Origin of the sequence: Streptomyces rishiriensis (assembly GCF_003112535.1) — a bacterium.
Lineage (GTDB): Bacteria > Actinomycetota > Actinomycetes > Streptomycetales > Streptomycetaceae > Streptomyces > Streptomyces rishiriensis.
In genome coordinates this window covers 566,008-622,769 of sequence record NZ_BEWA01000012.1, presented here as the reverse complement: position 1 = coordinate 622,769, position 56,762 = coordinate 566,008, and the positions used below count along the sequence as shown (strand labels likewise).

Genomic DNA, 56,762 nt, shown 5'->3' with positions numbered 1-56,762 from the left:
GCGGCTTCTCCTGGACGAGGGGGAACTGGAGCCCGGCGAGGCGGCGCGGGTCATGGGGCTCGCCCTGTCGCCCGGGACGCCGCCGGGCGACGCGGCCGCCTGGATCGAAGGGTTCGTGGGCGGCGGGTCCGGGGGCGGACTGCTCCTCGTGCACGACGAACGGCTGCTCGCGCTGGTCGACGGGTGGCTCACGACGGTGCCCGCCGATGTGTTCACGGACGTGCTGCCCTTGCTGCGGCGGACGTTCTCCGCCTACGAGCCCGGAGTGCGCAGAACGCTGGGCGAGTTGGTCCGGCGCGGTCCGGGGAAGCGGGGGAGGGAGCCGGCGGCGCACGCCGGGACGCCCGGGTTCGCGACCGGACTCGACGAGCGACGGGCGGACGCCGTGCTCCCTGTGATACGGCTGCTACTCGGCCTGGGCCCGGACCCCGGCACGGCAGAAGACCCGGACCCCGGCACGGCAGAAGAAGGGATGGCACGCGACGTGACGTCACGCGAGGGGACGGCCTCTGACGGGACGGCCTCTGACGGGACGGCCTATGACGGGGCGGCAGACGACAGGATGGGCGACTACGGGAGGGGCGACGGTGCGAGGGCCGGCGGCGTGAAGGCCGACGGTGAGACGGGCGGCGGCGCGCTTGCGGGGGTGGGGGCATGACGGTGAACGACGCGGCCCCGACGGACGCCGGGCGGGAGCGGCTGCGGCGCTGGCGGCTGGTGCTCGGCGGTGAGGCGGCGGACGGCACCGGGCACGCGCTCTCCGGCCGGGACGCGGCGATGGACGGGGCGCTCACCGCGCTCTACGGCAAGGGGGAGGGCAAGCAGGCCGGGCGCGAGCGCACGGCGGGACTGGGGGCCTCGGCGCCGTCCGTGGCACGCTGGCTCGGGGACATCCGGACGTACTTCCCCTCCTCCGTCGTGCAGGTCATGCAGCGCGACGCCATCGAGCGGCTCGGGCTGTCCGCGCTGCTGCTGGAGCCGGAGATGCTGGAGGCGGTGGAGGCCGACGTGCATCTCGTCGGCACACTGCTCTCCCTCAACAAGGCGATGCCGGAGACGACGAGGGAGACGGCGAGAGCCGTCGTCCGCAAGGTCGTCGAGGACCTGGAGAAGCGGCTCGCCACCCGAACCCGGACCGCGCTCACCGGCGCGCTGGACCGCAGCGCGCGCGTCAGCAGACCGCGTCACCACGACATCGACTGGAACCGCACGATCGCCGCCAACCTGAAGCACTATCTGCCCGAACACGGGACGGTCGTGCCGGAGCGGCTCGTGGGATACGGGCGGGCTTCGCAGTCCATGAAGAAGGAGGTGATCCTCTGCATCGACCAGTCGGGGTCGATGGCGTCGTCGGTCGTGTACGCCTCGGTGTTCGGGGCCGTGCTCGCCTCGATGCGGTCGATCAGCACGCGGCTCGTCGTCTTCGACACGGCGGTCGCCGACCTCACCGACCGGCTCGACGACCCGGTGGACGTTCTGTTCGGCACCCAGCTCGGCGGCGGCACCGACATCAACCGGGCGCTCGCCTACTGCCAGTCGCAGATCACCCGGCCCGCGGAGACGGTGGTGGTGCTCATCAGCGACCTGTTCGAGGGAGGCATACGCGACGAGATGCTCAAGCGGGTCGCGGCGATGAAGGCGTCGGGCGTGCAGTTCGTGGCGCTGCTCGCGCTGTCGGACGACGGCGCGCCGTCCTATGACCGGGAGCACGCGGCCGCCCTCGCGGCGCTGGGCGCACCGGCGTTCGCGTGCACCCCCGACCTGTTTCCGGAGGTCATGGCAGCGGCGATAGAGAAACGTCCGCTGCCCGTGCCGGACATCGAGTGAGGGCGCGAGGGCACGGATACCCATCGGTAACGGGGGCTTGCGCTACCGCGGGACACGCGTGCGAGGATCGGGGCCACGCTGTCGCCGCACGGGAAGAACGTCCCCTTTGACCTGGCCCACCGCCCTGTCTGTCGCCGCTCTGCGCTTCCTGCGCACCGCGGTCGGGCGGCATGCGCTGCAACTCGCGCTGCTGGTGGCCGGGTTGTCCGCGCTCGGGTTTCTCTGCGGTGGCCAGGCGCATGCGGCGGAGGGCGTGCCGACACCGACCGCGCTCATCGCCGAGCTCTCGGCGTCGGCTCCGGCTCCGGCTCCGACCTCGGTCCGGGCCCCAGCCCCAGCCCCAGCCCCGGACCAGGCCCCGGCCCCAACTCCTTTCCTGGCCCGGCCTCCTGTCCTGGCCCCGACTCCGCCCCCGGCCCCGGTCCAGGTCCGGCTGTCTGTCTCGCTGCCGGTCCGGTTGCCGGCGGTGCCGGGTCTTCCTGCGCTCCCCGGCCTCCCCGGCCTCCCCGACCTTCCTGATGTCCCGGCTCTTCCCTCGCCGCCGTCGCCGGTGGGGACGCCCCCTGCCGAGGGTGCGGAGGGGACTGTCGTGGACCCGGCCCCGGCCCCGGCCCCGACCCCGGCCCCGACACCGTCGGCGTCGGCGCCGGGTGGGAAGGGGCCCGTGGCTCGGAGGGCGGCCCGCCTTCGAACGGGCTCGGCGCCGACGGCTATGGCAGCGGCGGCCGTGGCGGCGGCGGACACGTCGGCCTACGGGCCGGTGGGTTCCGTGGTCGGCGGCTCGATGCGTGCCGTTCACCGGGTCGCGCCCGCCCGCAGCGGGCCCCCGGCCGTCCCGTCGCCCCCGTCCTCTCCGGCGCACCAGGGACCGTCCGGCGGCGATCCGGCCGGCGGGCCGGCGTCCGACAGCGGTGTCGCACGGCACGGTGACGCGCATGCCGTCGTCACGCCCTGCCATCGGCCGGCGCTGCAGCCCGCGCTCGGCGGTGGGGCCGATTCCGACGTCGTGGAGCCGCAGGACAGGTACCGGGACGTCCCGGTCTTCCCCGGTTAGCCGGAGCGGCGCTCTCCGCGCTGCCCCGCGCTGCCCCGCCCGCCCGCCCGCTCGATCGAGGCCGCCCCTCGCCTTGGCGTCCGGCCTCCTCGCATTCGTCGTCTCGTATCCGTCGTCTCGTCCCGTTTCCGTCGCCCCGTTTCCGTCGTCCCGTTTTCCGGCGTCGCATATTCGGCGTCGCCGGTTCGACCCATCGACTCCGTGAGGTGAACGGTTCTCGGACGGCCGAAAGCCTTTCGGTCCGTCCGGCCGAACCCTCACGGTCGGGGTGGACCGGTCCCCATTGGGGTGGGGGCCGGCCGCCCTGAGCCCCTGAGGGGCTGTTCAGGGGGCCTCACCGGGCCAACCCCAACCCGGTGAGGCCCTTCCCCGCGGCCTCTGCCCCGCCTCACAGGCGGCACTCGGTGTCAGTGATCCCGGCATCATGTGACAGGTATCACCGCTCAGGTGTGACCCTCGATTTAGGGGCCTCCTGCAAGCAGCGATAACCTGCGAGACGGACATGCCGCGCGCTCGGACACCGTGTGCGCCTCCCTTGTGACAGACAGCGGTCGGACGTCACGTTGCCCTCGCGGCACGCCCACGCAGACAACGAACCGCGAGATCACTGATAGGGACGGAAGCGCGTGGACCTGTTCGAGTACCAGGCGAGGGACCTCTTCGCCAAGCACGATGTACCGGTGCTGGCCGGTGAAGTCATCGACACGCCTGAGGCGGCCCGCGCAGCCACCGAGCGTCTCGGTGGCAAGTCCGTCGTCAAGGCCCAGGTGAAGGTCGGCGGCCGCGGCAAGGCCGGCGGCGTGAAGCTCGCAGCCTCCGCCGACGAGGCCGTGGAGCACGCCACCAACATCCTCGGCATGGACATCAAGGGCCACACGGTCCACAAGGTGATGATCGCCGAGACGGCCCCGGAGATCCTGGAGGAGTACTACGTCTCCTTCCTCCTGGACCGAGCCAACCGCACCTTCCTCTCCATCGCGTCCGTCGAGGGCGGCATGGAGATCGAGGAGGTGGCGGCCACCCGTCCGGACGCCGTCGCCAAGACGCCGATCGACGCCAACGAGGGTGTGACCCCCGAGAAGGCCCGCGAGATCGTCGCGGCCGCAAAGTTCCCGGCCGAGGTCGCTGACAAGGTCGCGAACGTCCTCGTGACGCTGTGGAAGACCTTCATCGAGGAGGACGCCCTTCTCGTCGAGGTCAACCCGCTGGCCAAGGTCGCCTCCGGTGACGTCATCGCCCTCGACGGCAAGGTGTCGCTGGACGAGAACGCCGAGTTCCGTCAGCCGGGACACGAGGAGTTCGTCGACCACGCGTCGGCCAACCCGCTCGAGGCCGCCGCGAAGGCGAAGAACCTCAACTACGTCAAGCTCGACGGCGAGGTCGGCATCATCGGCAACGGCGCGGGTCTCGTCATGAGCACCCTGGACGTCGTCGCCTACGCCGGTGAGGCGCACGGCGGCGTCAAGCCCGCCAACTTCCTCGACATCGGCGGCGGCGCGTCCGCGGCCGTCATGGCGAACGGACTGGAGATCATCCTGGGCGACCCGGACGTCAAGTCCGTGTTCGTCAACGTCTTCGGCGGCATCACCGCCTGTGACGAGGTCGCCAACGGCATCGTCCAGGCGCTGCAGCTGCTCGCGGACAAGGGCGAGGAAGTCACCAAGCCCCTGGTCGTCCGTCTCGACGGCAACAACGCCGAGCTGGGTCGCAAGATCCTCTCCGACGCCAACCACCCGCTGGTCCAGCGCGTGGACACCATGGACGGCGCGGCCGACAAGGCCGCCGAGCTCGCGGCTGCGAAGTAAGGGAAGAGGGACAGAACAGCCATGGCTATCTTCCTTAACAAGGACAGCAAGGTCATCGTCCAGGGCATGACCGGTGCCACGGGCATGAAGCACACCAAGCTCATGCTGGCGGACGGCACCAACATCGTCGGTGGCGTGAACCCCCGCAAGGCGGGCACCTCCGTCGACATCGACGGCACCGAGATCCCGGTGTTCGGCACGGTCGCCGAGGCGATCGAGAAGACGGGCGCCAACGTGTCCGTCCTCTTCGTGCCGCCGGCCTTCGCGAAGGCCGCCGTCGTCGAGGCGATCGACGCCGAGATCCCGCTCGCGGTCGTCATCACCGAGGGCATCGCCGTCCACGACTCGGCCGCGTTCTACGCGTACGCCGTGTCCAAGGGCGACAAGACCCGGATCATCGGCCCGAACTGCCCCGGTCTCATCACCCCGGGTCAGTCGAACGCCGGCATCATCCCGGGCGACATCACGAAGCCGGGCCGCATCGGTCTGGTCTCGAAGTCCGGCACGCTGACCTACCAGATGATGTACGAGCTGCGTGACATCGGCTTCTCGTCCGCCGTCGGCATCGGTGGCGACCCGGTCATCGGCACGACGCACATCGACGCGCTCGCCGCGTTCGAGGCCGACCCCGACACCGACCTGATCGTCATGATCGGTGAGATCGGCGGCGACGCCGAGGAGCGGGCCGCGGCCTTCATCAAGGAGAACGTGAAGAAGCCGGTCGTCGGCTACGTCGCGGGCTTCACCGCGCCCGAGGGCAAGACCATGGGCCACGCCGGCGCCATCGTCTCCGGCTCCTCCGGCACGGCCGCCGCGAAGAAGGAGGCCCTTGAGGCCGCCGGCGTCAAGGTCGGCAAGACGCCGACCGAGACGGCGAAGCTGGCGCGCGAGATCCTCGCCGCGGGCTGAATCACCGGCTGAGTCACCGGCCGAATCGCCGGCTGGATCGCCGGCTGGTCCGCGGACCCGTCCGCGGGCTGAGCGCCGTACAGCTGAACGGCAGCGGGCCCGCCCCCACGTGGGGGCGGGCCCGCTGCCGTTTCCCGCCGGGCCCGCGCCCCGGTCATCTCGGTTCCGGCAGCACCCTCTGCGGACCGTGGCCCGTCGCCGAGCGCAGCTTGGCCCGCAGCCGCAGTTCCGCGTCCGAGAGCGCGCCCGGCGCCGCCCTCGGGGGGACGCCCTGGACGGCCTCGCCCGGGGGGACCGGAGGCTCGTACTGCGTGGGGGCCGTGTGCAGGGTCAGCGCGGTCGCGCCGATGATCGCGACCGTGAACGCGATCGCCGCACGCGTCCAGAAGCGGGCCCGTCGTTCGCTGCCCGTCCGCACCACGGGCGCCCTGGCCGCGCGCAGCCGTTCGACGGACGCCACCTCCGCGAGCCGCCGGTGCAGCGCGGTGGGGTCCGCCAGTTCGGGCAGCCGTGCGGCGACCGACTCCCGCGCGCGCAGCAGGCGGTTCGCCGTCGCCGGGGTGCTCGCCTCGGTCTCGGCGGCGGTCTCGGGCAGGTCGAGGCCGACGCCGTCGTAGAGCAGGAGTGCGCGGCGGCACGGTGCGGGGAGGGCGAGGAGGACGTTCAGCAGCGCGCGGTCGGACGCGTCGGCCGGGGGCGGCTCCGGGTGGCGGTAGCGGGGGCGGAACCGGTGCCAGGGGGAGAGCGCGTACTCGTACGCCGTGGCCCGCACCCAGCCGGCCGGGTCGCGGTCCACGGCCACCTCGGGCCAGCGCTGCCAGGCCACCTGGAAGGCGCGCTCGACCGATTCGCGCGCCAGTTCGCGGCGGCCGCAGAGCAGATAGGCCTGTCGGACCAGCGCGGGGGCGCAGAACGCGTAGAGCGCGTCGAAGGCCTGAGCGGGTGTCAGGGGGCCCCGGACGGGCGGTGGTTCGGGAGCCGCCGGAGTCGGCGCGGAGGGGAGCGGTGCGGAGGAGAGCCGTGCGGAATGGCGCGGGGCGGAGCGGCGCGGGGCGGGGGCAGGGGCCGGCTGGGGGCGCGCGTCGACAGGCGCGGGGGCGGGCGCGGCGGCGTGCGCCGGTTCCCCGTTCGCGCCGGGTGGTTGCGGCTCCCTGCCGGGGCGCACCGTCACCGGCGGTCGAGATGCGGCCTCCTGGGGGTCCGTCACCTGGCCCGCTCCGCCAGCGCTGCCCGCCTGCCGCGTCACTGGATATCCCTTCGCCCGAAAAAGTACATAAACGTATATTGAGCGACACAGCGGTAGTTCGCCTGTTACGACGGGAAAGCGCGTGTCGTTGGGAGCATGGCCGTCGTGATCCAGATGACCGCTCGTCGACTGTCGTTGTCGCCCCTGCTCACCCGGATGCGCGACCGATCGCCCGGACTGGCCGCCGGCCTCCTGGGCGGCGTGCTCGCCGCCGGACTCGGACTCGCTTCGTTCGCCGTGCTCGTGATGGTGCTGTGGATCAGCTCCCCCTATCCCGACAGCGGGCCCGGCGGCGCGCTGCACGTCGCCGCGGCGCTCTGGCTGCTGGCCCACGGCGCGGAACTGGTCCGCGTCGACACCCTCTCCGGGGTTCCGGCCCCGGTCGGCATCACCCCGTTGCTGCTGCTCGCGCTGCCGGTGTGGCTGGTGCGGCGCGCCGCACGGGACGCGGTGGAGGGCGGCAGCGGCGAGGACGGCGGCGAGGACGGCGGTGCGGACGGCGGTGCGGACGGCGGTGCGGACGGCGGTGGGGAGGGCGACGTCCTCGTCGGCGGCCGTACGGCGTGGGCCGGTGTCGTGGCCGGCTACCTCGCGGTCGGCTCGGGCATCGCCTGCTACGCCGCGGCCGGCGGTGTGCTGCGGCCCTCGTGGGGGTGGGCGGCGGTCTGCGTGCCGGCGGTCGCCGTGCTGGCCGCCGGGGCGGGGGTGTGGTCGGCCTACGGCTGCCCGCGCGAGCCGGTCGACAGCGTGCTGGCCGTGCTCCCCCGCGGCATGCGAGGACTGTTTCTCGGGGCGGACGGACGTGAGCGGCTCGGCGCCGCCGGGCGGGCGGCCGGGGCCGGGGCGGTGGTGCTCGTCGGGTGCGGCGCGTTGCTGGTGGCGGTGTCGTCCGTGTGGCACCTGGGCTCGGCCCGCGCGGCGTTCCTGCAGCTGACGGAGGGGTGGTCGGGGCGGTTCGCGGTGCTGTTGCTGTGCGTGGCGCTGGTGCCGAACGCGGCGGTGTGGGGTGCGGCGTATGCGCTCGGGCCGGGGTACGTCCTCGGCGTCGGGCATGTGGTGGCTCCCCTGTCCTCCGCTCCCGCGCCCCTCTTGCCGCCGTTCCCGCTGCTGGCGGCGGTGCCGGAGGCTGCGGGCGGGACGCCGTTGAGCTGGGCGACGGCGGCGGCGCCGCTCGCTGCCGCGGTGACCGTGGGGGTGTTCGTGGCACGGGCCGGGGCAGCGGCCGGGCCGGCCGGGGGCGCGGGCGGGAGCGGTTGGTCGCGGGGCAGGACCGCGTGGGTCGTCGTGCTGGCGGGGGCGGGATGCGGGGTGCTGATGGGGGCGCTGGCGGGGATGGCCGGCGGCCCGCTCGGGGTTGCCGCGCTGGCTCGGTTCGGGCCGGTGTGGTGGCAGGTCGGTGGTGCGGCGGTGTTGTGGCTCGTGGGGGTGGGGGCGCCGGTGGCTCTGGGCGTTCGCGAGTGGCGGGTCTGGCGGGAGCGGAGGGCGTCCGCGGGGGAGCCACGGGAGCCACGGGGGCCGAGGGCGCCGAAGAACTCGGGGAACTCGGGGAGGTCAGGGGACGCGGGAGATTCCAGGGCTGAGGGCTCTCCGCTCTCTGCGGGCTCTGCGGGTTCTTCGGGGGCAGCGAGGGCTGCGGGGCTGTACGACTTCTTGGTGGTCGAGGAGGGGGGTGTGCGCCCGGCGGGGGCTGCCGGGGATGTCGTCGAGCCGACGCCGCCCTTCGGCGCGGTCGAGAGGGGCGGGCTCGTCGAGGCTTTCGCTGTGTCCGAGCCGGTCCTGCCCGCCGGGCCGCTCCCGCTTGCCGATCGCGGCGCGCCCGCCGGGCCGCTCCCGCTTGCCGATCGCGGCGCGCCCACCGGTCCCCTCCCGCTTGCCGATCGCGGCGCGCCCACCGGTCCCCTCCCGCTTGCCGATCGCGGCGCGCCCACCGGTCCCCTCCCGCTTGCCGATCGCGGCGCGCCCGCCGGGCCGCTCCCGCTTGCCGATCGCGGCGCGCCCGCCGGGCCGCTCCCGCTTGCCGATCGCGGCGCGCCCGCCGGGCCGCTCCCGCTTGCCGATCGCGGCGCGCCCGCCGGGCCGCTCCCGCTTGCCGATCGCGGCGCGCCCACCGGTCCCCTCCCGCTTGCCGGCCCATCCCCGTTCGCCGAGTCCGGCCCGTTCGCCGAGGCAGCGGCTCCCGTCGAGCCCGGCGCGCCCGTCGAGCCCAGCGCGCCCGTCACGCCCACCACGCCCACTAGGCCCGTCGTCCCCGTCGAGTCTCTCCTCCCCGTCGAGTCCTTCGCGCCCGTCGAGTCGGTGGACTGGGAGGGGGCCCGGGAGGCCCGGTGGGCCGCCTTGCGGGAGGCGGGGCAGGACGGGGTGGGCAAGGAGGACGGTGCGGGACCCCCGCGGTGACCGCCGTGGGGTTTCACCCCAGGCCGTCCCGCAACCCCTTCCCCTTCCCCTTCCCGTTCCCTTCCCCGGTCGGCTCGCGCCTCGGGTGGGGTCAGGCGTTCCCGCCCAGGATCTGTCTCAGTTCCTTGGGCAGGAGGTGGTCGCAGGACTGCTTCGCCTGGTTGGTGAGGGCGTCGTTCGTGCAGGTGTAGTAGTCGTTGTAGACCAGGTGCGCGGTGAAGCTCGCGGCGACCATGGCCAGCGCCAGGGAGGCGGTGACCAGGCCGCTGACGGCGGCGGTGCGCTGGGGGCGGCCGCTCGCCTCGGGGGCGGGCGGGGCGTCCGGGTCCGGCGTGCGGGGCTTGGCGCGCAGGGCGCTGATGCCCCAGTTCAGGGAGAGCGCGCCGAGCAGCAGGGCCACGTACGGCCAGCCGAAGAGGGCGAAGAAGAAGGCCCACATGCCGCAGAGCAGGGCGTAGCGCGCATGGCGCTGCGCCGGGTCCGTCGGGTCCCAGCGCTTGCCGGGGTCGCCGCCGGGGCCGCCCGGGCCGCCGTTCTCGGGGTTGCCGCCGGGGCGCTCGCCGAAGCCGCCGGGCGAGCGGCCGGGCTGCTTGTCGCTCCACTGGCCGCCCCACGGGGAGCGCCGGTCCTCGGGGTCGCCGCCCGCCGGGCGCCTGGGCTGCCACGGGCGGTCGGGGGAGCCCTCCGGCGGCGGCGCGAAGGGGTTGTCGTCCTCGGGCGGCTTGTTCTCGTCCGACGGGGCGTCCGCAGGAGATGCTGGGCGCTCTCGCAGCAGCACGACGCCGCGCTCCCCTCCCTGCGGTGACTGCGGGGGGAGCGTGAGGAGTCGCAGACTGCGGTCGGGCATCAAGTGAGCGTCTTCCCCTAGGTGATACGGCTGTCTGGCCGGAGCGGATGCAGCTGTCACTCCGGGAACGCGCCGCACGGCGACCGCGTTCCCGATCAAGCCCGCTTCCCGTTCCTCGCAGACGCTACCTTCCGGCCATGCCCCCGTCCCGCGGGGGCCGTCCCGTGTGCCGGTATCGTTGCTGACGGTCGGCTGCTTCGTAGGCTTCCCCGTATCCGGGGGCGCGATGCATTCGTACGAAAGTACAAGCCCGCGTGAAGTCCGCGTACGCCCACCGCCTTGTACGTGCTTCCCCGAGAAAGGGCCTCACCGTGGCCGCCAAGCCCGTGGCCAAGCGCCTCGTCGTGCTGGTCTCCGGATCCGGTACGAACCTGCAGGCGCTCCTCGACGCCGTCGCGACCGCCGGCGTCGACGCCTACGGCGCGGAGATCGTGGCCGTCGGAGCCGATCGCGGAGGCGTCGAGGGCCTGGCCCGGGCCGAACGGGCCGGGATCCCCACCTTCGTCTGCCGGGTCAAGGACTTCGGGAGCCGCGAGGAGTGGGACGCCGCTCTCGCCGGGGCCGTGGCCGCCCACGAGCCCGACCTGGTCGTCTCCGCCGGGTTCATGAAGATCGTGGGGAAGGAATTCCTGGCGCGGTTCGGGGGGCGGTTCGTGAACACGCACCCCGCCCTGCTGCCCAGCTTCCCCGGGGCCCACGGGGTGCGGGACGCGCTCGCGTACGGGGCCCGGGTCACCGGCTGCACCGTCCACTTCGTCGACGACGGCGTCGACACCGGCCCGATCATCGCCCAGGGCGTGGTCGAGGTCCGGGACGAGGACGACGAGAGCGCTCTGCACGAGCGCATCAAGGAAGTCGAGCGAAGGCTGCTCGTCGAGGTCGTGGGGCGGCTCGCCCGCAACGGCTATCGCATTGAGGGACGAAAGGTAGTTATCCAGTGACCGCCGAGAGCACTGTCACGGCCGAGAGCAGCAAGCGGGGCATCCGTCGCGCGCTCGTCAGCGTCTACGACAAGACCGGTCTGGAGGAGCTCGCGCGCGGGCTGCACGAGGCCGGCGTCGAGCTCGTCTCCACCGGGTCCACCGCCTCCCGCATCGCCGCCGCCGGCGTTCCCGTCACCAAGGTCGAGGAGCTCACCGGCTTCCCCGAGTGCCTGGACGGCCGGGTCAAGACCCTGCACCCCAAGGTCCACGCGGGCATCCTCGCCGACCTGCGCCTGGACAGCCACCGGCAGCAGCTGGACGAGCTGGGCGTCACGCCGTTCGACCTCGTCGTCGTCAACCTCTACCCGTTCCGGGAGACGGTCGCCTCGGGCGCGTCCGACGACGAGTGCGTGGAGCAGATCGACATCGGCGGGCCGTCCATGGTGCGCGCCGCCGCCAAGAACCACCCCTCGGTCGCCGTGGTCACCAGCCCCGCGCGCTACGCCGACGTCCTCGCGGCCGTCCAGGGCGGCGGCTTCGACCTCGCCGCCCGCAAGCGGCTCGCCGCCGAGGCGTTCCAGCACACCGCCGCCTACGACGTGGCCGTGGCCTCCTGGTTCGCGTCGTCCTACGCGCCCGCCGACGAGTCGCGTTTCCCCGACTTCCTCGGCGCGACCTGGGAGCGCAAGAGCACCCTGCGCTACGGCGAGAACCCGCACCAGCCCGCCGCGCTCTACGTGGACGGCAGCGGCGGCGGTCTCGCCGAGGCCGAGCAGCTGCACGGCAAGGAGATGTCGTACAACAACTACACGGACACGGACGCCGCGCACCGGGCCGCGTACGACCACGCCGAGCCGGCCGTCGCGATCATCAAGCACGCCAACCCGTGCGGGATCGCCGTCGGCGCGGACGTCGCCGAGGCGCACCGCAAGGCGCACGCCTGTGACCCGCTGTCGGCCTTCGGCGGCGTCATCGCCGTGAACCGGCCGGTCAGCAAGGAGATGGCGGAGCAGGTCGCGGAGATCTTCACCGAGGTCATCGTCGCGCCCGACTACGAGGAGGGGGCCCTGGAGGCCCTCGCCAAGAAGAAGAACATCCGGGTGCTGAAGGCGCCGCAGGGTCCCGCCGGTCCCGTCGAGCTCAAGCCCGTCGGCGGCGGCGCGCTGCTCCAGGTCACCGACCGGCTGCAGGCCGAGGGCGACGACCCGGCCAACTGGACGCTGGCGACCGGCGAGGCGCTCTCCCCCGGGGAGCTCGCCGACCTCGCCTTCGCCTGGAAGGCCTGCCGGGCCGTGAAGTCCAACGCCATCCTGCTCGCCAAGGACGGCGCCTCGGTCGGCGTCGGCATGGGCCAGGTCAACCGCGTCGACTCGGCGAAGCTGGCCGTCGAGCGGGCCGGCGAGGAGCGGGCGCGCGGCGCGTACGCGGCCTCCGACGCCTTCTTCCCCTTCCCGGACGGGCTGGAGGTCCTCGTCGAGGCGGGCGTCAAGGCCGTGGTGCAGCCCGGCGGCTCGGTCCGTGACGAGCTGGTCGTCGAGGCCGCGAAGAAGGCCGGCGTGACCATGTACTTCACGGGGACGCGGCACTTCTTCCACTGATCCCCGTCGGTGACGGCGAAGGCGGGCGGCCCGGTGACGACACCGGACCGCCCGCCTTCCGTCGTGCGGGGGCGGCTCAGGTCAGCCAGGTGGCGCACGAGCCGGCGGTCACCCAGCGGTGTGAGCGGATGTTGTCGTCCACGCGGCGGATGCTGCCGTTGAAGTAGTCGTCGGACAGGTCGTCAGCAAAGTACTCGTTCGGGGACAGGCAGGTGTAGAAGCCCTCGTAGCCCTCCAGGTACCAGAACTGGACCACGTCGTTGCCGCCCGTGTAGCCGGCGTTCATCACCGACGACGCGATGTCCGAGGCGCCCGCGAAACCGCCGCCCGCGGCGTTCCAGTCCGGGTCGTTGCCCGCCGTGGAACCCAGCAGCGTGCCCTGGCAGTCGTAGTCCTCCCAGGCGTAGACCTTGCCGTTGCGGCCCGGCCACTTGCTGTTGCAGCCGGAGGTCTGGACTCCGGTGTCGGTGGCCTGGGCGGTGGTGGCGGGCACGGCGAGACCGAGTGCGGTCAGGCCGACCACGGCCGCCGTGACAGCGAACTTGCGCATGGTTCTTCCCCTCGTCGACTTCTCATGACTTCTCGTGGCGGATCTCTGGATCTCTCTTGATCTCCTTCGGCGGATCGCGTCAGGCGCGCTGCGGCACGATGTGCACCGCGCGGTCGTACGCCTGCCGCTGGAGGCGCCGGTAGGCGTCGAGCGCCTCGCCGTACCGCTTCGGCAGCCGGTCGACGTAATGGGTCTCGCGGGCGGTGGCCACGGCCCGCAGGGAGGCGGCGCGGGCGCAGGTCGCGTCGGCGACCGCGGTCGTCCGCTCGGCGGCGAACGCCTTGCCGGCCCCGGACGGGCCCAGCAGCGCGGTGTTCGCCCGGATCGCGTCACGGGCCGCCTGCGGGTCGGCGTAGGACAGGCCCGCCTTCTTCATGCACCGCGACCAGGCGGTGACCGCGGCGGTCAGCTGTCGGTCGTGCAGCAGGTCGTCGGCGTACAGCGCGTTCAGGCCGCCCGCGGTCTTGGAGGCGCGGAACCAGGCCCCGGGATCGCCGTATAGGGCCTTCTCGGCCTCCGCCGTGCAGCCGCCGAGCCGTTTGCGGACCTCGCGGGAGCCGCCGGGCAGCCGGGCCGTGAGGACCTGTACGTCGCCGCCGTCGCCGTCGAGCGCGGTGTCGAAGGCGGCGCGGCGCGCGGGGGAGAGGCCCTGCCGGTAGGCGGCCGTGGGATTGTGCAGCCGCCGCTGCTCCAGCCCGGCGTCGATGCGGCCGCCGTAGCCGTACGTCCGGGCCCAGGCCACGTCGTCCTGCACGTAGCGCACCGGCATGCTCTCGCGCAGGCTCAGGGTGCGGTCCTCGCCGTAGGCGAAGCCGTGACGCTTCATGCAGCGTCCGGTCAGGCGCTGCAACGCGTCGGAGACGCGCAGTTCCTGCTGCCAGGTCAGCGGCCCGGGCCGGGGCCCGCCGGGGGACGGGCCCGAGGCCCCGCTCTTCCCAGTGTCCTGGTTCTCCCCGGCGCAGCCGGCCGCCGTCACCGCCATGACCGCCGCCATCGCCGCCGCCGCGCACCCTGTGGCGAACGCCCGTTTCATGGTCTCGCCCCCGTCTCCCGCAGGTCCCCGTCGCCGTCCCGGCCGCCGGCGCGGCACCCGGTCCTCCCCCGACGGGGCCGGATGCCGCACCGACGTTGAGGAACACGGTGGCGGGGGGCCGCGTGCGGCGGTACCTCGGACCTCTCAGGGTCACGTGCGGCCCGGAGGCGTGTACTCCTTGAGGTAGTGGGCGATGCGGGCCGCGTAGTCGCGGTACTCCGGGGGCACGCCGCCCGCCTTGTTCACCGCGCGCCACGAGGTGCGGAAGGCGGCGGCGACCAGGACGCGCCGGTCGCCGGGGAGACCGGCGTCCAGGCGCGGCGCGATCCAGCACAGGGAGCGGCTCATCGCCCAGATGGACACGGCCGGCGTGAAGGGCGGGGAGGGGACGCTCCCGCCGGGGGAGCCGTCGGCGTTCTCCCACCAGCGCAGCGCGCCGGGGGTCCACCGGGCGATGCCGTACTCGTTGCGCGCCGGGTCGGAGAGTCCGGGGTCGAAGTCGCTCGCCACCTTCAGCATGGCGGCGATCAGGGGCGGGGTGACGGACGGCCGGCCGCAGTCGTCGGCGGTCTCGACGATCAGCAGCCGGTACGCGGGCGGCACGCCCCTGTCGGTGCGCAGGTCGGCGGCGCCGTACTGCGCCGCGGCCCCCGTCGTCGGGCCCGAGCCGGCCCGGCCACCGGCGGACCCACCGGACCCGGACCCACCGGACACGGACCCACCGGACTCACCCGAGCCGCCCGAGTTCCTGGAGCCGCCCGTGCCGCCGGAGCCGCCCGTGCCGCCGGAGACGCCCGTGCCGCCGGAGACGCCTGGGCCACCCGTGCCGTCGGCGCCGCCCCACAGGCTGACGCCGTAGCCGAGGGCCGCCAGGGCGACGGTCGCCAGCGTGGCGGCCAGGACCGCCGTGCGGCGCGGCGCGCGGCCGGTGCGCCGGCGCGGCCGGACACGGGCCGGCGCCGTGCCGGCGGCCGCCTCCACCCGGCGCAGCAGGGCCCGCGTGCCGACGCGTCCGGCGTGCGTGCGGGACAGACACGCGGGCACGATCTCCCGCCAGGCGTCCGGGAGGTCGGGGGACAGCCGCAGTTCGGCGGCGCCGCGGGCGTAGGCGACGGCCGCGTCGCGGCGGGCCGTGGGCGTGCCGCCGGGCATCGGGAAGGAGCCGGTGAGGACGAGGTGGGCGAGGACGCCGAAGGCCCAGACGTCGGCGGAGGGACGGATCCGGCGGCCGCGTTCGCCGACCTCGGCCCACAGCAGCTCGGGCGGGGTGTAGTCGGGGGTGGAGAAGGCCGGGACATAGGCGTGGGTGCCCTCCAGTTCGCCGGCCATGTTGAAGTCGGCGAGCCGGGCCGAACCGTCCTTCATCAGCAGGACGTTGGCCGGTTTCAGGTCGCCGTGCACCCAGCCCGCGCCGTGCAGTTGGGCCAGGCCCGCGCAGACCTGGGCGAGCAGGGCCGGTCCGGCGTCGGGCACGGCGTCGCGTGCGAGCAGGGCGGACAGCGAGTCCTCGGCGCGTTCCAGCACCAGCACGACGGCGCCGTCGAGTTCGGGGCGGGAGGGGTCGTCCACGGTGAGGGTCTCGTAGAGGCGGATGAGCCGGGGGCTGCTGAGCCGCTTCAGCAACTCCACCTCGCGGTCGACGAGTTCGCGCAGATGGGCCAGTCGGCGGGGCGTGTGGGTGCCGGTGGGCAGGAACTTGAGGGCGGCCGTCCCGGGCAGGTCCCGGGCGGTGTCCCCGCCTCCGTCGGGGGCGGCTCCGGGCGGGGCGTCGGAGGCGGCCGTGGCATCGTTGTCGCCGGTGCGCCGCCGTGCCGCGTACACGCTGCCGAACGCGCCGGTCGCGAGCGGCTCGAGGACCTCCCAGCCGCCGACCCGGTAGCCCCTGGGGACCCGGACCGCGTACGGCTCGGTCACCGCAGCGCCGTCCCGTCGCCCGACTCGGGCACAGGCGCGGTCACGGGCGCGGCCGCGGTCGGCGGGAGGCTCGCGAGGACGTCGTCCTCGCGCACCAGGTCGAAGCGGAGCGCCAGGGAGACCAGCGACTCCTTCTTGCCGTTGAGGCGGGGGCCCGGGTCCGCGGCGTCCGGGCCGGGCTTGAGGCGCAGCTTCACGGCGAGGTAGTCGATGTTCCACTGCACGGAGGCGCGGGAGGCGGCCGGCCAGCCGGGCCGCAGCCGGGCGACGACCTGGTCGACGGTGGGCAGCGGGGCGTGCGGCTCGCCGCGCAGCCGGGGTTCGCACAGGGCGGCCAGCACCGCGAAGTAGCGCTTGCCCCGGTCCAGGGAGAACGCGGGCGCCGTGGTGGCGCCGTCCGGACCCGGTGCCGCGCCCAGGTAGTCGTGGCGCGGCGCCCACACCTCGAACGTCAACAGGTCGCCCGCGGCGGGCAGGACGATCCGGGCGAACTCGAAGGGCACCGGCGCGTCCAGGCGTCCGGGTGCGACCTTGATGTGCTCGCCGGCCCCCTCGGGGTTCTCCACGACGTAGGTCTGACCCCGGCTGAAGTTGCTCAGCGTCCAGAACGCGCCCTGCGCGGCGACCTCGCCGGCCCGCCGGGAGACGCCCTCGTGCGCGATCCGCAGGTCGTTGCCGTGTGCCGACCGCCCGAAGGCCAGCCGGTCACCGGGAGCGAGTCTGACCTGCCCGGACGCGTGGTCGTCGGGTCCGTCCTCCCCTGGTGCCGGAGGTACGACGATGATGCTGTACACGGTGTGTCCCCCCGTCCCCACCCGCGCCTACGGCATCAGGGTGGGCGACGGAGGGGGCCGTGTCACGGTGTGGCACGGCCCCGGCGAGGATTGGCGAGAAGACGCCCTACCGGCGATCTCCGACCGGCTCATCGCGCCTCCGGTTCCCGCGCGATCGGTGGTGCTTTCGCGGGTCAGTACCGAGGACGGTTGAACCAGGATCCGCCGCTGATCATCGCGGAGAGGATGATGCCGCCGAAGGCCAGCGAGACGAGGCCGCCGAAGGTGCCGGAACCGCCGCCGCCGTTCACGATGTTGGCGAGGCTGCCCAGGATCATCAGGGACGAGTAGACGATCGTGGTGACGCGGATGCCGCCGCCGCCCGTCTTGAACTTGACGCCCAGGAAGATCGACAGGGCGCCCAGCGCCAGCATCAGCAGACCGGCGCCGACGAGGACGCCGGTCGCGGTGCCCGTGTCGTCGCCGGAGCCGAAGCCGTTGGAGGCGTCCTGCATCAGGCCGCCCACGATGCCGATGAAGACGCCGGCCAGGATCTGCAGGCCGGAGAGGATGAACAGCAGCACCCGGGCGGTCTTGACCAGGCCGGGCATCTCCTGCGGGACGCCGTAGCCGTACCCCTGGGGGACCGGCGGGGCCTGCGGGTAGCCGTAACCGGGCTGTCCCTGCGGAGCGGTGGGGTAGCCGTAGCCGGGCTGCTGGGGCGGAGCCTGCGGCGGATAGCCGGGCGGCTGGCCCTGCGGCGGGCCGTAGGGGTTGTTCGGGTCGCCGAAGCTCATGGCGGTCCTTCCTCCGTGTGCACTCGAGTGCGGGGACGCGGCTGGCTCGGAGGAAGGTTCTACAGATGCGGTTCGTCCCCCCGGTACTGCCCGCGGCACTGTGGCGTCAATCGTTCTGCAATGGCCGGTTTGTTGTCCAGCCGCATTCCGCGGCATTCCGCAGGTGTTGTGCAAGTGCAACATCATCGATCAGGTTCGCGCACGTCAGGCGGGCGCCGCGGCCCCGTACGGGTTCACCCGGATTGGAACCGGGGGGCCGTCATCCGGGAGGATGGACCCATGACCGCCCAGATTCTCGATGGCAAGGCCACCGCAGCCGAGATCAAGTCCGATCTGACCGCCCGCGTGGCGGCGCTGAAGGAGAGGGGCGTCACGCCCGGCCTCGGCACGATCCTCGTCGGCGCCGACCCCGGCAGCCAGAAGTACGTCGCCGGAAAGCACCGCGACTGCGCCGAGGTGGGCATCGCCTCCATCCAGCGCGAGCTGCCCGCCACGGCCACCCAGGAGGAGATCGAGGCGGTCGTCCGCGAGCTGAACGACGACGCCTCCTGCACCGGTTACATCGTGCAGCTCCCGCTGCCCAAGGGCATCGACGAGAACCGGATCCTGGAACTCATGGACCCGGCCAAGGACGCCGACGGCCTGCACCCGATGAACCTCGGCCGGCTGGTCCTGGGCGAGCCCGCCCCGCTGCCCTGCACCCCCAACGGCGTGCTGACGCTGTTGCGCCGGCACGGGGTCGAGATCAACGGCGCGGAGGTCGTCGTCGTCGGACGGGGCGTCACCATCGGCCGGTCGATGCCGCTGCTGCTGACCCGGCGCAGCGAGAACGCGACGGTGACCCAGTGCCACACCGGCACCCGGGACCTGTCGGCGCACCTGAAGGGGGCCGACGTCATCGTCGCGGCCGCCGGCTCCGCCCATCTGATCCGCGCGCGGGACGTCAAGCCGGGCGCTGCCGTCCTGGACGTCGGCGTCTCCCGCAACGCCGAGGGCAGGATCGTCGGCGACGTCCACCCCGACGTCCGCGAGGTGGCCGGCTGGATCTCCCCCAACCCGGGGGGCGTCGGCCCGATGACCCGTGCCCAGCTGCTCGTCAACGTGGTCGAGGCGGCGGAGCGCAGTGTCGGCTGACGGCGCCTCCGGCAAGGCCGAGGACAAGAACGTGAACGCCGACGACGCCGACGAGATCGAGGTCCGCGACCCCATCAGCGCGCCGGACGCCGACGGCGTGCCGCGCCGCACCACCCGCCGGTTCCCGAAGTTCACCCGGGACACCGCGCGGCCCGAGGGCGCGGGCCGGGCGGGGCCGGGCGACGCCCTGGCGTCCCGGCAGTGGCCGATCATCGCGGTGCTGGGCGTCGTGGCGCTCGGGCTGCTGCTGACCGCGCTGGACGTGTTCCGGGTGGGCACGATCCTGATCGGCGTGGGGCTGCTGGCCGGCGCGGTCCTGCGCTGGATGCTGCCCGGCGTCGGCATGCTCGCCGTGCGCTCCCGTTTCACGGACATCGTGACCTACGGGGTGCTGGGCACGGTGATCGTGCTGCTGGCGCTGATGGCGCAGCCCCACCCGTGGCTGCAGCTCCCGTTCCTCAAGGACACCCTGCACCTGACGGTCAGCAGCAGCTGACGGCACGCGAACGGCGGCCCGTCCTCATCCCCCGAGAAGGACGGGCCGCCGACGCGTTCCACGCTCCCGCACCCCGAACGTCCCGGACAACGGCTGTCCGGACGCTGTGGCACGGAAGTGACCGTTCCGCTACGGTGCGCGCGCACCGCCACGGCGGCCCGCGCGCGGGAACCGTCCGGCCGCCCCGCGTCGTCCCCCCAACGGATCGAAGGGAAGGTGGGCCTGATGGGTGCCTGGCAGCCGCTGCCGGACGGGCTGCCGTCGGAGGTACGGCACTTCGTGGAGCAGTTGAGGCAGCTCAAGGACGGCACGGGGCTCAGCCTGGCCGCCCTCGGCGCGCGCACCGCGTACAGCAAGTCGTCCTGGCAGCGCTATCTCAACGCCGTCCAGCCGCCGCCCCGGCAGGCCGTCGCCGCGCTGTGCAGGGTGGCGGGGCTGGCCGGCGCGGACGCCGAACGGCACGTCGTGCGCTGGGAACTGGCGGTCGAGGCGTGGCCGCGGCCCACACCGGCGAACCCTGCCGGGGAGTACGTGGATGATCCGACGCTGCCCTGGTGGGACCGGCTGGAGGAGCCCCCTCCGGCCCCCGCGCCGCGGCCCGTCGGACGCCTGCTGCTCTACGCGGTGCTGATCCTGCTCGCCCTGCTGCTGACGGCCGTCGGGGGAGCGGTCGCCTTCGGCTGAGGCGGGCGCGCCCGGCGCGGCGCACCGGTGGTGCGCTTACTTTGACAGTTCGGGCATGCGTCCCGAATCGTCGTCACATCGGGTCCTGCGTGACCCATGGGACCAGCGCACGAGAGGGGGGCCGATGACCCGCTGGAAAGCCCTGCCGGACGAACTCGACCCACAGGTGGGGGAGTTCGTCGAGGTGATGCGACGGGCCGTGGACCGTGCCGGGCTGAGCGTCGCGGCGGTGGCGGATCGCACGGGCTACGGCAGGTCGTCCTGGGAGCGTTATCTCCACGGCGGGCTGCTGGCGCCCAAGGGCGCCGTCGTGGCGCTGGCCGAGGTCACCGGTACTCCCGCGGTCCATCTGGTCACCTTGTGGGAGCTGGCCGAGCGGGCGTGGAGCCGTTCGGAGATCCGGCGCGAGGCGATCACGGCGACCGCGGGGACCCTGCCCGCCCGCGCCCTGCCGGGGCAGTTCGGCCCGCCGTCCTCGCCGTCCTCGCCGTCCTCGCCGCTCTCGCCGCCCGGCGGTGAGCGGGACCGGCCCGGGGCGCGGGCCGGCGGCGCGGCCAGGCAGCGGGCGGCGCTGTTCCTCGCGGGGGTCGTGGGCGTGGCGGGCGTCGCGGCCGGCGCGTTCTTCCTCGCCGACGGCCGGGACCCGCACGCGGCGGGCGTCGCCGAGTCGCCCTCCCCCTCGGCCGCCGCCCCCCGCGTCCTGCCGTCCGGGGTGCAATGCGGCGGCTCCGACTGCACCGGCCGGGACGCGCAGACGACGGGGTGCAGCGGCGGACTCGCGGCGACGGCGAAGACCGCGACGGTCGGCGCGACCCGGGTCGAGGTCCGCTACAGCCGCACCTGCGGGGCCGCGTGGGGCCGGATCACACCGGCCGGCCCCGGCGACACGGTGACGGTGACCGCCGGTTCCGTGCGGCGCACGGGGCAGGTCTCGGCGCCCGGGGCCACGATCGCGTACACACCCATGGTGGCCGTGAGCAGCGCGAACGAGGCGACGGCGTGCGCGGTGCTGGCCTCCGGGCAGCAGGGCTGCACACCCTGACCCGGCGGCCGCCGCACGGGCCGCCGAAAAAAAGCGGGTGCGCGCAGGCATGGCCGCGCCGCCCGCGGGAACGCGCAGAGCACCCCCACGGGATCCCGGCGCGACCCGGTTCCCCCCACGGCGGCCGCTCGGTCCCACCTCTCCCGGACCGACGGCCGCCGCCTGTCGTCGTGGGAAGCGCCGAGTGTCCCGTACGCGGAAGTCCACTCTGTGGGACGGGCCACACGACCCCGGACGTCCGGGATCCCGGATGCGCGATAGCCTGACCGCTGATTGGATCTCTTGATACCAAGAGATCGATCATTTGTACGTCCCACCCGGGGCAGGGACGCCCCACCGACAGCTGTCATACGGAGAACGCCATGACCCGCACTCCCGTGAACGTCACCGTCACCGGCGCGGCCGGCCAGATCGGTTACGCCCTGCTCTTCCGCATCGCCTCCGGCCAGCTGCTCGGCGCGGACGTGCCGGTCAAGCTGCGCCTGCTGGAGATCACCCCGGCGCTGAAGGCCGCCGAGGGCACCGCGATGGAGCTCGACGACTGCGCCTTCCCGCTGCTGCAGGGCATCGACATCACGGACGACCCGAACGTCGCCTTCGACGGCGCGAACGTGGCACTCCTCGTCGGCGCCCGCCCCCGCACCAAGGGCATGGAGCGCGGCGACCTCCTGGAGGCCAACGGCGGCATCTTCAAGCCGCAGGGCAAGGCCATCAACGACCACGCCGCGGACGACATCAAGGTCCTCGTCGTCGGCAACCCGGCCAACACCAACGCGCTGATCGCCCAGGCCGCCGCCCCGGACGTACCGGCCGAGCGCTTCACCGCGATGACCCGCCTCGACCACAACCGCGCGCTGACCCAGCTCGCGAAGAAGACGGGCTCGACGGTCGCCGACATCAAGCGGCTGACCATCTGGGGCAACCACTCCGCCACCCAGTACCCGGACATCTTCCACGCCACGATCGCCGGCAAGAACGCCGCCGAGGTCGTGAACGACGAGAAGTGGCTGGCCGAGGACTTCATCCCGACCGTCGCCAAGCGCGGCGCGGCCATCATCGAGGCCCGCGGCGCGTCTTCGGCCGCCTCCGCCGCCAACGCGGCCATCGACCACGTGCACACCTGGGTCAACGGCACCGCCGACGGCGACTGGGCCTCCATGGGCATCCCGTCCGACGGCTCCTACGGCGTCCCGGAGGGCCTGATCTCCTCCTTCCCCGTCACCACCAAGGACGGCAAGTACGAGATCGTCCAGGGCCTGGACGTCAACGAGTTCTCCCGCGCCCGCATCGACGCGTCGGTGCAGGAGCTCGCGGAGGAGCGCGAGGCGGTCCGCGCCCTCGGCCTGATCTGAGCCTGAACGCACACGATCCCCGGACGGTCCGACCGTCCGGGGATCGTTTTTTGGGTCGAGCGCCGTTCAGTTCTCCTTGAGGGCGCTCACGAAGCCTGCCCATGCGGCGGGTTCGAACAGGAGCGCTCCTCGCTCGGGGGCTTTGCTGTCCCGCACGGGGACGACGGCGGGGTTGCCTTCGGCGACTTCGAGGCAGTTGCCGCCGTCGGGGTTGCTGTAGCTGGACTTGCGCCACGTCACATGCCTCAGGTCAATGGCTCGCACGGCACTTCCTCCAACATCCGCGTGATGAACTTGCGTGACTCAGGCGGGGAAAGCGCCAGGTCACGCGTAGCATCGTACGCACGTTGCAAGCGCTCGACCGCTGCGTTTTCCTCGATCAGTTCGCCACGGTGCGCGGTCTCGACGTACGCCACCGTCGAGTTGTGCGGCAGTCGCAGGAACATCGTGTCGGTATTCACCAGGTCGTACAGACCGGCGCTCAACAGGAGCACTTGCAGAGTGATGTTGTGGCGCTCCGACACCTCGAGCAGCTGCTCCAACTGCTTTCGCCACTCCTGGGGGTCGCGTAGGGGTGTGCGCAGTACTGCCTCGGAAAGCATGGCCCTGAAGGGCGGGGCGCCCTCCACCTCCAGCAACTTCTGTCGACCCGTGCGCGCTTCGACCTGCTGGTCCAGCACTGCGCCGCTCAGGCCGCCCAGCATCAGGACCTCGCGTGCGTACCCGGGGGTCTGAAGGAGGCCCGGGATGGTGCTCACGGAGAACTGGTAGAGGCTCGCCGCCTCTGCCTCCAGGTCCATGTACCTGCGGTACTGCTCCTTGAACTGGCTGTTGTCTCCGAGCGCAACCTCCCACAGGGCCAGCAGCAGTCCCGGTGTCCCGTAGTGCTGGTCGAGGGCCTCCACGATCTCCGGGCTGCCGAGGCTGACCCCGCCCTCCATCTTGCCGAAGGTGGACTGGTCCCACCCCAGCCGCTCGGAGAGCTCCCGCAGGCTCTCGCCGCGGGCGTTGCGCAGCAGGCGCAGTTCCTCCGCGAAGCGTTTGCGCGGCTGCTGGCTTCGTCCCGTGACGACTCGTCTCGCGGGCATGGCGTCTCCTTCGCGCGGCTCAGCGTGGCGGTCCGGACACGAAGAGTAATTCAACTCTCCGTCGGATTCAGTCCCTTGTCGAAGCTCCGGCGGCGGACCGGTGCGCCGAGACCGGTCACCACCAGCGCCGTCGCCGCCAGCACGGCCACCGCGACCGTGCGCAGGGCCGGGCCCATGCCGACGGCGAAACCGGCGTGCCCGGCCAGGACCGTGCCGGCGACCGCGACGCCGAGGGCCGCGCCGATCTCGCGGGCCGAGGTGCCGAGTCCGGAGCCGAGGCCCGCCTGGTGGGGCGGGAGGGACGTGACGACGCCCAGCGTCAGCGCGGGCATCGACAGGCCCGTTCCCGCCGAGATGACCAGCAGCCAGCCCGCGTACACCGCGTAGGGCGTGCCGGCGTCCGCCGTGGACGCGCCGAGCAGGCCGAGGCCGATCAGGGCGAGCCCGGAGCCGATGACCGGGCGGGGGCGGTCCGACCAGCGGGCGGCCAGCTTGGGGACCAGGGCCATGCCGACGATCAGCGGGACGATGGCGACGCCGGTGAGGGCGGGCCCGTAGCCCTTGACCTCCTGGAGGTACTGGGAGTTGACGAAGAACAGCGCGAACAGGCCGAAGAAGCCGGTCATGAGGCCGAGGCTCGTGGCGCGCAGGCCGGGGGAGCGGAACACGCGCGGGTCGAAGAGGGGGCTGTGCGCGCGCAGGGACCGCAGGGTGAACGCGGCGACCAGCGCGGCTCCCGCGGCGAACGAGCCCAGGATCCGCGGTGAGGTCCAGCCGTGGTCCGGGCCTCCGATGATGCCGAAGAGGACGGCCGCCAGCCCCGCGGTGAGCAGCACGGTGCCCACCGGGTCGAGGCCGCTGTGCGGTGAGCGGTCCGTGCGGGGGGTGGTCAGCGCCACGGCGAGTGCCAGCAGCGCCGCCAGCGGGATCATCACGGCGAACAGGGCCCGCCAGGTCAGGAACTGCCCGGCCAGGCCGCCGCCCAGGTTGCCCGCCAGGCCGCCGAGGCCCATGGCGAGGGTCCAGGACGCCATCGCCCGGGCCCTGCCCTGTGGTCCGGCGAGGTGGACCAGGATCGACATCGTCGCCGGGGTGATCAGCGCCGCGCCCGCTCCGGAGATGCCGCGGCCCGCGATGAGGACCGCCGGATCGGGGGCGAACGCGCTGGTGGCGGCGCCGAGGGCGAACAGGCCGAGGCCGGCGAGCAGGGCGCCCTTGCGGCCGAGCCGGTCGCCGAGCGCCCCGGCCGGGATGAGCAGGCCCGCGAAGACGATGACGTAGGCGTCGACGGTCCACAGGATCTCGGTGTGCGAGGGGTGCAGCGAGGAGGCGCTCAGCTGCGGGATGAGGAGGTTGATCGCGGCGACCATGCTCTGGGCGACCAGCACGCAGGCGCACAGCGCGAGGAGGGTGGACCGTTTCAGGGCGTGCGAGGGCACGGCTCCTCCCGGGGAGCTCGTCGGAGTGGGATGCCCGTTCACCGTAGGCTCGGCCCCGACCTGCTTTCCAGTGCAACCTTTGCAAGGGGTGGATGCACGTGACGCAATCCGTGGCCGGGCTGGCGGGGCTCGATCTGAATCTGCTGGTGGCGCTGGACGTCCTGCTGGAGGAGCAGAGCGTGCAGGGCGCGGCCCGCCGTCTGCACCTGTCGGAACCGGCGATGAGCCGCACGCTCGGCCGGGTCCGCAGGGCGCTGGGGGATCCGATCCTGGTGCGGGCGGGGCGGCGGATGGTGCCGACGCCGCGCGCCCTCGCCGTGCGGGCCGAGGTGAGCGCCGTCGTGGAGCGGGCCCGTGCGCTGTTCGCGCCGGCCGAGGGGACCGACGTCAGGACGGTGACCCGCACCCTCACGATCCTCGGTCACGACGCCGTCGCGGCCGCCCACGGGCCGGCCCTGTACGCCCGCGCGGCCGCCGAGGCCCCCGGCATCCGCATCCGGTTCCTGGGCGAGAGCCACGTCGACGCGCCGTTCCTGCGCGAGGGCACCGCCGACCTGGAGGTGGGCGTCGTCGACACGGTGGCCCCCGAGGTGCACCGCGAGCAGCTCTACGAGGACCGGATGGTGGGCGTCGCCCGTGCCGGGCACCCGCTGCTGGAGGGCGCGCTGACGCCCGAGCGGTTCGCCCGCGAGGCGGACCACATCATCGTCTCCCGGCGCGGCAGGCTGCACGGGCCGGTGGACGCGGCGCTCGCCGCGCTGGGGCTGGAGCGGCGGGTGGTGGGCGCCGTCGGCTCGCTCCCGGCCTCCCTCTTCGTCATCCGCGACACCGATCTGGTGGGTCTGAACACCGCCTGGGGGCTGCCGTTGGCGCGGAGCCTCGGCCTGGTCCCCTTCGAGGTGCCGCTGGATCTGCCGCCGCTGCGGCTGGGCATGGCCTGGCACCCGCGGCACGACGCCGACCCCGCGCACGCGTGGCTGCGGAACGCGGTGCGGGACGTGGTGGCGGACGGTGACGGCCGGGGCGCTCCGAGCGTGAGCGAACCGTCACCATCACACCCGATTTGACCGGTTATGTCCGTACTGGCAGTGACTCAGCGCACTTTGGGCAAGGAATTGCGCATGCAATGGAAGGTTCGGGGCATGTGGACGCGGTCCCCGACGGCGACCCACGGGTGACACAGGGGGACTGGACAGGAACGGAAGGCAACACCGATCATGGCCGACACGACGGAACAGACGGAACAGCGGGAGTGCCGGACGATTCACGCGGGCGGCGAGTGGCTGACGGCCGCCTCCGGAGCGACCCGGGAGATCCTCGACCCAGCGGACGGCCGCCCCTTCGCGGTGGTCGCCGAGGGCGACGAGAAGGACGCCGACCTGGCCGTCGCGGCCGCCCGCGCCGCCTTCGACGAGGGCGACTGGCCGCGCACTCCGGCCGTCGAACGCGCCGCACTGCTGCGCCGCGTCGCCGACCTCCTCATACGCGACCGCGAACGGCTCGGCCTGCTGGAGAGCCGTGACGCGGGCAAGACCCTCGAAGAGGGCCGGGTGGACATCGACTGCGTCGCCGACGCCTTCCGCTACTTCGCCGGCCTCGTCGCCGCCGAGGCGCCGGGACGGGTCGTGGACGCGGGCTCGGCCGACGTCCACAGCGTCGTCGTCCACGAGCCCATCGGGGTGTGCGCGCTGATCACTCCCTGGAACTACCCGCTCCTCCAGGCGAGTTGGAAGATCGCACCCGCACTCGCCGCCGGGAACACGTTCGTCGTGAAGCCGAGCGAGATCACCCCGCTGACCACGATCGCCCTCATCGACCTCCTCGCCGAGGCCGGGCTGCCCGCCGGCGTCGCGAACATCGTCACCGGCCCCGGCCACACGGTCGGCGCCCGCCTCGCCGAACACCCCGACGTCGACCTGGTGTCCTTCACCGGCGGCCTGGTCAGCGGCGTCAAGGTCGCGCAGGCGGCCGCCCCGACCGTCAAGAAGGTCGCCCTCGAACTCGGCGGCAAGAACCCCAACGTGGTCTTCGCCGACGCCTGCGCCACCCCCGAGGGCTTCGACACCGCCGTCGACCAGGCCCTCAACGCGGCCTTCATCCACAGCGGCCAGGTCTGCTCGGCGGGCTCCCGGCTCATCGTCGAGGAGTCGGTCCGCGACCGCTTCGTCGACGAACTCGCGCGCCGGGCCGGGAAGATCCGCCTCGGACGCGGCACCGAGAGCGGCGTCGAGTGCGGCCCGCTCGTCTCCGAGCAGCAGCGCGCCAAGACCGAGGAGTACGTGGCCTCCGCGCTCGCCGAGGGCGCCGTGCTGCGATCCGGCGGTCGGCGCCCCGACCCCGCGCCGGAGCGCCCGGAGAGCGGCTACTTCTACGAGCCCACCGTCCTCGACCACTGCCACCGCGAGATGCGCGTCGTGCGGGAGGAGGTCTTCGGGCCGGTCCTCACCGTCGAGACCTTCCGCACCGAGGACGAGGCCGTGGCCCTCGCCAACGACACCGAGTACGGCCTCGCGGGCGGCGTGTGGACCTCTGACGCGGGCCGCGCCCGACGGGTCGCCGGCCGGCTGCGCCACGGCACCGTCTGGATCAACGACTTCCACCCCTATCTCCCACAGGCGGAGTGGGGCGGCTTCGGAAAGAGCGGCGTGGGCCGCGAACTCGGACCCGCCGGGCTCGCCGAGTACCGCGAGTCCAAGCACGTCTACCAGAACCTCGCGCCGCAGCCGGTCCGCTGGTTCGCCGGCTGACCCGCCGCCCCGGCCCGGCCCGCCCACCGCGCGCACCCCGCACCCCTCCTTCCCCCGCCCCAGCCGGCACCTCTTCCCCCGCCCCAGCCGGCACCTCTTCCCCCGCCCCAGCCGGCACCTCTTCCCCCGCCCCAGCCGCCCGAGTTCGCCTCGATTCGCCCGAGAAGACTTCGCCCGCCCCTGGAGTACCCCCCATGCCACAGACCTCACTCGTCTATGACTACGTGATCGTCGGAGGCGGAACCGCCGGTTCCGTCATCGCCTCACGGCTCACCGAGAACCCCGACGTCACCGTCGCCGTCATCGAGGGCGGCCCCAGCGACGTCGGCCGCGACGACGTCCTCACCCTGCGCCGCTGGATGGGTCTGCTCGGCGGCGAGCTGGACTACGACTACCCCACCACCGAGCAGCCGCGCGGCAACTCCCACATCCGGCACAGCCGCGCCCGCGTCCTCGGCGGCTGCTCCTCGCACAACACCCTCATCGCCTTCAAGCCGCTGCCGTCCGACTTCGACGAGTGGGAGGCGGCCGGCGCGACGGGCTGGGGCGCGGCCTCGATGGAGGCGTACTACGCGCGCCTGCTGAACAACATCGTCCCGGTCGACGAGAAGGACCGCAACGCCATCGCCCGCGACTTCGTCGACGCCGCACAGCAGGCGACCGGAGTGCCCCGCGTCGACGGCTTCAACGCCAAGCCCTTCGACGACGGCGTCGGCTTCTTCGACCTCGCCTACCACCCGGAGACCAACAAGCGCTCGTCCGCCTCCGTCGCCTATCTGCACCCGGTGATGGACGAGCGGCCCAACCTGACGATCCTGCTGGAGACCTGGGCCTACCGGCTGGAGCTGGACGGCGCCCGCGCGCAGGGCGTGCACGTGCGCGCCGAGGACGGCACGGAGAGCCTCGTGCGGGCCCGGCGCGAGGTCGTGCTCTGCGCGGGCGCGATCGACACGCCCCGCCTGCTGCTGCACTCCGGCATCGGTCCCAAGACCGACCTGGACGCGCTCGGCCTACCCGTCGTCCACGACCTGCCCGGCGTCGGCGAGAACCTCCTCGACCACCCCGAGTCCGTGATCGTCTGGGAGACCCACGGGCCGCTCCCGGAGAACTCCGCGATGGACTCCGACGCGGGCCTGTTCGTGCGCCGCGACCCCGGGCACGCGGGCCCCGACCTGATGTTCCACTTCTACCAGGTCCCCTTCACCGACAACCCGGAACGGCTCGGCTACGAACGCCCCGAGCACGGCGTGTCGATGACCCCCAACATCCCCAAGCCGAAGTCCCGCGGCCGCCTCTACCTGCAGAGCGCGGACCCGGCCGCCAAGCCCGCCCTCGACTTCCGCTACTTCACCGACGAGGACGACTACGACGGCCGCACCCTCGTCGACGGGATCCGCATCGCACGCGAGATCGCGAGGACCGAGCCGCTGGCCGGCTGGCTCAAGCGCGAGGTCGCCCCCGGCCCGCACATCACGAGCGACGAGGAGCTGAGCGAGTACGCGCGCAAGGTCGCGCACACCGTGTACCACCCGGCGGGCACCTGCAAGATGGGCGCCGCCGACGACGAACTGGCCGTAGTGGACCCCCAGTTGCGAATCCGTGGACTGGAAGGCATCCGCATCGCGGACGCCTCCGTGTTCCCGACCATGACAGCCGTGAACCCGATGATCGGCGTGCTGATGGTCGGCGAACGGGCCGTGGACCTGATCGGAGGCGATGCCTGATGAGTACCGACCTGAGCACCGGCACGAGTACCCCCGCGAGCGTCGAGACGCGCCCGCCGGTCTTCTCGGTGGACGGCCTGTGGAAGGTGTTCGGCCCGAAGGCCGAGACCGTCCCCGCCGACCCCGAGCTGACCTCCCTGCCGCCCGCCGAACTCCGCTCCCGCACCGGCTGCACCGCCGCCGTCCGGGACGTCTCCTTCGACGTGCGCAAGGGCGAGGTCTTCGTCGTCATGGGCCTGTCCGGCTCCGGCAAGTCCACCCTCGTGCGCTGTCTGACCCGGCTGATCGAGCCGACCGCCGGCACCATCGCCATCGAGGGCGAGGACGTGCGGGCCATGGACAAGACCCGGCTGCGCGAACTGCGCCGGCACCGCGCCGCGATGGTCTTCCAGCACTTCGGCCTGCTCCCGCACCGCACCGTCGTCGACAACGTCGCCTACGGCCTGGAGATCCAGGGCGTCGGCAAATCCGAGCGCCGGGACCGGGCCCAGGAGGTCGTCGAGAAGGTCGGCCTCGAGGGCATGGAGCACCGCAGGCCCAGCGAGCTGTCCGGCGGCCAGCGCCAGCGCGTCGGACTGGCCCGCGCGCTCGCCGTGGACCCCGAGGTCCTGCTGTTCGACGAGCCGTTCAGCGCGCTCGACCCGCTCATCCGGCGCGACATGCAGGAGGAGGTCGTCCGGCTGCACCAGGAGGAGGGCCGCACGATGGTCTTCATCACCCACGACCTCAGCGAGGCCCTCAAGCTCGGCGACCGCATCGCCCTCATGCGCGACGGCGAGGTCGTGCAGCTCGGCACCCCGGAGGAGATCGTCGGCTCGCCCGCCGACGACTACGTCCGCGAGTTCGTCCGCGACGTTCCGCGCGAGCAGGTCATGACGGTCCGCAGGGCCATGCGCCCCGGCGAGTGCGTCGGCCCCGACCACCCCGGCGCGATCGCCGCCGACGCGGTCGTCGCCGACGCCATCCAGGTCGTGTCGCGCAGCCACCGCCCGGCGTGCGTCGTGGAGGACGGCCGGTGTCTGGGGGTCGTCGATCACGAACGGCTCCTCGACGTCGTGGCCGGAACGGAGCTCCGCAAGGAGGCGGTCTGACATGGCTACCGTCACCGCACCCGCCACCCGGGTCTCCCTGCCGGGTTTCCTCAAACACCGCGCGGCCGCCAAGCTCGCCCTGCTGGCGCTCGCCGCGGCGATCCTCGTCCCGCTCGCCGACGCCCAGTGGGCCAGCGGCAGTTGGCCCGCCGCCCTCACCGTCGACCTCACCCAGCCGCTGGGCAGGGTCAGCGACTGGATCATCGACAACCGCGACAGCCATCCGCTGTTCCTGTACGGCTTCGGCTACGTCAGCAACGCGGTCGTGCTGTCCGTGCGGGCCGTCTACCTGGTCCTGCTCGCCGCGGGCTGGGCGGGCGTCACCGCCGTCGCCGCTCTGGTCGCCTGGCGGGTCGCCGGAGTGCGGCTCGGGCTCGGCGCCGCCGCCGCGTTCCTGACCTGCGGACTGCTCGGCATGTGGATCCCCACCATGCAGACGCTCGCGCTGATGGTCGTGGCGGTCCTCGTGTCCGTCGCCGTCGGCGCCGTGCTGGGCCTGGCCGCAGGGCTGTCGGACCGGATGGACCGCGTCCTGCGCCCCGTCCTGGACACGATGCAGGTGCTGCCCGCGTTCGCCTATCTGCTCCCGGTGGTCCTGGTCTTCGGCATCGGCGTCCCCGCGGCCGTCCTCGCCACCGTCGTCTACGCCGCCCCGCCCATGGCCCGGCTCACCGCCCTCGGGCTGCGCGGCGCCGACAAGGAGGTGCTGGAGGCCGTCGAGTCGCTGGGGGCCACCTCCCGCCAGCGCCTGCTGACCGCGCGCATCCCGCTGGCCCGCAAGGAGCTCCTGCTCGGCCTCAACCAGACGATCATGATGGCGCTGTCCATGGCGGTCATCGCCTCCGTGATCGGCGCCGGCGGCCTCGGCGACCGCGTCTACCAGGCGCTCGCCTCGGTCGACGTCGGCGCGGCCCTCGCCGCGGGCATTCCGATCGTCCTCCTCGCCGTCGTCCTGGACCGGGTCACCGGCGCGGCCGGCGAAGGCGACTCCGGCGGCGGGCACACCGGCCTGTCCCGGCGCGCCGGATGGGCGTACGCGCTCGCCGCCGCCGTGGCCGTGGCGCTCGTCGGACGGTTCGCCGGCCGCCTCGACTGGCCCGGCTCCTGGACGCTGAACATCGCCGAGCCGGTCAACCGGGCCGTGGACTGGATGACCGACCACCTCTACTCCGGGGTGCCCGTGATCGGCGGCACCGCCGACTGGGCCGGACACTTCACCACCTGGGTCCTCGACCCGCTGCGCGACGGCCTGCAGGCCCTGCCGTGGTGGTCGGTGCTGCTGATCGTCGCCGCGCTCGCCTGGGTGATCGGCACCTGGCGCACCGCGCTCACCGCCGTCCTCGCCATGGCCGCGATCGGCGTGCTCGGCGTGTGGAAGCCCTCGCTCGACACGCTCTCGCAGGTCCTCGCCGCGGTCGCCGTGACCCTCGTCCTGGGCTTCGCGACCGGCATCGCCGCCGCCCGCAACGACCGCGTCGAACGGCTCCTGCGACCCGTCCTCGACGTCTTCCAGACGATGCCGCAGTTCGTGTACCTGATCCCGGTCGTCGCGCTGTTCGGCGTCGGCCGCGCGCCCGCCGTGGCCGCCGCGGTCGTCTACGCGCTGCCCGCCGTCGTCCGCATCACCACCCAGGGACTGCGCCAGGTCGACCCGGCCGCCCTGGAGTCGGCCCGCTCGCTCGGCGCGAGCAGCGGCCAGCAGATCCGCCAGGTGCAGCTCCCGCTGGCCCGCCCGGCCCTCCTGCTCGCCCTCAACCAGGGCGTGGTCCTGGTCCTCGCCGTCGTCATCATCGGCGGCCTGGTCGGCGGCGGCGCCCTCGGCTACGACGTCGTCTTCGGCCTCGCCCAGGGCGACCTCGCCACCGGACTGGTGGCCGGCGCGGCCATCGTCTGCCTCGGCCTGATGCTCGACCGGGTGACCCAGCCGACCGAACGCCGCGCCAAGAAGGGAGCGTGACATGCGCATCCGTACCACCGCGACCGTGGCCGGCGCCTCCGCGCTGCTCCTGCTGACGGGCTGCGGCGCCGCCGACATGACGAAGCAGGCCTCGCCGTTCGCCAACGCGCAGGGCGCCAAGTCGCTGACCCTGTCCGTGCAGTCCTGGGTGGGCGCCCAGGCCAACGTGGCCGTCGCCCAGTACCTCCTGGAACACAAGCTGGGCTACCGCGTCGACACCGTGCAGGTCGACGAGGTGCCCGCCTGGGACGCGCTCAGCCAGGGCCGCGTCGACGCGATCCTGGAGGACTGGGGCCACCCCGACCAGGAGCAGCGCTACGTCAAGGACAAGAAGACGATCACGCCGGGCGGCGGCCTCGGCGTCACCGGCCACATCGGCTGGTTCGTGCCGACGTACTTCGCCAAGCAGCACCCCGACGTCACGAACTGGAAGAACCTCAACAAGTACGCGGCGCAGCTGCGCACCGCGGAGAGCGGCGGCAAGGGCCAGCTCATGGACGGCTCGCCCTCCTACGTCACCAACGACAAGGCGCTGGTGAAGAACCTGAACCTCGACTTCCAGGTCGTGTTCGCCGGTTCGGAGGCCGCCCAGATCACGCAGATGCGGCAGTTCGCCAAGGAGAAGAAGCCCTTCCTCACCTACTGGTACGCGCCGCAGTGGCTCTTCAAGAAGGTCCCCATGACCGAGGTGAAGCTGCCCGCCTACAAGGAGGGCTGCGACGCGGACCCGGCGAAGGTCGCCTGCGCCTACCCGCACACCCCGCTGCAGAAGTACCTCAACGCCGGCTTCGCGAAGAACGGCGGCAAGGCGGCGGCCTTCCTGAAGAAGTTCAGGTGGACGACCGAGGACCAGAACGAGGTGTCCCTGATGATCGCCGACCAGAAGCTCACGCCCGAGGACGCGGCGAAGAAGTGGGTGGACGGCCACGCGTCCACCTGGAAGGCGTGGCTGTCCTGAACCGCACGGGAGAAATGGCCCCGGGCCGGATCCGCGAGCGAGGACCTGGACCGGTTCCGCGCTGATCTCCCGCGGGGCGGCCGTCGCCCTGCGCCGCAGTCCCGGCCCGAACGTGACGCGGGTGGCCCCGAGTTCGCCGAGCACGGCGGGCGAGGGGCCCTCGCCGTCCACCCGCCGAGCCGACGACGCCCGCGTCCCAGGGACCGGGCAGGACCGGGGGCCCCACGCCTTCAGGGCAGTGGGGGAGGGCCGCCCTGCGCGCGGCCCCGGTGCATCCGTCGGAAGTCGTCCGCCTTGCTCATGGTGTGTAGCCCCCCGGTGGGATGCGCCGGGCGACCATCACCCGGTTCCAGCTGTTGATCGCGGTGATCAGCGCGACGAGATGGGCGAGTTCGGCGTCCGCGAAGTGGCGGGCGGCCTCGGCGTACACCTCGTCCGGCACGAACCCCTCCGTCAGGACCGTCATGGCCTCGGTCAGCGCGAGCGCGGCCCGCTCCCGCTCGTCGAAGACGTCCCCCGCCTCCTCCCAGGCGCCCAGCATGGCCGACTGCGACTCGCGCACGCCCTGTTCGCGGGCGATCGCGAGGTGCATGTCCAGGCAGAACGCACAGTGGTTGAGCTGCGAGGCGCGGATCACCACCAGTTCGGCGAGCGCCGGATCGCCGAGACCCCGCTTGGCCGCCGCGCTCAGCGCGGACATGGCCCGGCCGACCTCCCGGTCGAGCAGGTTCGTGCGGCTCACGCGTGCTGCCCCGGCCGATGGTGCCCCGGCACCAGCCGGCAGGTCACGCCGAACCGGTTCCAGGCGTTGATCACCGTGATCGCGGCGATCAGCTGGGCGAGCTCGGGCTCCTCGAAGTGCCGGGCGGCGCGCTCGTACACCTCGTCGGACACGAATCCCGACGTCAGCACGGTCACCGCCTCGGTCAGCGCCAGCGCCGCGAGCTCCTGCTCCGTGTAGAAGTGCTCCGACTCCTCCCACGCGCTGAGCTGGACGATCCGCTCGACGCTCTCGCCCGCCGCGAGCGCGTCCTTGCTGTGCATGTCGACGCAGAGCGCGCAGCGGTTGATCTGCGAGGCGCGGATCTTCACCAGCTCCAGCAGCTTCGGGTCGAGGCCCTTACGGGCGGCGGCGTCCAGCCGGAGCATGGCCTTGAAGACCTCGGGGGCGTGCTCGGCCCAGTTGAGCCGGGGGGTGTGCGCGGGGGCGTACCGGGCGGGTGCGTCGGCGGTCGCGGTCGCGGTCGTCGACGCGGTCGTGGAGGCGGTGGCGGTGGCGGCGGTCGTGCCGGTCGCGGCGGATGCGTCTGTCGTCATGACCTCGACCCTAGGAGCCGGGCAGCCCAGGCGTATGGTCCATTTCCATGGCGAGAACCCGGGCCACTTTGGGCGTCGACCTCCACCTGGAACCCACCGGACCGCATCTGCGGCGGGGGCTCACCGACGCCCTGCGCGAGGCCGTCCGCGGCGGCAGGCTGGCGCCCGGCGCCCTCCTGCCCTCCTCCCGCTCCCTCGCCGCCGACCTGGGCATCGCCCGCAACACGGTCGCCGACGCCTACGCCGACCTCGTCGCCGAGGGCTGGCTCAGCGCCCGCCAGGGCTCGGGCACCCGGGTGGCGGACCGGACGCTCGTCCCGCCGGCCGGCGGCGCCACGCCCCGGCGCCCCGAACGGCGCGGGCCCGCGTACGACCTGCGTCCCGGCACCCCCGACCTCGGCTCCTTCCCGCGCGCGGACTGGCTGAGGGCGGCCCGCCGCGCCCTCACCGCCGCCCCCTCCGAGGCCTTCGGCTACGGCGACCCCCGTGGCCGGGTGGAACTGCGCACCGCGCTCGCCGAGTACCTCTCCCGCGCCCGCGGGGTGCGCGCCGACCCCGAGTGCCTCGTGGTGTGCGCCGGGTTCGCGCACGGGCTGAAACTGCTCACCGCCGTCCTGCGGGCGCGCGGCGCGCATACGGTCGCCGTCGAGTCCTACGGGCTGGACGAGCACTGGAGGCTGCTGGCCGCGGCCGGGATGACGACGACCGCGCTGCCCTTCGACGAGCGGGGCACGGACACCGGGGGGCTGACGGACGCGGGCGCGGTCCTGCTCACCCCCGCGCACCAGTTCCCGATGGGCGTGCCCCTGCACCGCGACCGGCGGGCCGCCGTCGTGGACTGGGCACGGCGCACCGGCGGGCTGGTCCTGGAGGACGACTACGACGGCGAGTTCCGCTACGACCGCCAGCCCGTCGGCGCCCTCCAGGGCCTGGACCCCGATCACGTGGTGTACCTGGGCACGGCGAGCAAGTCGCTCGCCCCCGGCCTGCGCCTGGGCTGGATGGCGCTGCCGCCCGGTCTGGTCGGCGAGGTGACGGCGGCCAAGGGCGGGATCGACACCTCCGGGGTCCTCGACCAGCTGACGCTGGCCGAGTTCCTCGCGTCCGGCGCCTACGACCGCCATGTCCGGGCGGTCCGCACGCGCTACCGCCGGCGCCGTGACGCGCTGGTCGCGGCGCTGGCCGCCCGCGCCCCGGCGATCCGCGTCACCGGCATCGCGGCCGGCCTGCACGCCGTCCTGCGGCTACCGCCCGGCACGCAGGGGCCGGTGCTGCGGGCTGCCGCCTACCAGGGCCTGGCCGTCGACGCCCTCACCCCCCGCTACCGTCACGCCGACGCGGTCACCGCGCCCCTCGACGCCCTGGTCGTGGGGTACGGGACACCGCCGGACCACGCCTGGTCGGGCGCGCTGGACGCGTTGTGCGCGGCTCTCCCTTTCGGCGAGAACGGCTCCGGAATTCCTTTTCCCGGATAGATTTCCTGGATTTTCCCCGATACAGTCCCACCATGACGAACAGTAATTCCGTGTCCCGTGTCGCCCTCAAGAAGGCGACCCCCCAGGTCTCCGCCGCGATGGCCTCCCTGCATGCCGCCGCAGTTTCCGCCGCGCAGGACGCGAAGGTCGAGCCGGAGATACTGGAACTGGTCAGGACCCGCGCCTCGCAGATCAACGGCTGCGCCTTCTGCCTCGACATGCACACGAAGGACGCCCGCGCCCACGGGGAGAGCGAGCAGCGCCTGTACGCGCTGAACGCCTGGCGGGAGACCCCCTTCTTCAGTGAACGGGAGCGCGCCGCACTGGCGTTGACCGAGGCCGTGACCCTGGTGCACGACGGCCAGGTGCCGGACGCGGTGTACGCCGAGGCGGCGGAGGTCTTCGACGAGGCACAGCTGGCGGCGCTGATCTGGGCGGCCACGGTCATCAACGCCTACAACCGGATCGCCATCGCGACGCGCATGGCCCCGGGCGCTTACCAGCCCGCCGGGAAGTAAATGCAGTAATGCGAGTGAACGGGAAGACGGAAAGGTGAAAGGCGGAAAGCGGAAAGCGGGCATCGGTGAAATCGGCCGATGCCCGTTCCCGTGCTTTTCCTGTTCGCCGCACACGCCCCGAACCTCGCCGCGCGCGCCTCAGATGCAGGAAAGCGGCTCCGCCAGCGATTCCAGCCACGGGCGCCATTCCCGCGCCCGCACGGGAGGCGCGCAGCCGATCACCCCTCCCGACCAGCCGGTGACCGGCCGGATCCCGTGCAGGGCGTTCACCAGCCACACCTCCCGGCCGTCCAGCTCGGTCAGCGCCCGCTCGCGGTGGACGACCCGGACCCCGAGCCGGTGGGCCCGTTCCTGGATCAGGCCGACCGTCACCCCGGACAGCACCGGCAGCCGGGGAGGGGGCAGACACAGCGCATCGCCCTCCCACCACAGGACGCTGGCGGTCGCCGCCTCCAGCACCGCGCCCGACGGTGCGACCAGCACCGCCTCCGTCGCCCCCTCCTCGGACGCCCGACGGCGCACCCGGGCCAGGGCGTCCAGGTCGGGCCCCTTGCGGCGCGGCATGGTCCGCGGGTCCGGCTGGCCCGCCGCCCAGACCCGGACGTCCGGCTCCCACGGCGGGGCGGGCCGCAGCAGCAGCCGCAACTCCAGTGACCCCGCGGCCAGTTCCACGCGCGGGAACCACTCACCCGTGCGGGGCAGCGCGGCCGTCGCGTCCCGCCAGAACTCCAGCAGCCGGCGCAACGGCGGCCCGCTGCACTCGCCGCAGGCCCGCAGGAACCGCTCCCGGTGCCGCTCCAGCGCGCGCACCCGGCCCTCGCGCACCAGCCACGAGTCCGCCACGAGCAGCCGTCCGCCACCGGAATCGACGCGGGGCGCCAGCCCCCCGGCCGGCGTCCACGCCAGCGACTCCTCCACGACCGCGTGCCCTGTCATCGTCTGCTCCTCTCAGTACTTTCCGCCCGCTGCCGCGGGGGCCCCGCCGCGCGGCCCGTACGGCGCGTGCTCCAGCCACGACCCGCACGACGGCAGCACGGGCGCGAGCGCGGCCGCCGCCCGCTGCCGGAGCCGCACGCTCCGGCGAGTCGGCCGCAGATGCTCCAGGGCGCTCCCCGCGGCGGCGCTGTTGAACAGCCCCGCCGCGCGCCGTGCCTCGGCGAACGCCTCGACGGCGTCGTCGGTCCCGGCCGCGACGGCCCCGGCCGCCGCCGCAGCATCGGCGATCCCGCTGTTCATGCCGCGCGCGCCGAACGGCGGGAACAGATGCGCCGCCTCGCCGACGAGCAGCACCCGCAGGCGGGAATCCGTGAACGAGGCGGCGACCAACCGCTGGAAGCGGTACGTCGACACCCACAGGATCCGGTCGGCGTACCCCTCGCCCACGACCGCCGGCAGCCAGCGCCGTACGGCCTCCTCGGTCCCGAACGCCTCCTGCGCGTCGTCGTCGCGGCACTGCAGGTCGACCTGGAAGCCCCCGGTGAACGGCACCCGCATCACGCTGCGGCCGCCCACCCCCGGATGCTCGTAGTGGAAGACCCGCTCCAGCGGCAGTTCGCCGCCCGGCACGTCGGCCACGTCCACGACGACGTGGAAGCCCTCGCCCCGGACGCCCTCCATGGCGATGCCCAGCGCCCGCCGGACCGCCGAGCGGGCCCCGTCGGCGGCGACGACGTGTCCGGCGCGCCACTCCCGGCCGTCCTCGCCGCTCACCACGACCTCGCCCGGCGCAACGTCCACGCCGCGCACGCGCGCGTCCCACTCGAAGACGACCCCGGCCCGCTCGCAGGCGGCGCGCAGAAAGCGCTCGGTGTCCACCTGGCGCAGGCTGGTGAAGGGCGGGAACGCGGCCTGAGCGCCGGACGGCGGAGGGAAGGTGCGCGAGTACACCTCGCGGCCCCGGTACAGGGTCCGCCGGGTGTGCCAGGTCCGCCCGTAGGCCGAGATCTCGGCGGCGAGCCCGGGACGCATCCCGTCGAGCAGCCGGAGCGTCTCGCGGTGCACGAACAGGGCGCGGCTGCCCGGCCGTTCACGGTCCTCGGCATCCGCCTCCAGCAGCACGACGGGCAGTCCGCGCGCACGCAGGGCGAGCGCCGCCGACAGACCGACGGGGCCCGCGCCCACGACGACGACCGGGTTCACGCGCGCACGCTCCGCGGCGTCCCGGTCAGCATGCGGGTGATCTCCACCCGCTTCACCTTCCAGGTCGCCGTCATCGGCAGCTCCTCGAACCGCCACTGCCGGGGCTCGGCCATCGCGGGCAGATCGGCCGTGGCCGCCCGCCAGCGCTCCGGGTCGAGCGGCTGCTCCCCGCGCACGCACACCACCGGCACCGGCTCACGGTCCGCGCCGGCCACGACGACCACCTCGCGGAGCTCCTCCAGCCGTTCCATCAGGGTGTCCTCGATCTCCAGGTTGCTGTGCACCGAGTCGATCCGGTCCACCTCGCGGTCGATCAGACGCAGCGCGCCCAACCGGTTCATGCAGCCCAGGTCGCCCATCTGCCACCAGCCGCCGTCGAGCTGACGGTCGTACTGCTCCCGCGCGCCGAGGTAGGTGAGGATGCGCCCCCTGGTGCGGGCCTCGATCCGCCCGGGCGTGCCGGGCGGGACCCGTCGTCCCTCGGCGTCGGCGATCCGCACCCGCGTGAAGCCGGGGATCCCGATCCCGACCCGTCTGCCGTCCGCGCGCTCCGCGCTGCGCCGGGTGAACCACCGGAACGCGACCGGACCCGTCTCGCTCTGCCCGTACAGCTGGATCAGCCAGGGCGCCCGGCGGGTCGACGCGCCCAGGAGCCGGCGCACGGTGCGCGGATGGATCGCGTCGAACGTGGAGCCGTACGACTTCACCCGGGACAGCGGGGCGCCGGGCGCGTCGGCCAGCTCCTCCCACAGCACGAAGGTGTTGGGGTGGGTCTCGACGATGCCGGGGCGGTGGCGGGCCAGCAGCGGTCCGACGGCCGCCGGTTCCGGGTCGGTGATCAGCACGAGCGGGCTGCCGAAGTGCAGCAGCACACCGAGCAGGTGGTAGAAGCGCGAGTGCGCGAACGACATGTGCAGCGCGGCCGTCTCGCCGCGGGTGGGCAGTCCCATCGCCTTCTGCGGCACGAGCCGGTTCCACATCGCTTTCGGGCAGTGCACGGCCAGCTTGGGCACGCCCGTGGTGCCCGAGCTGTGGGTGATCAGGGCGGGCTCGCGCGGATCCAGCCGCACCGGCGCGGGCGGCCGCGCGCCGGCGTACTGCTTCAGCGGCTCGGCGCCGGGCGCGTCGTCCACGGACAGGATCCCCCGCACGGACGTCCCGGCTCCGTGCAGCGACCCCTCCAGCTTGGCCCGGTCGGTGATCAGCCAGGGCTGCCGCAGCCGTTCGAGCAGCTGCCCCACGACCGGACCGGACAGCCCCGGGGAGAGCAGCGCGGGCACCGCGCCGATCCGGGATATCGCGCAGGTCAGCAGCACGATGTCGACGTTGTCCGTCTTGTGGACGGCCACCCGCTCCGAGGGCCGCACCCCGGCCGCCCACAGTCGGCCCGACAGCTCCTCCACCAGGTCGGCCAGTGTCCGGTAGTCCAGGTGGACGCCCAGGGAGGGGTGGGTGTCCAGCGGCCGGTCCAGGGTGACGAACACGGCTCCGTGGCGGTCGGCCGCCCGCCGGAACAGGGGGCCGAGGTAGAACCCGCGGTCGGCGAGCAGGGGGTGCTGCGACATGTGGCTGTTCCTCTCGGCAGGGCGCTCGGACGAAGCGCGCCCGGACCCGGTCACCACGCGCCCCGGCGGACCAGATGGCGCCGGAGCTTTCCGCTGGCGGTGCGGGGCAGGGACGTGACGAAGACGACGCTTCTGGGCGTCTTGAAGGCGGCGAGGCGATCACGCGCCAGGGCGACGAGCTCCGTCTCCAGGGCGGCTGCGCGGATCCGGCCCTCGGGCACGACGAAGGCCCGCAGCCTGCTGGAGCCCCGCGCGTCCGGGACGGCGGCGACCGCGACCTCCCGCACCGCCGGATGGGCCCGCAGGACGGCCTCCACCTCCAGCGGGGAGACGGTGATCCCGCCGACCATCTCCATGTCGTCGGCGCGGCCCAGATGGCGGTAGGAGCCGTCCGGCTCGCGGCGCGCCCGGTCGTGGGTGGCCAGCCAGCCGCCGGCCAGGGTGCGCTCGGTCTCCTCGGGCCGGTTCAGATAGCCGCGCGTCACCGTCGGCCCGCGCACCCACATCTCGCCCGCCGCGCCGTCGGGCACCGGCCGCCCGGCCCGGTCGCGCAGCTCCACCTCGAACCCGGGCACGGGACGCCCGACGGTGCCGGGCCGGTGGTGGTTCAGGCTGTTGGCGCAGAAGGCGTGGCCGGCTTCGGTGGAGCCGATCTGCTCCAGCACGGGCGCGCCGAGCAGTTCCTCGACCCGGGCGCCGAGGCCGTCCGGCAGGCCCTCGCCGGCCGACACCGCCGCGCGCACCGAGGCGAAGCAGGCCGTGTGCCCGCTGCCCCGGTCGGCGACCAGCGCCGCGTACGCCGAGGGCACCGAGTAGAGCAGGGTGACACGGTGCCGGGCGACCAGCTCGTCGACGGCGGCGGGCGACGGGCGCCGGTCCACCAGCACGGCGCTGGAGCCGGAGAAGAGCGGGAAGACGAAGGCGTTGCCGAAGCCGTAGGCGAAGTACAGCTTGGACACCGAGAGGGTGACGTCCGCCTCGGTGATCCGCAGCAGCCGCCGGCCGATGAGGTCGTGGTACGTCTTCGGGTCGCCGTGCGTGTGCACGACCCCCTTCGGCCGGCCCGTGGTGCCCGAGGTGTACTGCACGTACAGGGGCGTGTGCGCGTCGACCGGGTGGGCGCGGGCGGGCCGGGCCGCCGGAGCGAGCGCGAGAAGCCGGTCGGCGCCGAGCCGGACCCGGTCGGCGAACCGGTCCTCCAGGCCCGGCCCCGTCACGCACAGCACGGCCTCGGCGTCCTCGGCCATGAACGCGTGCTCCGCGGCGGGCAGTTCGGGATTGACCAGGACGGCGACCGCCCCGAGCCGGGCCGCGCCGAGAAAGGCCGCCACCCAGGCGATCCCGTCGGGCAGCGCGAGGAGCACCCGGTCGCCGGGCCGCACCCCGTGCTCGGCGAGCACCCGGCCCGCACGCGCCCCGAGATCGTGCACCTCGCCGTGGGTCCAGGCCCGGTGCCCCTGGTGGAACGCGGCCCGGCCGCCCCACCCGCGCCGCTCGGCGAGCGCGGCCAGGTACGCGGCGAGGTTGCCGGGGGCGGTGGAGTCGTCGGCGACCGACCGGGGCCGCGGCACCCCCGCGACGGGGATGACGACCGGACCGGGCCCGGGCGTACGCGAGACCGTCATCGCGCGGCCTGCTTCCCGGCCTGGGCGGCGGCTTGCGCGGACCCCGGATCCGCGTCCGCGGCGGGCTCGCGCAGGGCGCGCATCTGCGCGGCCGTCTTCAGCAGCATCTCCTCGTACTCCGCGGCCGGATCCGAGTCCAGGACGATCGCGCCCCCGGCCCCCAGCTGCAGCACGCCGTCGGCCATGACGGCGGTGCGGATGACGATGTTGAGGTCCGCGCCGCCGCTGCAGCCCAGATAGCCGAGGGCTCCCGCGTACACGCCGCGGGCCTCGGTCTCCAGCTCGTCGATGATCTCCATCGTGCGCAGCTTCGGCGCGCCGGTCATCGAGCCGCCGGGGAAGCAGGCGCGTACGCAGTCCACCGCGTCCACGCCCTCGCGCAGCCGGCCCTCGACGGTGGAGACGAGCTGGTGCACGGTCGCGTACGTCTCGGTCGCCATGAGCCGGGAGACCCGCACGGTGCCGGTCCGGCAGACCCGCCCCAGGTCGTTGCGGAGCAGGTCGACGATCATCAGGTTCTCGGCGCGGGTCTTGGCGTCCGCGGCGAGCGCGTCCCGCAGCCGGACGTCCTCCGCCTCTCCGGCGCCGCGCGGCGCGGTGCCCTTGATGGGCCTGGCCTCGGCGACGCCGTCCCGGGTGATCCGCAGGAACCGCTCCGGCGAGGAGCCGGCCACGTCGAGGTCGCCGAACCTGAGGAAGGCGGCGTAGGGGGCGGGGTTGACGCGGCGCAGCGCCCGGTAGAAGTCGTACGCGTCGTCCGGGGCGGGTAGACGCGCCGCGTCGGTCAGGCAGATCTCGTAGCTGGAGCCCGCGACGAGCTCCCTTCGGCAGGCCGCGATGTCCGCGAGGTAGGTCTCCCGGTCGCGCACGAGCCACGGTTCGACCCCCCTGAGCCCGTCCGGGGCGTCGGGTCCGACCGGGACCGGGGCGGGACGCGGCTCGGCGTCGCGGGGGCCGGCGGGGGCGGTGCGCCCGGCCGCGACGCCGGTGAGCAGCGTGGCCCGGCCGGCGAGGCCGGCGCCTCGCTGGGCCGGGGCCGGTATGCGCGGCGTGCGGCGGGGGCGGGCGGGCTCGGTGGGGAGCGCGGCCAGCCGGGTCAGCGTGCTCTCCAGCCAGTCCGCGGCCTCCTGGCCGGCCTGCGGGGTGTCCTCGGCCACGCAGACCGCGTAGGTGAACCCCTCCTGGTGGTCCACCGCGATGAGCCGGTCGGCGAACAGCCAGCAGGCGTCCGGGGTGGCGGAGCGGTGCCGGTTCGGGGAGCCGCAGTCGGCCTTCGTCTCGTAGCCGAAGTAGCCGACGTAACCGCCGGTGAAGTCGAACGGCAGCCCGGTGGCGTCGACGCGGCGGTTGGCCAGCTGCCGCTTGAGGTAGTCGAAGACGCTCGCCCGGACCTTGCGCGTGGGCCGCCCGGCGCGCTCGATCTCGCAGCGGCCGGCTTCGACGTCGTAGCGGACGAACTCGGCGAGCGGTCCGCTGTCGTCGCCGAGGAAGGAGAAGCGGGAGAGGCCGTCCTCGACCCGGGAACTGTCAAGCCAGAACGCCCGCGGCGACCCGGCGTACATCCGCGTGAACGCGGCCTGGGTGTCGATCGCCTCGGCGATGCGGCGGGTGTGCAGGCGGTGGGCGGACCGTCGGGGCCGGGGGAACGGGACGGGGGCCGTGGCGGTCCGCGGGAGGGCCGCCGTCGTCGAGGGCACCGCGGTGTTCTTGGTGCGCGGTCTGCGGGCCCGCTCGGCCGTCAGGTTGCGGAAGTTGACGAGCATCCGGTGGCCGTACTCGGTCAGCACCGACTCCGGGTGGAACTGCACGCCCCACAGCGGCCGTTCGCGGTGCCGCAACCCCATCAGGACGCCGTCCTCCGCCCAGGCCGTGGCCTCCAGCGAGTCGGGCAGCGGCTCGCGCACGGCCAGCGAGTGGTAGCGCACCGCGGTGAAGTTCTGCGGCAGCCCCTGGAACAGGTCGCGACCGTCGTGCCGGACGTTCGACAGATGACCGTGCCGGGGCTCCGGGGCGGCGGCCACCCGTGCGCCCTCCCCGTGCGCGATGCCCTGGTGACCCAGACAGACGCCGAGCACCGGCACCGAGGCCTCGGCGAGCACCCGGGCGCTGATGCCGAAGTCCCGGGTCCGCGCGGGATGTCCGGGGCCGGGCGACACCACCACGTTGTCGAACGCGGCGAGGTCGGCGACGGCGTCCGCGGGGGCGTCGTTGAGGACCACCACCGGCTCCTCGCCGTTCACCTCGGCGATCAGCTGGAACAGGTTGTACGTGTACGAGTCGTAATTGTCGATGAGCAGGGTCTTCACCCGCCCACCTCCCTAGGGTCGTTCTTCGGCTTACGCGGTGCGTCGTTTGTGCCGTCCGCGCAGCGCCTGGAGCGGTGGATACAGCCATTTCTTGAAGAAACGCTGAAGGCGGGGCATGAGAATCCATGTGACGAGGGCCGTCACGCACAGACAGAGCAGCAGTGTGCGAACAATCGGATTGAGTCCGCCGAGGTAGGGGAGCGCAATCAGATTGAAAAGGAGCACCGGCGGGAAAACCGCGCTCATATTCACGAACCACAGTTTCCATTTCGACGGCGGTGCCGGCGTCCTCGGTGCGGGGCTCTGGGAGTCGAACCAGGCCTTGGAGCCCGGCACGCTTTTTCGGTCCGTCTGCCGGGCGATGCCCAGCGCCCGCTCGTCCCACTCCCACTTGGTCGTGGAGTCCTCCCAGGCGCGGGCCGTGCCGTCGCTCGCGAAGCGATAGACCACATGCCATTCCGCCTCTCCGTCGACAAGGACACCGCCCCCCAGGAATCCGGGCTGCTGCGCGCTCGCGCCCAGCATGGCCCACCCCCATGAATGGAAGTCGGCCTCTCGGCCCGGCACCACTCGATATGCGGCGGTGACGGTGACGGGATTACTGGTCACACCATCGAGTACGCAGGAGAGAGCGCTTGCGTTCACAGGTTCTTCAAACTTGCGGACCTGTGACGGACTGTCCGAAAAGCGGCTTTGGGCGGGGCTCGTCACACGTGTGGACAGTTACCCTTGCGGACGGTCACGCGCACGGCGGGAATGGAAAAGAAAACCCCGACCGCGCCTCCGATTCGTCGGCGGACGGGCGGCCGGGACCACGGGACGCCCTTCACTCCGACGCCGGCGACGTCTCGGGCGCCTCCCCGAACCGGGCCAGCGCCAACGCGCCCGCGACGGCGACCGCGAACCCCAGCACGGCCAGCCAGGCCAGCCCCTCCCGGGTGCGGTCCCCGAGCCACACCACCCCGACCAGCGCCGGTCCGATCGTCTCCCCGATCACTATCCCGGCGGTGGCCGTCGTCACCGACCCCCGCTGCAGGGCCGTGGTCAGCAGCAGGAACGCGGCCCCGCCGCCCAACAGAAGGGCGTACAGGGCGGGGTCGGTGAGCAGGTCCACGGGGGACAGCGAGTCGATCAGCCGCACCGACACCTCCACCACCCCGAACCCGCACCCGGCGCCGAGACCCAGCGTCAGCGCCCGTCCCCGCTCGGGCAGCCGCCCGGCGACCAGCCCCAGCAGCAGCACCGCGACCGCCGCGCCGAGCATCGCCCACGGCAGAGCCGCCGGCCCGCTCTCCTCGCCCTCCGCGCCGGAGGCCAGCCCCAGCATCCCCAGCCCCGCGCACACCACCGCCACAGCCGCCCACTCGGTCCGGCTCAGCCGCACGTGCAGCAGCCGCGCGGCGACCACCGCCGTCACCGCGAGGCTCGACGCGAGGGCCGCGCCCACGGCGTAGATCGGCACCGAGCGCAGCGCGACGATCTGGAACACGAACCCCAGCCCGTCCAGCCCCAGTCCCGCCACATAACGCCACTGGCGCACGGCCCGCAGCAGCAGCGCCGCGTCGCCCGCCGGGCCGCGCCCGTCGCCTCCCTCGGCGACGGCCGCCCGCGCCGCCACCGCCTGCAACACCGTCGCCGCACCGAAGCAGACCGCCGCGCCGAGGGCGCACACCATTCCGAAGAGCACGAGAGGACTGTAGGCGAGCGGTTCGCCGACGGGCCGCCCGCGTCCGCCTTCCCCCCGGTTGTCTAGGCTGGCGACGGAGATCGCCGTAGGGGCGATCCGACACGGGGAGACACGGACATGGCGGACATACGGCGGCGGTTCCGTTCGGGCACGGTGGTGCTGGGAGGCGTGAGCCTGCTGGCCACGGCCCTCACCGCCTGCTCCTCCGACCCGGACAAGCGCTGCGTCGACCGCGACAGCTACACCCGCGCCAAGGGCTACAAGGTCGTCGCCGACAAGAACTGCAAGTCCGGCTCGACGTCGCACGCCGTCTGGTACTACGGCGGCAGCAAGAAGGGCTCCTTCGTCGACGGCGGCTCCCTCACCAAGTCCGGCAAGGGCTCGGGCGGTTCGAGCAGCGGCGGCGGCGTCGACCGCGGCGGCTTCGGGGACGGCGGCCACAAGGGCGGCTCGGGCGGCTGAGCGACCGGCACGACCGGCATGAGGCCGGACGACCGGACGACCGGACCGAGCGGCTGAACAGGACACCGTCACCATGCGCCGTCACACCGTCGAACCCCGCCCCGACTGGCAGCGGACCGTCGAGGAACAGGGGCTCGTCTACCCCATCACCCGTCATCGCGACGGCGTGCTGCGCCCCTACTGGGACGAGAGCGCCTACTACGAGTTCACCCTCGACGAGGTCGAATCGCTGGAGGAGACCGTCGAGGAACTGCACGCCATGTGCCTGGCGGCGGCCGCCCGTCTCGTCGACTCCGGCCGCCTCGCCGACCTCGGCATCACCGACCCGCGCGTCGCGGCGGCGGTCGCCGAGGCATGGCGGCGGCGCGCCGAACTCCCCTCCGTCTACGGCCGGTTCGACCTGCACTACGACGGCAGCGGCCCGGCGAAGCTGCTGGAGTACAACGCCGACACCCCCACCTCCCTGGTGGAGGCCGCCTCCCCCCAGTGGTTCTGGATGGAGGACCGCTTCCCGGGCGCCGACCAGTGGAACTCCCTCCACGAACGCCTCGTCGACGCCTGGCGGAGACAGGCCGCCCTCCTGCCGCCCGGCAGCCCGCTCCACTTCGCGCACTCCTCGGCCGACGAACTCGGCGAGGACCTCATGACGGTCGCCTATCTCAAGGAGACCGCGGAGCAGGCGGGCCTGGACACGGACTGGACGTCCATGGAGGAGATCGGCTGGGACCCCCTGTCCGGCCGCTTCGTCGACGGCCGACTCCGCTTCATCCGCAGCTGCTTCAAGCTCTACCCCTGGGAGTGGCTCACCACCGACCGCTTCGCCGGCCACGTCCTGGACACCCTCGACAACGGCGGCGGCACCGGCTCGACGATGTGGATCGAGCCCGCCTGGAAGATGCTCCTGAGCAACAAGGCGCTGCTGGCCGTCCTGTGGGAGCTGTACCCCGGCCACCCCAACCTGCTGCCCGCCTACCTGGACGGCCCGCGCGAGCTGGCGGACACCACCGGATACGTCGCCAAGCCCCTGCTGGGCCGCGAAGGCGCCGGCGTCACGATCCACGAGAAGGGCGCCGGCCCCGTGGTGCGCGACGACGAGCCCTGCTGCTACCAGCAGCTCGCCCCGCTGCCCGCCTTCGACGGCAACCACGTCGTCCTCGGAGCCTGGGTCGTGCAGGACGAGCCGGCCGGCCTCGGCATCCGCGAGTCCTCCGGCCTGATCACCGACGAGTACGCCCGCTTCGTCCCGCACGTGATCCTCTGACCGGTACCCGGTAGGCTGCTGAACGGGTCGTGACTGGCGCGCTGGGCCAGGTCGAGACGACCGAGCCCGAAGATGGGACGGACCATCGGGGAGCGGCCCGTGAGCAGTGACAGTGCCGTGCGCCTGGGCCGAACCGAACTCGCCGTACGCCACGTCCGGAGGTCCCGATGCCCCAGAATTCCGCACCCCTGTCCACCGAGTCCACCGCTTTCCGCGCCGCCCTCGACGTGATCCGCGCCGTGGAGCCGCGCGTCGCCGACGCCATCGGCCAGGAGGTCCACGACCAGCGCGAGATGCTCAAGCTGATCGCCTCCGAGAACTACGCCTCCCCGGCCACCCTCCTCGCGATGGGCAACTGGTTCAGCGACAAGTACGCCGAGGGCACCGTCGGCCGACGCTTCTACGCCGGCTGCCGCAACGTCGACACCGTCGAGGCGCTCGCCGCGGAGCACGCCCGCGAGCTCTTCGGGGCCCGCCACGCCTACGTCCAGCCGCACTCCGGCATCGACGCCAACCTCGTCGCCTTCTGGGCCGTCCTCGCCGACCGCGTCGAGGCGCCCTTCCTGGAGAAGACCGGCGCCCGCCAGGTCAACGACCTCTCCGAGGCCGACTGGGCCACACTGCGCCAGGCCTTCGGCAACCAGCGCATGCTCGGCATGTCCCTGGACGCCGGCGGCCACCTCACCCACGGCTTCCGCCCCAACATCTCCGGCAAGATGTTCGACCAGCGCTCCTACGGCACCGACCCGGCGACCGGCCTGATCGACTACGACGCGCTGCGCGCGTCGGCCCGCGAGTTCAAGCCGATGATCATCGTCGCGGGCTACTCGGCCTACCCCCGTCTGGTGAACTTCCGGATCATGCGCGAGATCGCCGACGAGGTCGGCGCGACGCTCATGGTCGACATGGCGCACTTCGCGGGCCTGGTCGCCGGCAAGGTCCTCACCGGCGACTTCGACCCGGTCCCGCACGCCCAGATCGTCACCACCACCACCCACAAGTCGCTGCGCGGCCCGCGCGGCGGCATGGTCCTGTGCGACGACTCCCTCAAGGACCAGGTCGACCGCGGCTGCCCGATGGTCCTCGGCGGTCCGCTCCCGCACGTCATGGCCGCCAAGGCCGTCGCCCTCGCCGAGGCCCGGCAGCCGTCCTTCCAGGACTACGCGCAGCGCATCGTGGACAACTCCCGCGCCCTGGCCGAGGGCCTGATGCGCCGGGGCGCGACCCTCGTCACCGGCGGCACGGACAACCACCTGAACCTGATCGACGTCGCCTCCTCCTACGGCCTCACCGGCCGCCAGGCCGAGGCCGCGCTGCTCGACTCGGGCATCGTCACCAACCGCAACGCCATCCCCGCCGACCCCAACGGCGCCTGGTACACCTCCGGGGTCCGCATCGGCACCCCGGCGCTGACCACCCGCGGCCTCGGCACGGCGGAGATGGACGAGGTGGCGGGCCTGATCGACCGCGTCCTGACCACGACCGAGCCGGGCGTCACGAAGTCGGGCGCCCCCTCCAAGGCCTCCCACCTCCTGGACGAGAAGGTCGCCGACGAGATCTCCCGCCGGGCCACCGACCTCGTCGCGGGCTTCCCGCTGTACCCCGAGATCGACCTCGGCTGACACGCCGTCCCGGGCGGCCCCGCCCAGGCCGCCCGGGACGCGTTCCGGCCGCTCCCCGGCCTCTGCGACAATGTGGGCATGGCCTCAGACCGCCCGCCCGTCGCCCACCACGACCCTCAGGGGAGTGGCTCCGCCACGGCGCGTCCTTTGCGCGTGCTCTCCGGAATCCAGCCCACCGCAGGCTCGTTCCACCTCGGCAACTACCTCGGCGCCGTCCGCCAGTGGGTGGCCCTGCAGGAGACCCACGACGCGTTCTACATGGTCGTCGACCTGCACGCGATCACGGTCCCGCAGGACCCGAAGGAGCTCACCGCGAACACGCGGCTGGCCGCCGCCCAGCTCCTCGCGGCCGGCCTCGACCCCGAGCGCTGCACGCTGTTCGTCCAGAGCCACGTGCCCGAGCACGCGCAGCTCGCCTGGGTGATGAACTGCCTCACCGGCTTCGGCGAGGCCAGCCGTATGACGCAGTTCAAGGACAAGTCCGCCCGGCAGGGCGCCGACCGCGCGAGCGTCGGCCTGTTCACGTACCCGATCCTCCAGGTCGCGGACATCCTGCTGTACCAGGCCGACGAGGTGCCGGTCGGCGAGGACCAGCGCCAGCACATCGAGCTCACCCGCGACCTCGCCGAGCGGTTCAACGGCCGCTACGGCCACACCTTCACGGTCCCGAAGCCGTACATCCCGAAGGAGACGGGCAAGGTCTACGACCTTCAGGACCCGTCGATCAAGATGAGCAAGTCGGCGTCCACGCCGAAGGGCCTCATCAACCTCCTCGACGAGCCGAAGGCGACCGCGAAGAAGGTCAGGAGCGCGGTCACGGACACCGACACGGTGATCCGCTACGACACCGAGAACAAGCCGGGCGTGAGCAACCTGCTCGGCATCTACTCGACGCTCACCGGCACCGCTGTGGCCGAGCTGGAGCGGCAGTACGAGGGCAAGCTCTACGGCGCGCTCAAGACGGACCTCGCCGAGGTCGTCGTCGACTTCGTGACGCCGTTCCGGGACCGCACGCAGCAGTACCTGGACGACCCCGAGACGCTCGACTCGATCCTGGCCAAGGGCGCCGAGAAGGCGCGCGCGGTCGCGGCGGAGACGCTCTCGCGGACGTACGAGAGGGTGGGCTTCCTGCCCGCGAAGCACTGAAGGCGCGCGGAGGCGCCGGGGGCGCACCGCACACCTGTTCCTCCGGGCAGAGCGCTGCACATCACTTCCCCTGCGCCTGCCCAGAGGACAGCCGTGGCCGTACAGTCGATAGCCGTACGACCGAGGACGCATCCGGCGCCACACCCCGCCAGCACGACATGACGGACATGACGACAGGAGAAGACGTGGGGACCGTAACGATCGGCGTGTCGATCGCGGTCCCGGAGCCTCACGGCAGCCTGCTCCAGGAGCGGCGCGCAGGCTTCGGCGACGCCGCGGCTCACGGCATCCCCACCCACGTCACACTGCTGCCGCCGACCGAGGTCGAGGCGGACGCGCTGCCGGCCGTCGAGGCGCACCTCAGCGCGGTCGCCGCGGCCGCCCGGCCCTTCCCGATGCGGCTGTCCGGCACCGGCACCTTCCGGCCGCTGTCGCCGGTGGTGTACCTGAGGGTGGTCGAGGGCGCCTCGACCTGCGCCCGGCTCCAGCAGCGCATCCGGAACGCCTCCGGGCCCCTGGTGCGCGAACTGCAGTTCCCCTACCACCCGCACGTCACCGTCGCGCACGGCATCGACGAGGCGGCGATGGACCGGGCCTACGAGGAGCTCGCCGGTTACGAGGCCGCATGGCCCTGCACCGGTTTCGCCCTCGCCCAGCAGGGGGCCGACGGCGTCTGGCGCAAGCTGCGCGACTATCCGTTCGGCGGCACGGTGGTCCCCCCGCAGGCCGCCCACCTGGACCGCGGCTCACTGCCGACGCGCTAGGTGTGCCGTCCCGGCAGGGACAGGCCCCAGGCCCCAGGGGGCGCTTCTCAGATCGGCAGCCGGCGGAACACCCCTCGCGGGACGTGCCGCAGGGCCGACATCGCCACGCGGAGCAGACCCGGCGCCCACACCGTCTCCGAGCGGCGGCGCAGCCCCAGTTCGACGGCTGTGGCGACCGCCTCCGGAGTCGTCGCCAGCGGCGGCTGCGGCAGCCCGGCGGTCATCTTCGTCCGGACGAACCCGGGGCGAACGACCATGACGTGCACGCCCGTGCCGTGCAGCGCGTCGCCCAGGCCCTGGGCGAAGGCGTCGAGGCCGGCCTTGCTGGAGCCGTAGATGAAGTTCGAGCGGCGGGCCCGCTCGCCGGCGACGGAGGACAGCACGACCAGGGAGCCGTGGCCCTGCGTCTGCAGGGCCCGCGCGGCGATCAGGCCCGCCGACACCGCCCCCGTGTAGTTGGTCTGCGCGACGCGCACCGCGGCCGCGGGTTCGCGCTCGTCGTGCGCCTGGTCGCCGAGGACGCCGAAGGCGAGCAGCACCAGGTCGACGTCGCCCTCGGCGAACACCTTGCCGAGGACCGCCTCGTGGGCGCCGGGGTCCAGCGCGTCGAACGGGACGGTGTGCGCGTCCGCCCCCAGCAGGCGCAGTTCCGCGGCCGCCGCCTCCAGGGCGGGCGAGGGGCGGCCCGCCAGCCACACCGTGCGGGTGCGGCGGGCGATCAGGCGGCGCGCGGTGGCCAGGGCGATCTCGGACGTGCCGCCGAGGACGAGAAGGGACTGGGGGAGGCCGAAGGCGTCCTTCATGCTGGCTCCTGGAAGTTGAGTCGACGGGCGAGGTCGGACACGAACACCCCGCGCGGGTCCAGCTCCGCGCGCAGCGCGCGGAAGTCGTCCAGCCGCGGGTACATCGCGGCGAGCAGGTCAGGCCGCAGCCGAGAGTCCTTGGCGAGATAGACGCGGCCCCCGGCGGCGGCCACCTCCTCGTCCAGCTCGTCGAGCAGGACTCCGAGGCCGGGCAGCCCGGCAGGGATGTCCAGGGCGAGGGTCCAGCCCGGGCGGGGGAAGGAGAGCCAGCCCGGGTCGGCCTCCCCGAACCGCTTGAGGACGGCCAGGAAGGACGGGCAGCGGCGGGCCGAGACGCGCTGCACGATCCGGCGCAGCGCGTCCTCCCGGCCGTGCCCGACGACGAACTGGTACTGGACGAAGCCGCCGCGGCCGTAGACGCGGTTCCAGTGGGGGACGCCGTCCAGCGGGTGGAAGAAGGCCGAGAGGCGCTGGAGTTCGCCGGTCCGCGCGCGGGGAGCCCTGCGGTACCAGAGCTCGTTGAACAGGGCGACGCCGGTGCGGGTGAGCAGCCCGTCCGGGAGGAACGCGGGCGGGGCCGGGAGCCGGGACGGGCGGAACGACAGCGGCGTCCTGCGCGCCCGGGCCGGCAGCGCGTCCAGGGGCGCGTGGTCGCCGCGGGTCAGCACCGCGCGTCCGGTGGCCGCGCCGCGCGCGAGGAGGTCGATCCACGCGACGGAGTACCGGTAGCGGTGGTCGCCGGCCGTCAGCCGGGCCATCAGGTCGTCGAGGTCGGCGGCACGCTCGGTGTCGACCGACATCAGGGAGGTCTCGACCGGTTGCAGCCCGACCGTGGCCGTCAGGACGATCCCGGTCAGCCCCATGCCGCCGGCGGTCGCGTCGAACAGGGGGCTGCCCTGCCGGACCGTGCGGACCGTGCCGTCGGCGGTGAGCAGTTCGAAGGACGTCACATGGCGGGCGAAGGAGCCCGAGACATGGTGGTTCTTGCCGTGGATGTCGGCGGCGATCGCCCCGCCCACGGTCACGTAGCGGGTGCCGGGGGTCACCGGCACGAACCAGCCGAGCGGCAGCAGGACCTCCATGAGCCGGTGCAGGGAGACGCCCGCGTCGCACAGGACGACGCCCGCGTCGGCGTCGACGACATGGATCCGGTCCAGTCCGGTGACGTCGATGACCGTGCCGCCCGCGTTCTGCGCCGCGTCCCCGTAGGCGCGCCCCAGGCCCCTGGGGATGCCGCCCCGGGCTCCGCAGTCCCGGACGGCCGCCACGGCCTCCGGATAGGTCCGGGGGCGGATCACCCGCGCGGCGGTGGGAGCCGTACGGCCCCATCCCGTGACGGAAACTGTCTCGGAAGCGGTCTCGGCAGCCATGTGCGCGACCGTATCGCCCCTATGTGACCGAATAGTTGTGAAACATCACATCCATCCCCGAAACGGGTGATTAATGGGATGTCGCCCAATATTGCCGGAGTTCCCTCGCGCTCGACGTGAACAGTGGGTCCACATGGACGAACTGGATGAACCGGGCGGGCTCCCCGCCCTGGGCGACCTGAGCGACCTCGACCACCGGCTCCTCTCGGCGCTGCGCGCCCGGGGCGCGTCCCCGGGCGTCGCCCGCGCCACGCGTGCCCTGTCCGGGGCGGGCGAGCACGGCGCGCTGTGGATCGCGGCGGGCGCCGTGGGAGCCGCCGTGGACGGCCCGCGCCGCACCGCCTGGCTGCGCGCCACCGCGCTCACGGCCGGCGCGCACCTCGCCAGCATGGGTCTGAAGCGGATCGTCCGCCGCCCGCGCCCCGCCCACGTCGAACCCCTGGTGCGCACCGCCGGCCGGCATTCCTTCCCCAGCTCGCACGCCGCCTCCGCGGCCGCCGCCGCCGTCGCCTACGGCGCGCTCGGCGCGTACGCCGTCCCCCCGCTCGCCGCCGCGATGTGCCTGTCCCGGCTCGTCGCCGGCGTCCACTACCCCTCCGACGTGGCGGCCGGCGCGGCCCTGGGCGCCCTCACCGCGCGCCTCGGAGCCCGCTGGACGAAGGGAGGGCGCCGTGACTGAGGCACTGCTGCACCGGCAGCGCACGCGCCGCCCGCAGCCGCCCCGGCCGCCGGTCCGCCCCGGCGCCGTCCTCGGCGGCCTCCTGCGCACCGCCCGCCCCCGACAGTGGATCAAGAACGCGCTGGTCGTCGCCGCCCCCGCCGCCGCCGGCCGGCTCTTCACCGCGCACGCCCTCAGCCAACTCGCCCTGGTCTTCGCCCTGTTCACCGCCTGCTCGGCCGCCGTCTACCTGGCCAACGACGCGCGCGACGCCGAGGCCGACCGCGCCCACCCCACCAAACGGCACCGACCGGTCGCCGCCGGACAGGTGCCGGCGCCCCTCGCCTACGCCGTCGGGGGCGCCCTCGCGGTCCTCGCGCCGCTCGCCGCGGCCCGGCTGACCACCCCCGCCGTCGCCGCGCTCCTGGCCGCCTACCTGACCATGCAACTGGCGTACTGCCTCCGCCTGAAACACGTCCTCGTCCTCGACCTCGTCGTCGTCACGACCGGCTTCCTGATGCGGGCCACGGCCGGCGGACTCGCCCTCGGCATCCCCCTGTCCCGCTGGTTCCTGATCACCACCGGATTCGGCGCGCTGTTCATGGTCGCGGCCAAGCGCTACTCCGAGGCCGTCCAGATGGCCGGACGCGCGGGCGCCACCCGCGCGCTGCTCACCGAGTACACCACCGGGTACCTGCGCTTCGTCTGGCAGCTGGCCGCCGGGGTCGCCGTCCTCGGCTACTGCCTGTGGGCCCTGGAGGAGGGCGGCGTCGCACGGGCGAGCGTGCTGCCCTGGCGACAGCTGTCCGTCGTCGCCTTCGTCCTGGCGGTCCTGCGCTACGCGGTCTTCGCCGACCGGGGCGCCGCCGGAGAACCCGAGGAGGTCGTCCTCGGCGACCGCGCCCTCGCCCTCATCGCCCTGGCCTGGCTCACCATGTACGGGCTCGCGGTGGCCGACTGGTAGCCTCCCGCGCCGCGCCGCGCCGCCCCGCCCTCCCGCCGGAGACTGTCCCGCGCTTTCGGGGTACCCGAACCGGGGACTTCCGCGTCAGCCGCGCGGAGCGGGGCAGAGTGGGATCATGGACTGGCTGAAGAAGCTTCCCGGCGTCGGGCCGTGGGTCGTGCGCCTCATGGCCACGCACGCATGGCGGTCGTACGAGCGCCTGGACCGGGTGAAGTGGACGCGGCTGGCCGCCGCCATGACCTTCGTCAGCTTCGTCGCCCTCTTCCCGCTGCTCACCGTCGCCGCGGCCATCGCCGCCGCCACGCTGAGCGAGTCCCAGCAGCAGGAACTCCAGAACAAGATCGCCGACCAGGTCCCCGGCATCTCCGACCAGCTCGACGTCCACAGCCTCGTCCAGAACGCCGGCACCGTCGGCTCCATCGCCGGCGCGCTCCTGCTGCTCACCGGCATCGGCTGGGTCGGTCAGATGCGGGACTGCCTGCGCGCCGTGTGGGAGTGCCCCGACAAGGACCAGAACCCGGTCCTCGCCAAGGCCAAGGACGCGGGCGTCCTCGTCGGCCTCGGCGGCGCGGTCCTGCTGACCATCGCCATCTCCACCCTCGCCTCGGCCCTGGTCGGCTGGATCACCGACGAGCTGGGCATCGACAAGGCCGGCTGGGGCAGCGTCCTGCTGCGCGTCGCCGCGTTCTCCGTCGCCGTGCTCGCCGACTTCCTCGTGCTGCTGTACGTCCTGACGCTGCTGCCCGGCGTCGAACCGACCCGGCGCCGGCTCGTCGTCGCCGCCCTCATCGGCGCCGTCGGCTTCGAACTGCTGAAGCTGCTGCTGAGCGGCTACATGCAGGGCGTGGCCGCGAAGAGCATGTACGGCGCGTTCGGCGTGCCCATCGCCCTGCTGCTGTGGATCAACTTCACCTCGAAGCTGGTCCTGTTCTGCGCGGCCTGGACGGCGACGGGCAGCGCTCCCGACAACCCGCGGGACATCGACGTCAGCGACGACGTCGTACCAGGTCCGGCAGCGGCCAGCGGCGGTTGACCAGGAACGCGCCGCCCGCGAGCAGCACCAGCAGACCGCCGGCGATCCCCAGCGCGATCCACATCCCGCCGGAGCCGCCGCCGGTCACCGCGCCCGCCACCGGCCTGTGCGAGACGTTCCCCGCGCCGCCGGCCTGACCGTCCTCCGCGGAGGACGACGGGTTCGCGCCGGGCTGCGCGCTGCCCGGCGCCCCCTGCGGCCGGACCAGCTCGCCCACCGGCGTCACCTTGCCGGCCGCCTGGAAGCCCCAGTCGAGCAGCGTGGCGGCCTCCTTGTAGACCTCGTTGTGACCGGCCTTCGACGGGTTCATGACCGTCACCAGCAGCACCTTGCCGTTGCGCTCGGCCACGCCGGTGAAGGTGGCGCCCGCGTTGGTGGTGTTGCCGTTCTTCACGCCCGCGATGCCCGGGTACTGCGTGATGTCGTAGTCGCCGCTCAGCAACCGGTTGGTGTTCTGGATCTCGAACGTCCCGCGGGTCGTCCTGCCCTTCCTGTTCTTCGTCGTCTCACCGGGGAACTTGGCCGAGACCGTCGAGCAGTACTCCCGGAAATCGGCCTTCTGCAGGCCCGAACGGGCGAACAGCGTCAGGTCGTAGGCCGAGGACACCTGGCCCGGGGCGTCGTACCCGTCGGGGGAGACGACGTGCGTGTCGAGCGCCTGGAGC

The 56,762-nt window shown here is 73.4% G+C and carries 49 protein-coding genes, 2 pseudogenes and 1 riboswitch (2 of these 52 only partly in view); of the genes and pseudogenes, 28 read left to right on the top strand and 23 right to left on the bottom strand.

Going from position 1 to position 56,762, the window contains the following annotated elements; genetic code table 11:
* The 4 genes from Sri02f_RS22140 to sucD form a co-directional block, all read left to right on the top strand.
* Positions 1-658, top strand: partial view of a DUF5682 family protein gene (locus Sri02f_RS22140; protein WP_373865117.1) — the final stretch only. It extends 2,135 nt beyond the left edge of the window; 658 of the gene's 2,793 nt are visible here — the last part of the coding sequence; its start codon lies beyond the left edge, outside the window; it ends in the stop codon at positions 656-658.
* Entirely contained in the window at positions 655-1,827 is a 1,173-nt protein-coding gene (locus Sri02f_RS22135; protein ID WP_109003039.1) for a VWA domain-containing protein, read from the top strand. Before Sri02f_RS22140 ends, Sri02f_RS22135 begins: the two co-directional genes overlap by 4 nt.
* A 1,680-nt stretch (positions 1,828-3,507) precedes the next feature.
* Positions 3,508-4,686, top strand: coding sequence for an ADP-forming succinate--CoA ligase subunit beta (gene sucC / locus Sri02f_RS22125; protein ID WP_109003037.1), 1,179 nt, complete (start codon positions 3,508-3,510; stop codon positions 4,684-4,686).
* A 21-nt stretch (positions 4,687-4,707) separates the two neighbouring features.
* Positions 4,708-5,595: a succinate--CoA ligase subunit alpha gene (gene sucD / locus Sri02f_RS22120; RefSeq protein WP_109003036.1), complete on the top strand. Its 888-nt coding sequence runs from the start codon at positions 4,708-4,710 to the stop codon at positions 5,593-5,595.
* A 154-nt stretch (positions 5,596-5,749) separates the two neighbouring features.
* On the opposite strand, the gene Sri02f_RS22115 is transcribed toward sucD, so the two are convergent.
* Positions 5,750-6,802: an RNA polymerase sigma factor gene (locus Sri02f_RS22115; protein ID WP_373865114.1), complete on the bottom strand. Its 1,053-nt coding sequence runs from the start codon at positions 6,800-6,802 to the stop codon at positions 5,750-5,752.
* Positions 6,803-6,937: 135 nt separating this feature from the next.
* On the opposite strand from Sri02f_RS22115, the pseudogene Sri02f_RS22110 reads away from it, so the two are divergent.
* Positions 6,938-8,305 (top strand): annotated as a pseudogene (locus Sri02f_RS22110) (cell division protein PerM); the annotation flags it as partial.
* Positions 8,306-9,326: 1,021 nt separating this feature from the next.
* On the opposite strand, the gene Sri02f_RS22100 reads toward Sri02f_RS22110, so the two are convergent.
* On the bottom strand, positions 9,327-10,082 hold the full coding sequence (locus Sri02f_RS22100; protein WP_109003035.1) for a hypothetical protein: 756 nt from the start codon (positions 10,080-10,082) through the stop codon (positions 9,327-9,329).
* 311 nt (positions 10,083-10,393) lie between these two features.
* Here Sri02f_RS22100 and purN point away from each other — a divergent pair, with 311 nt between their 5' ends.
* Both purN and purH read left to right on the top strand, forming a co-directional pair.
* Positions 10,394-11,023, top strand: coding sequence for a phosphoribosylglycinamide formyltransferase (gene purN / locus Sri02f_RS22095; RefSeq protein ID WP_109003034.1), 630 nt, complete (start codon positions 10,394-10,396; stop codon positions 11,021-11,023).
* Positions 11,020-12,603 (top strand): bifunctional phosphoribosylaminoimidazolecarboxamide formyltransferase/IMP cyclohydrolase, encoded by a 1,584-nt coding sequence (gene purH, locus Sri02f_RS22090; protein ID WP_109003033.1) that lies wholly within the window; start codon positions 11,020-11,022, stop codon positions 12,601-12,603. Before purN ends, purH begins: the two co-directional genes overlap by 4 nt.
* A 76-nt stretch (positions 12,604-12,679) precedes the next feature.
* On the opposite strand, the gene Sri02f_RS22085 is transcribed toward purH, so the two are convergent.
* From Sri02f_RS22085 to Sri02f_RS22065, 5 genes are all read right to left on the bottom strand, one after another.
* Positions 12,680-13,153 carry a hypothetical protein gene (locus tag Sri02f_RS22085; protein WP_109003032.1) on the bottom strand — a complete coding sequence of 158 codons (474 nt, stop codon included), beginning with the start codon at positions 13,151-13,153 and terminating at the stop codon, positions 12,680-12,682.
* A 79-nt stretch (positions 13,154-13,232) separates the two neighbouring features.
* On the bottom strand, positions 13,233-14,186 hold the full coding sequence (locus tag Sri02f_RS22080) for a hypothetical protein (protein WP_109003031.1): 954 nt from the start codon (positions 14,184-14,186) through the stop codon (positions 13,233-13,235).
* Positions 14,187-14,336: 150 nt separating this feature from the next.
* Positions 14,337-16,100 carry a protein kinase domain-containing protein gene (locus Sri02f_RS42970; protein ID WP_109003030.1) on the bottom strand — a complete coding sequence of 588 codons (1,764 nt, stop codon included), beginning with the start codon at positions 16,098-16,100 and terminating at the stop codon, positions 14,337-14,339.
* Positions 16,097-16,894 (bottom strand): FHA domain-containing protein, encoded by a 798-nt coding sequence (locus tag Sri02f_RS22070; RefSeq protein ID WP_245970720.1) that lies wholly within the window; start codon positions 16,892-16,894, stop codon positions 16,097-16,099. Before Sri02f_RS22070 ends, Sri02f_RS42970 begins: the two co-directional genes overlap by 4 nt.
* Positions 16,895-17,067: 173 nt before the next feature.
* Positions 17,068-17,670, bottom strand: a complete 603-nt coding sequence (locus Sri02f_RS22065; protein ID WP_109003029.1) for a hypothetical protein — start codon at positions 17,668-17,670, stop codon at positions 17,068-17,070.
* A gap of 279 nt (positions 17,671-17,949) precedes the next feature.
* Between Sri02f_RS22065 and Sri02f_RS22060 the strand changes: the two genes are divergently transcribed.
* From Sri02f_RS22060 to Sri02f_RS22040, 5 genes are all read left to right on the top strand, one after another.
* Positions 17,950-18,804 carry a bifunctional methylenetetrahydrofolate dehydrogenase/methenyltetrahydrofolate cyclohydrolase gene (locus tag Sri02f_RS22060; RefSeq protein WP_109003028.1) on the top strand — a complete coding sequence of 285 codons (855 nt, stop codon included), beginning with the start codon at positions 17,950-17,952 and terminating at the stop codon, positions 18,802-18,804.
* A 31-nt stretch (positions 18,805-18,835) separates the two neighbouring features.
* Positions 18,836-19,300: a DUF3017 domain-containing protein gene (locus Sri02f_RS22055; RefSeq protein ID WP_167467600.1), complete on the top strand. Its 465-nt coding sequence runs from the start codon at positions 18,836-18,838 to the stop codon at positions 19,298-19,300.
* 225 nt (positions 19,301-19,525) lie between these two features.
* Positions 19,526-19,984: a helix-turn-helix domain-containing protein gene (locus Sri02f_RS22050; RefSeq protein WP_109003026.1), complete on the top strand. Its 459-nt coding sequence runs from the start codon at positions 19,526-19,528 to the stop codon at positions 19,982-19,984.
* A 124-nt stretch (positions 19,985-20,108) separates the two neighbouring features.
* A complete protein-coding gene (locus tag Sri02f_RS22045) occupies positions 20,109-21,026 on the top strand; it encodes a helix-turn-helix domain-containing protein (protein WP_109003025.1) in 918 nt (305 codons plus the stop codon).
* Between the two features lie 362 nt (positions 21,027-21,388).
* Positions 21,389-22,378, top strand: coding sequence for a malate dehydrogenase (locus Sri02f_RS22040; RefSeq protein WP_109003024.1), 990 nt, complete (start codon positions 21,389-21,391; stop codon positions 22,376-22,378).
* 66 nt (positions 22,379-22,444) lie between these two features.
* Here the strand turns inward: Sri02f_RS22040 and Sri02f_RS22035 are convergent, their stop codons facing one another.
* Genes Sri02f_RS22035 through Sri02f_RS22025 form a run of 3 tightly spaced genes read right to left on the bottom strand, consistent with a single transcriptional unit; the run spans position 22,445 to position 24,905 of the window.
* On the bottom strand, positions 22,445-22,642 hold the full coding sequence (locus Sri02f_RS22035) for a DUF397 domain-containing protein (protein WP_109003216.1): 198 nt from the start codon (positions 22,640-22,642) through the stop codon (positions 22,445-22,447).
* Entirely contained in the window at positions 22,624-23,466 is an 843-nt protein-coding gene (locus Sri02f_RS22030) for a helix-turn-helix domain-containing protein (protein WP_109003023.1), read from the bottom strand. The genes Sri02f_RS22035 and Sri02f_RS22030 overlap by 19 nt, the downstream gene beginning before the upstream one ends.
* Before the next feature lie 50 nt (positions 23,467-23,516).
* A complete protein-coding gene (locus Sri02f_RS22025) occupies positions 23,517-24,905 on the bottom strand; it encodes an MFS transporter (protein WP_109003022.1) in 1,389 nt (462 codons plus the stop codon).
* A 92-nt stretch (positions 24,906-24,997) separates the two neighbouring features.
* Between Sri02f_RS22025 and Sri02f_RS22020 the strand changes: the two genes are divergently transcribed.
* The 6 genes from Sri02f_RS22020 to Sri02f_RS21995 all read left to right on the top strand — a co-directional run bounded on the left by Sri02f_RS22020 (position 24,998) and on the right by Sri02f_RS21995 (position 33,382).
* The gene (locus tag Sri02f_RS22020) at positions 24,998-25,972 is read left to right on the top strand and encodes a LysR family transcriptional regulator (RefSeq protein WP_109003021.1); all 975 of its coding nucleotides are present in this window, start codon (positions 24,998-25,000) and stop codon (positions 25,970-25,972) included.
* Positions 25,973-26,122: 150 nt separating this feature from the next.
* Positions 26,123-27,652: an aldehyde dehydrogenase family protein gene (locus Sri02f_RS22015; protein WP_109003020.1), complete on the top strand. Its 1,530-nt coding sequence runs from the start codon at positions 26,123-26,125 to the stop codon at positions 27,650-27,652.
* 194 nt (positions 27,653-27,846) lie between these two features.
* Positions 27,847-29,376, top strand: a complete 1,530-nt coding sequence (locus Sri02f_RS22010) for a GMC family oxidoreductase (protein WP_109003019.1) — start codon at positions 27,847-27,849, stop codon at positions 29,374-29,376.
* On the top strand, positions 29,376-30,467 hold the full coding sequence (locus tag Sri02f_RS22005) for a quaternary amine ABC transporter ATP-binding protein (protein ID WP_109003018.1): 1,092 nt from the start codon (positions 29,376-29,378) through the stop codon (positions 30,465-30,467). Before Sri02f_RS22010 ends, Sri02f_RS22005 begins: the two co-directional genes overlap by 1 nt.
* 1 nt (position 30,468) lies before the next feature.
* Positions 30,469-32,424, top strand: a complete 1,956-nt coding sequence (locus Sri02f_RS22000; protein WP_109003017.1) for an ABC transporter permease — start codon at positions 30,469-30,471, stop codon at positions 32,422-32,424.
* A 1-nt stretch (position 32,425) separates the two neighbouring features.
* Positions 32,426-33,382, top strand: a complete 957-nt coding sequence (locus Sri02f_RS21995) for an ABC transporter substrate-binding protein (protein ID WP_109003016.1) — start codon at positions 32,426-32,428, stop codon at positions 33,380-33,382.
* A gap of 57 nt (positions 33,383-33,439) precedes the next feature.
* Here Sri02f_RS21995 and Sri02f_RS42965 read toward each other — a convergent pair.
* The 3 genes and pseudogenes from Sri02f_RS42965 to Sri02f_RS21980 form a co-directional block, all read right to left on the bottom strand.
* Positions 33,440-33,547, bottom strand: a pseudogene (locus Sri02f_RS42965) (isocitrate lyase/phosphoenolpyruvate mutase family protein); the annotation flags it as partial.
* 133 nt (positions 33,548-33,680) lie between these two features.
* Entirely contained in the window at positions 33,681-34,124 is a 444-nt protein-coding gene (locus Sri02f_RS21985) for a carboxymuconolactone decarboxylase family protein (RefSeq protein ID WP_281261898.1), read from the bottom strand.
* Positions 34,121-34,699 (bottom strand): carboxymuconolactone decarboxylase family protein, encoded by a 579-nt coding sequence (locus tag Sri02f_RS21980; protein WP_109003015.1) that lies wholly within the window; start codon positions 34,697-34,699, stop codon positions 34,121-34,123. Before Sri02f_RS21980 ends, Sri02f_RS21985 begins: the two co-directional genes overlap by 4 nt.
* A 47-nt stretch (positions 34,700-34,746) precedes the next feature.
* On the opposite strand from Sri02f_RS21980, the gene pdxR reads away from it, so the two are divergent.
* Positions 34,747-36,174 (top strand): MocR-like pyridoxine biosynthesis transcription factor PdxR, encoded by a 1,428-nt coding sequence (gene pdxR / locus Sri02f_RS21975; RefSeq protein ID WP_109003014.1) that lies wholly within the window; start codon positions 34,747-34,749, stop codon positions 36,172-36,174.
* 32 nt (positions 36,175-36,206) lie between these two features.
* A complete protein-coding gene (locus Sri02f_RS21970) occupies positions 36,207-36,692 on the top strand; it encodes a carboxymuconolactone decarboxylase family protein (RefSeq protein ID WP_109003013.1) in 486 nt (161 codons plus the stop codon).
* Between the two features lie 138 nt (positions 36,693-36,830).
* Here Sri02f_RS21970 and Sri02f_RS21965 read toward each other — a convergent pair whose 3' ends face one another.
* The 7 genes from Sri02f_RS21965 to Sri02f_RS21935 form a co-directional block, all read right to left on the bottom strand.
* Complete coding sequence (locus tag Sri02f_RS21965; protein ID WP_109003012.1) at positions 36,831-37,628, bottom strand: aminotransferase class IV; 798 nt, start codon at positions 37,626-37,628, stop codon at positions 36,831-36,833.
* 12 nt (positions 37,629-37,640) lie between these two features.
* Positions 37,641-38,831, bottom strand: coding sequence for an FAD-dependent monooxygenase (locus Sri02f_RS21960; RefSeq protein ID WP_109003011.1), 1,191 nt, complete (start codon positions 38,829-38,831; stop codon positions 37,641-37,643).
* Positions 38,828-40,396, bottom strand: coding sequence for a class I adenylate-forming enzyme family protein (locus Sri02f_RS21955; RefSeq protein WP_109003010.1), 1,569 nt, complete (start codon positions 40,394-40,396; stop codon positions 38,828-38,830). Before Sri02f_RS21955 ends, Sri02f_RS21960 begins: the two co-directional genes overlap by 4 nt.
* Before the next feature lie 50 nt (positions 40,397-40,446).
* Positions 40,447-42,021 carry a benzoate-CoA ligase family protein gene (locus tag Sri02f_RS21950; RefSeq protein WP_109003009.1) on the bottom strand — a complete coding sequence of 525 codons (1,575 nt, stop codon included), beginning with the start codon at positions 42,019-42,021 and terminating at the stop codon, positions 40,447-40,449.
* Positions 42,018-44,327 (bottom strand): aminodeoxychorismate synthase component I, encoded by a 2,310-nt coding sequence (gene pabB / locus Sri02f_RS21945; RefSeq protein ID WP_109003008.1) that lies wholly within the window; start codon positions 44,325-44,327, stop codon positions 42,018-42,020. Before pabB ends, Sri02f_RS21950 begins: the two co-directional genes overlap by 4 nt.
* A 30-nt stretch (positions 44,328-44,357) precedes the next feature.
* On the bottom strand, positions 44,358-44,936 hold the full coding sequence (locus tag Sri02f_RS21940; RefSeq protein WP_245970719.1) for a putative antibiotic biosynthesis monooxygenase: 579 nt from the start codon (positions 44,934-44,936) through the stop codon (positions 44,358-44,360).
* A gap of 217 nt (positions 44,937-45,153) precedes the next feature.
* Entirely contained in the window at positions 45,154-46,002 is an 849-nt protein-coding gene (locus Sri02f_RS21935; protein WP_109003006.1) for a DMT family protein, read from the bottom strand.
* 129 nt (positions 46,003-46,131) lie between these two features.
* Here Sri02f_RS21935 and Sri02f_RS21930 point away from each other — a divergent pair, with 129 nt between their 5' ends.
* The 5 genes from Sri02f_RS21930 to Sri02f_RS21910 all read left to right on the top strand — a co-directional run bounded on the left by Sri02f_RS21930 (position 46,132) and on the right by Sri02f_RS21910 (position 51,269).
* On the top strand, positions 46,132-46,476 hold the full coding sequence (locus Sri02f_RS21930) for a hypothetical protein (protein WP_109003005.1): 345 nt from the start codon (positions 46,132-46,134) through the stop codon (positions 46,474-46,476).
* Positions 46,477-46,549: 73 nt separating this feature from the next.
* Positions 46,550-47,737: a glutathionylspermidine synthase family protein gene (locus tag Sri02f_RS21925; protein WP_109003004.1), complete on the top strand. Its 1,188-nt coding sequence runs from the start codon at positions 46,550-46,552 to the stop codon at positions 47,735-47,737.
* A gap of 19 nt (positions 47,738-47,756) precedes the next feature.
* Positions 47,757-47,873, top strand: a riboswitch (ZMP/ZTP riboswitch).
* A 31-nt stretch (positions 47,874-47,904) separates the two neighbouring features.
* Complete coding sequence (locus Sri02f_RS21920) at positions 47,905-49,359, top strand: glycine hydroxymethyltransferase (protein WP_109003003.1); 1,455 nt, start codon at positions 47,905-47,907, stop codon at positions 49,357-49,359.
* Between the two features lie 78 nt (positions 49,360-49,437).
* A complete protein-coding gene (trpS, locus tag Sri02f_RS21915) occupies positions 49,438-50,505 on the top strand; it encodes a tryptophan--tRNA ligase (protein ID WP_281261897.1) in 1,068 nt (355 codons plus the stop codon).
* A gap of 185 nt (positions 50,506-50,690) precedes the next feature.
* Positions 50,691-51,269, top strand: a complete 579-nt coding sequence (locus Sri02f_RS21910; RefSeq protein ID WP_109003001.1) for a 2'-5' RNA ligase family protein — start codon at positions 50,691-50,693, stop codon at positions 51,267-51,269.
* Between the two features lie 47 nt (positions 51,270-51,316).
* Here Sri02f_RS21910 and dprE2 read toward each other — a convergent pair whose 3' ends face one another.
* On the bottom strand, positions 51,317-52,072 hold the full coding sequence (gene dprE2 / locus Sri02f_RS21905) for a decaprenylphospho-beta-D-erythro-pentofuranosid-2-ulose 2-reductase (RefSeq protein WP_109003000.1): 756 nt from the start codon (positions 52,070-52,072) through the stop codon (positions 51,317-51,319).
* Positions 52,069-53,442, bottom strand: a complete 1,374-nt coding sequence (gene dprE1, locus Sri02f_RS21900; RefSeq protein WP_109002999.1) for a decaprenylphosphoryl-beta-D-ribose oxidase — start codon at positions 53,440-53,442, stop codon at positions 52,069-52,071. Before dprE1 ends, dprE2 begins: the two co-directional genes overlap by 4 nt.
* Before the next feature lie 133 nt (positions 53,443-53,575).
* Here dprE1 and Sri02f_RS21895 point away from each other — a divergent pair, with 133 nt between their 5' ends.
* From Sri02f_RS21895 to Sri02f_RS21885, 3 genes are all read left to right on the top strand, one after another.
* Positions 53,576-54,121: a phosphatase PAP2 family protein gene (locus Sri02f_RS21895; protein ID WP_167467590.1), complete on the top strand. Its 546-nt coding sequence runs from the start codon at positions 53,576-53,578 to the stop codon at positions 54,119-54,121.
* Positions 54,114-55,064, top strand: coding sequence for a decaprenyl-phosphate phosphoribosyltransferase (locus Sri02f_RS21890; RefSeq protein ID WP_109002998.1), 951 nt, complete (start codon positions 54,114-54,116; stop codon positions 55,062-55,064). Before Sri02f_RS21895 ends, Sri02f_RS21890 begins: the two co-directional genes overlap by 8 nt.
* Positions 55,065-55,179: 115 nt before the next feature.
* Positions 55,180-56,097, top strand: a complete 918-nt coding sequence (locus Sri02f_RS21885; protein WP_109002997.1) for a YihY/virulence factor BrkB family protein — start codon at positions 55,180-55,182, stop codon at positions 56,095-56,097.
* On the opposite strand, the gene Sri02f_RS21880 is transcribed toward Sri02f_RS21885, so the two are convergent.
* On the bottom strand, positions 56,051-56,762 hold the 3' portion of the coding sequence (locus Sri02f_RS21880) for a D-alanyl-D-alanine carboxypeptidase family protein (protein WP_359440079.1). 650 nt of this gene lie beyond the right edge of the window; 712 of the gene's 1,362 nt are visible here — the last part of the coding sequence; its start codon lies off the right edge, out of view — the gene reads right to left on this strand; it ends in the stop codon at positions 56,051-56,053. The two genes, Sri02f_RS21885 and Sri02f_RS21880, sit on opposite strands and share 47 nt — an antisense overlap.

Bases quoted from the DNA above. Each gene is read 5' to 3' on its own strand.
- Sri02f_RS22005 (WP_109003018.1), top strand. From the start codon at position 29,376: ATGAGTACCGACCTGAGCACCGGCACGAGTACCCCCGCGAGCGTCGAG.
- Sri02f_RS21930 (WP_109003005.1), top strand. From the start codon at position 46,132: ATGGCGGACATACGGCGGCGGTTCCGTTCGGGCACGGTGGTGCTGGGA.
- Sri02f_RS21885 (WP_109002997.1), top strand. From the start codon at position 55,180: ATGGACTGGCTGAAGAAGCTTCCCGGCGTCGGGCCGTGGGTCGTGCGC.
- Sri02f_RS22060 (WP_109003028.1), top strand. From the start codon at position 17,950: ATGACCGCCCAGATTCTCGATGGCAAGGCCACCGCAGCCGAGATCAAG.
- Sri02f_RS21970 (WP_109003013.1), top strand. From the start codon at position 36,207: ATGACGAACAGTAATTCCGTGTCCCGTGTCGCCCTCAAGAAGGCGACC.
- Sri02f_RS22000 (WP_109003017.1), top strand. From the start codon at position 30,469: ATGGCTACCGTCACCGCACCCGCCACCCGGGTCTCCCTGCCGGGTTTC.
- Sri02f_RS21950 (WP_109003009.1), bottom strand. From the start codon at position 42,021: ATGACGGTCTCGCGTACGCCCGGGCCCGGTCCGGTCGTCATCCCCGTC.
- pdxR (WP_109003014.1), top strand. From the start codon at position 34,747: ATGGCGAGAACCCGGGCCACTTTGGGCGTCGACCTCCACCTGGAACCC.
- Sri02f_RS21980 (WP_109003015.1), bottom strand. From the start codon at position 34,699: ATGACGACAGACGCATCCGCCGCGACCGGCACGACCGCCGCCACCGCC.
- Sri02f_RS21925 (WP_109003004.1), top strand. From the start codon at position 46,550: ATGCGCCGTCACACCGTCGAACCCCGCCCCGACTGGCAGCGGACCGTC.
- trpS (WP_281261897.1), top strand. From the start codon at position 49,438: ATGGCCTCAGACCGCCCGCCCGTCGCCCACCACGACCCTCAGGGGAGT.
- Sri02f_RS22065 (WP_109003029.1), bottom strand. From the start codon at position 17,670: ATGAGCTTCGGCGACCCGAACAACCCCTACGGCCCGCCGCAGGGCCAG.
- Sri02f_RS22050 (WP_109003026.1), top strand. From the start codon at position 19,526: ATGGGTGCCTGGCAGCCGCTGCCGGACGGGCTGCCGTCGGAGGTACGG.
- Sri02f_RS22040 (WP_109003024.1), top strand. From the start codon at position 21,389: ATGACCCGCACTCCCGTGAACGTCACCGTCACCGGCGCGGCCGGCCAG.
- Sri02f_RS22100 (WP_109003035.1), bottom strand. From the start codon at position 10,082: ATGCCCGACCGCAGTCTGCGACTCCTCACGCTCCCCCCGCAGTCACCG.
- Sri02f_RS21920 (WP_109003003.1), top strand. From the start codon at position 47,905: ATGCCCCAGAATTCCGCACCCCTGTCCACCGAGTCCACCGCTTTCCGC.
- Sri02f_RS21935 (WP_109003006.1), bottom strand. From the start codon at position 46,002: ATGGTGTGCGCCCTCGGCGCGGCGGTCTGCTTCGGTGCGGCGACGGTG.
- Sri02f_RS22135 (WP_109003039.1), top strand. From the start codon at position 655: ATGACGGTGAACGACGCGGCCCCGACGGACGCCGGGCGGGAGCGGCTG.
- Sri02f_RS21955 (WP_109003010.1), bottom strand. From the start codon at position 40,396: ATGTCGCAGCACCCCCTGCTCGCCGACCGCGGGTTCTACCTCGGCCCC.
- Sri02f_RS22030 (WP_109003023.1), bottom strand. From the start codon at position 23,466: ATGCCCGCGAGACGAGTCGTCACGGGACGAAGCCAGCAGCCGCGCAAA.
- sucD (WP_109003036.1), top strand. From the start codon at position 4,708: ATGGCTATCTTCCTTAACAAGGACAGCAAGGTCATCGTCCAGGGCATG.
- Sri02f_RS21895 (WP_167467590.1), top strand. From the start codon at position 53,576: ATGGACGAACTGGATGAACCGGGCGGGCTCCCCGCCCTGGGCGACCTG.
- Sri02f_RS21965 (WP_109003012.1), bottom strand. From the start codon at position 37,628: ATGACAGGGCACGCGGTCGTGGAGGAGTCGCTGGCGTGGACGCCGGCC.
- Sri02f_RS22080 (WP_109003031.1), bottom strand. From the start codon at position 14,186: ATGAAACGGGCGTTCGCCACAGGGTGCGCGGCGGCGGCGATGGCGGCG.
- Sri02f_RS22045 (WP_109003025.1), top strand. From the start codon at position 20,109: ATGACCCGCTGGAAAGCCCTGCCGGACGAACTCGACCCACAGGTGGGG.
- Sri02f_RS22010 (WP_109003019.1), top strand. From the start codon at position 27,847: ATGCCACAGACCTCACTCGTCTATGACTACGTGATCGTCGGAGGCGGA.
- dprE2 (WP_109003000.1), bottom strand. From the start codon at position 52,072: ATGAAGGACGCCTTCGGCCTCCCCCAGTCCCTTCTCGTCCTCGGCGGC.
- Sri02f_RS22085 (WP_109003032.1), bottom strand. From the start codon at position 13,153: ATGCGCAAGTTCGCTGTCACGGCGGCCGTGGTCGGCCTGACCGCACTC.
- Sri02f_RS22020 (WP_109003021.1), top strand. From the start codon at position 24,998: ATGCACGTGACGCAATCCGTGGCCGGGCTGGCGGGGCTCGATCTGAAT.
- Sri02f_RS22015 (WP_109003020.1), top strand. From the start codon at position 26,123: ATGGCCGACACGACGGAACAGACGGAACAGCGGGAGTGCCGGACGATT.
- dprE1 (WP_109002999.1), bottom strand. From the start codon at position 53,442: ATGGCTGCCGAGACCGCTTCCGAGACAGTTTCCGTCACGGGATGGGGC.
- Sri02f_RS21995 (WP_109003016.1), top strand. From the start codon at position 32,426: ATGCGCATCCGTACCACCGCGACCGTGGCCGGCGCCTCCGCGCTGCTC.